The organism is Bacillus sp. R86525, from assembly GCF_042466195.1.
Classification (GTDB): domain Bacteria; phylum Bacillota; class Bacilli; order Bacillales; family Bacillaceae_G; genus Bacillus_A; species Bacillus_A nitratireducens.
Map to the genome: position 1 here is coordinate 804,730 of NZ_JAXHPX010000007.1, position 57,077 is coordinate 861,806.

Below are 57,077 nucleotides of genomic sequence, written 5' to 3' on the forward strand. Positions count from 1 at the left end.
TTCCTGTAGGTATGCCAACTACATTCCCATCTTTCGTTGGCGGTGTACAAACAGGATTTCCTGTACCTGGCGTTGGTGTTGTAGCAGGTGGGGTCGGCGGATTCCCTCAAGGTGTTCACGGTCATCATGTGCATCATGAGCATCACGGCCATCACGGTCAGCATGTACATCATGTACATCATGAGCATCACGGCCATCACGGTCATCATCAACAACACGGCCACCATGGTCATCATCAACAACAAGTACATCATCATGGTCATCATCAAATTCATCCGCAGGCTGTCCTTTATCAAACACACCAAGGTCATCATCAGCACCAAGGTCATCATCAGCACCACGGTCACCATCAGCACCACGGTCACCATCAGCACCACGGTCACCATCAGCACCAAGGTCATCATCAACAACACGGCCACCATCAGCAACAAGTACATCACCAAGGCCACCACCAAATTCATCCGCAAGCTGTTCTTTTCCAAACACACCAAGGTCAACACCATCATCAAGGCCAACATCATCACCAAGGTCAACACCATCATCAAGGCCAACATCATCACCAAGGCCAACACCATCACCAAGGTCAACATCATCACCAAGGCCAACATCACCATCAAGGTCAACAACAGCATCAAGGTCAACAGCATCATCAAGGTCAACAACAATACCAACAGTATCAGCAGCAACAACAACAGCCTTGGGCAGGTGGAATTGGAGCAGGGACGGCAGCAGGAGCAGCAGCTGGTACTGCTGGAGCAGCAGGACATGCGGGACACGTGGGTCATTAATAGATCAAAGAAAAAAAGACATAATAAAAAACTGCTAGGAGATCCTAGCAGTTTTTTTCTGCCTCTTGACGTTGGCGTTCGATTTCCGCACGAAGTTGTGGTTCCGGTGGTTGCCATCCTTCTGGTTTCATAATTTTGCCATCGCCCTCGCGGAATCGAGGCTTTCCATCAGGGAATAGTTTCGCCATGTTAGCATTGTTTACAATTTCGAATCCTTTATCTGGACGTACGCCCATTTCTGCAAACGTTCCGAATGCAAAGTAAATAAGGTCAATAAGTGCATCATATTGATCTTCAACAGTTGTGGCTTCTAGAAATTCTTCTAGCTCTTCTTGCATAAAGCTAGCACGAATTTTTGCACGCTCTTCTGTTAGTTTTGTTGGAGTATTTGTCACAGGATGTCCGAACTCTTCATGCATTTTTGCAACAAGTTCGTATCCTTTATCTAAACCTTTTTCGTTGGTCATGTTGTTTCATCCTTTCTCGCTTTGTGCCGAATCTCATTGTAACATAAGGTGATTATGAAATGAAAAGGGACTGTCCAAAAGTTTCATCTTTTAGTTCAGATAGCGATAGTGAAAGATTATATCGACTTAACGATAAAACATAGCCTGTTAATAAAAGAAAGCCATCCCGGAATAATTTTGGGACGGCCCTGCTCGTTATTTTTCTTCTTTTATTAAAATGGATAAAATAAGGTCGAGGCCAAACATACCAACGAGCAACATTGGTATAACGACAAGTAAATAACGTGTGAAGGAAACATTTTTTAAGTATGTATGAGCAAATAAAAAGACGCCGAGAAATAAAATACCATTTAAAATAGGCTTTACTAATTTTTTAGACATAAGCTCCCCCATAAATATCTTCTCTCTCTAAAAAAATAAAAACTCCTCTTTCCGTTGTATCATGCTGGAGAGAGGAGTTCAATCATTTCTCATTCGATTACACCAGAATTTGTAATATTTACGGTGTATTTTACAGTAATAGGGACATCTTTGTACATCTGTTTCCACTCTTCTAACTTGAATGGACGATAATGTTGTTTATATTTTGCCCCTAGTCCGAGGGGATCGATGTCTAAAGATTTAAACTGCTTAATTAATTTAGCAGCTTGTGTATCTAATTGTTTTTGGACATTTTTTTCAATGTTTTTTGTGTTCTTGTTATTTTCTAAATTAATTTGCTTCGATAGTTCTTGAATACGTGCATCAAGATGAACGTGAATGAAAAAAGAAGGCTTTCCATTTTTAATCTTTATATCGTAAGTTGGAACAGAACGAATATTATTAATCATTACGTACGCAGAATCTGTTTTAAATTCATGTGAATCTAATTTATGTTTCTCTAATAGTCCTTTAAATATGAACATATCTTTCTTCGCAATTTTACCGATATATTTATCCTTTTTAAAAAGACCAATTCCGGTGATTTTTATTTTATCACCATGTTTCTTTAAAATTGGAATATAGTAGTCTTGCCCTTCTTGATAATAACGGAATGCCCCCACATGCAAATTATCCGTTGGTAAAGGACCAGTTTCCATGTTATGCTCTAACAATTTTTTTATATAAATTGCAACGTTGTATGAAGTCGTATATTTCCCTTTTAAAAGTTCAGTACCATTACCTTCAAGTAAAGCAACATATAGAGCGTTCCCTATATTCACATCTCGAAGTAATGTATCGAATGAAGTAGACATTCCTTTTTTTGCAAGTCGTATAGTATATAGAGCGACACGCATTTGTCCGCTAGCAAATGGTTGAGAAGATTCTAAAGATGTGTCTGCTTTTACTTGTTTTACCGCATTTGCGCTGCCTTCAAAAACTTGAACTTTATTTCCTTTTTTCTGAATGGGACAAACGAATGTTACTTTTACTTTATTATCCTTTGCTGTATCAAAAACGGTTCCTTGAATAAGTTGTACATCATCGATAATATTTTTTTGTAAACATCCAGTTAAACTAAAAAGTGCTATACAAAAAATAAGTATTAATTTGCTTTTGATTTTTTCCATTTTCTTTTCACCCACACAATAATAAATAGGATTGGGATGTATACATAAATGAGCCAAAAACTAACTTTTGATGCATTACTAATAAAGTTATTAATATCGTGTCTATTTGTTAAAAGTTGTGAAACAATGAGAGTGATAATGATAAAAGCGATTAAAACACCTCTTTGTTTTACACGAAATATTTCATGCGTTGCTCTCATTGACGCCCATAAGGGAAGGATAAAACTTGTAATAATAACAAGTGCATAGCCTGAGATTGCAATATATTCTAGTCTTTCTATGAAGGGTAATTGAATGACTTGGGTCATAGAAAGTTGCGACCATATCGTTTTTAACAATTGTTTCTCGCTAAAAAATGTAAAGGCTAAAAGGGTGCTAAATAAATATAGAAGGTTTGAAAATAGTGCCCCGTATTGAGCGTATTTATGAGACTGCTTCGGATTTTTTACAAACGGATAAATCATGAGATAAACTTCAAATCCTGTCATACTGTAGATTGACAACTGGGCGGATTTTAAAATATCTGAAAAAGAATGTGTGAAAATAGGTAGTAAATTCGTCCAATGTGAGTATTTCAAAACGAATAGGCTAAGAATTAAATATCCCAATGTACCACCAACTGAGATGACACAAATGCCAGTAATGACACGGAATCCAGAAGAAATAATGTAATAACTAACTAAGCATAAAAAGAGTGTTAACATAAAGGTGGAAGCGGTAGGAAACATCCACACTTGAATAATTTCAACGTATGTTCGAATGACGGAAATACTGACGATTAAAAAATAAGCAGCAAAGATGATGTTAATGCCGTTCCCTAGCCACTTTCCAAATGTTTGCCGATGTAAGTCGATTAAATTACCGTTTGTTTCTTTTAATAAAAAATACATCATCCATATAAGAATATGGATACAGATTCCTGTGATTAAAACTCCCATCCAGCCGTCGTATCCAGCGGCTTTCGCAATGATTCGAGCGAATCCGAGAACACCAGCACCAAATTGTGCACCGTGAATTAAAAAGAAAACGAAGACGGGTGATATTTGGTGTTCTGCTTTAATTTTACTCATCGATGCACCTCATTTCTTAATCATCAAAATCTGACGTATGTTTCGTAGAAATTCCATTGGTTGCTTTCTTTACGTGTTGCGGTCTTGCTTGAACATCTCGAGTATCAATCATTGTTAATGGAAAACGAATCCAAGAATCTTTAAAAGATTGTTGTCTTGTCGGGTAAAACAAAGCGTATGGCTTACGTAAAGAAGTAAGTCTAAATAGATGAGTAAATAAAAACATAAATCCAAGAGAAATACCGAAGAGTCCTCCTATTTCTGCAAATATGAGAAACGGGAAGCGTAGTAAACGAACAGCATTACCCATTTTGTAAATAGGTGTAATAAAGGAAGCTAACGCTGATAAGGCAACGATAATTAATAAAATATTACTCGTTAAACCAGCTTGTACAGATGCTTGTCCGATTACGATACCGCCTACAATACCGAGTGTTTGACCGACTTTCATCGGTAACCTCGCACCAGCTTCTCTCAATAAGTCGATTGCAAGTTCTAAAAAGAGCGCTTCAATTAAAGGTGGAAACGGTACTTGTGCCCTTGATAAGATCAAAGTTTCAAGTAAATCACTTGGAATGAGTTCATAATGATAATTTAAAACTGCAACGTATAACGGTGTAGCACAGATTGAAAATAGAACGGCGATTAACCTTAAAATCCTTGAAAATGTAGCGTATAACCAAGAAACGTTATAGTCTTCTGGTGAAATGAAAAAATCGAAATATGATACAGGTGTAAGTAACACACTTGGAGAACCATCAACAAAAATAGCGATTTTCCCGTCAATGAGTGCTTTTGTAACTCTATCAGTACGTTCTGTATTGATATAGAGAGGGAAAATAGATTTCTCTCCCATTAATTCTTGTATATAAGCACTATCATTAATTTGATCATACTCAAGAGCCCGTAATGATTCCTCTAGAAAATCTACATTATCTTTTTCTGCGAGGTTGTCTAAATACATCATGACAACTTTTGTTTTTGAAAATTCGCCGATGATCATCTCTTTTGTTTGTAAATCTAAAACTGGAAGACGTTTTCGAACTAAATTAATATTTGTATCAATATCCTCTACGAAACCTTCTTGAGGACCGATAACAGTCGATTCATTTAAAGGTGGAGTTGGTGCACGATAATTATCAATTGCAATGTTTGCAAGCATGCACTTTTGATCTTGCTGGTTCAATTGAATAATCGCATGTCCCTTCAAAACCATGTCCTCAATTTTTTGTAAGTCGTTCGTAATTGTAATACCACTCATCGGAATATGTTCTTTCAGCTCTTCAAGTGATGCGCAAGGTCGTCCTAACAGAGTAGGCATTAAATACTTTTGTAATTTCTCTCCATCAAGCGAAGGCCGATAGTAAGAAATCCAATAAGGCATCGTTTCATCGTCAGATGTGTGATAATTAACAAAATCACTGGACCTTTTGAGCTTCTCTATTAAATCTTGTAGAGAATGAATACGGTCTTTTTCTGGTTTTGTAAAATCATAAATACTATTACTTCCAGAGCTTTGCTGTTTCTTTTGAGAAGAATCATCCTGTTTAGAATCTTGTTGTTTCTCCTGAGAAGAATCATCTTGTTTAGAATCTTGTTGTTTCTCCTGAGAAGAATCATCTTGTTTAGAATCTTGCTGTTTCTTTTGAGAAAAATCATCCTGTTTAGAATCTTGCTGTTTCCTCTGAGAAGAATCATCCTGTTTAGAATCTTGCTGTTTCCCCTGAGAAGAATCATCCTGTTTAGAATCTTGCTGTTTCGGTTGAGAAGAATCATCCTGTTTAGAATCTTGCTGTTTCCCCTGAGAAGAATCATCCTGTTTAGAATCTTGCTGTTTCGGTTGAGAAGAATCATCCTGTTTAGAATCTTGCTGTTTCTCCTGAGGAGAATCGTCTTGTTTAGAATCTTGCTGTTTCTCCTGAGAAGAATCATCTTGTTTAGAATCTTGCTGTTTCTTTTGAGAAGAATCATCTTGTTTAGAATCTTGCTGTTTCTTTTGAGAAGAATCATCCTGTTTAGAATCTTGCTGTTTCTCCTGAGAAGAATCGTCTTGCTTAGAGTTTTGTTGTTTCTCTTGAGAAGAGTTACCTTGCTTAGAGTTTTGCTGTTTCTCTTGGGAAGAATCATCTTGCTCAGATTTTTTTTGTTCATTATTTTTACCTGTACTGTGTTCCATACTTCTAGTCTGTTCTTTGTTTTCATCCTCTTGATTACTAGATTGCTGTTTCGGAGTATTATCTGCTTCTCTTGTTTCTGTTGAATTTGATTTTTTCTTTTTACGTAACCAATTCCAAATCATATGTATGCCCTCTTTGATTGTGTAATATAGTGCTATTTTGTGGCTAATTTTGTATATTATTCATTTATTTATGAAAAGAAGGGGGAGATTGGTTTGCATAGAAAAAAACCTTTAGTAAGCAGTTCATAATATGACGGGAAGAAGGCGAGTCTGTGCAAATTGTAAAAAAGGAGAAGTTTGTTTTAAAAGGGTTTGTGTTTGAAAATGGTAGGGAGATTCCTGTTCAAATGGGGTATGAGACGTACGGTACTTTAAATAGAGAAAGATCAAATGCGATTTTGGTTTGTCACTATTTTAGTGCAACAAGTCATGCGGCAGGAAAATATACAGAGCATGATGAGGGGGCTGGTTGGTGGGATGGATTAATTGGACCTGGGAAAGCAATTGATACAAATAAATATTTCATTATATGTACTGATAACCTTTGTAATGTACAAGTGAAGAACCCATATGTGATTACAACGGGACCAAAATCGATAAATCCGATGACTGGTTTTGAGTATGCGATGGATTTTCCAGTTTTCACATTTTTAGACGTAGCACGGATGCAATATGAGTTAATAAAAGATATGGGGATTGCTAGGTTACATGCTGTAATGGGGCCATCGGCAGGTGGGATGATTGCGCAGCAATGGGCTGTCCACTATCCTCATATGGTAGAACGAATGATTGGAGTTATTACGAATCCGCAAAATCCAATTATAACGTCGGGAAATGTAGCGCAAAATGCGATCGAAGCAATTCAGCTTGATCCAGATTGGAAAGGCGGAAAGTACGGAGAGGAGCAACCAATGAAGGGGCTTCATTTAGCGAATAAAATGATGTTTATGAATGCATTTGATGAACATTTTTATGAAACAGCATTCCCGCGGAACAGTATAGAAATGGCACCTTATCAACAATTTTCTGCATTAACATCATTTGAGAAAGAGATAAATAAAGTGACATGTAAAAGTATGGAATTAGTAGATGCGAATTCATGGATGTATACTGCGAAAGCAGTCTTATTACATGATATTGCACATGGTTTTTCTTCCTTAGAAGAGGCTCTTTCTAAGATTGAAGCGAATGTACTCATGATTCCATGCAAACAAGATTTACTTCAACCATCTCGTTACAATTATAGAATGGTAGATGTTTTGCAAAAGCAGGGGAAGCACGCAGAAGTATATGAAATAGAAAGTATAAATGGGCATATGGCAGGAGCGTTAGATGTTCATTTATTTGAAAAGAAAGTGTATGAGTTTTTAAATCGGAAAGTATCTAGTTTTGTGTAGAAAATAATTAATGTGGAAAAGGTGCATTGTTTATAATAGGCACCTTTTTTACATAATTTGCAGACGGAAAATATATGAAGCGATTGATAAACCAAAGAAAGCTATACTAAGTAATAGAAATAAGAATGACATTTCTTGAGGGGATTTTATCTTTTTATTATTTTTCATACTAAGAGCAATGACCGCAGAAATTAAGAAAATGATACCCATAATGAAAAGAAAAAGTGTCATTTTAACTGGCTCCTTTCATAAAACAAGTATATTGAGGATACAATGCACGAGTTATGTTTGTAAAGAATAAGTTTTTGCGAGAAAATTGAGAAATAAATTCTCGGTTCTTTGCGTTCTTTCTTTCGCATGCTAAAATTGATTAGAAATGGTGGTTTAAAGAAGAAACTAAAGGTTTTATTGTATATAAGGAGGAACGACATATGACAGAAGTTAAAACAATTACTACAGAAGAAGTGCAAGAGCGTTTAGAAAATGGAGAAACTTTATTTTTAGTAGACGTAAGGGAAGATGAAGAAGTAGTGGCAGGGAAAATTCCAGAAGCTGTACATATTAAAATGGGTGATATTCCAAATAAAGTAGATTTCTTTGAGAAAGAGAATGAATATATCTTTATTTGTCGTTCGGGAATGCGCAGTGAAAATGTATGCCATTATTTAAATGAACAAGGATTTAAAACAGTGAACATGGTTGGCGGTATGCTTCAATATGAAGGGGAAACTAAATAGTTAATTGTTAAAAACTTGAAACGAGTCTGTTTCAAGTTTTTTTCTTTTGCATACAGTATACAAAAGGGGGAGGGGTAAATGGGGATTAACATGCGTAAAGTAAAAATTATTAATAATACAGGGGCTGTTAATGTTGGCGACTGTTATAATATCGAACCTTTTGCTGTATCGAAAATATATGCGGGTGCTGGAGGGTCGAGTGCAGCTATTTTTTTAAATGGGAAAAGACAGCCAGAAGCGGTGATTCGAACATCCGTGTTTCTTCCGCCATTAGCAACGAGTACACGTACATTAGGTTCATAAAGGAAAGGTAGAGTGTAAGTATGCCTGCACGTATTAAAGAATTTATTATCGTTAATAATACTGGGAATATATTTACAGGGGATAATTTGAGTGATACGTCATTTACTGCTTCGAAATCGTATAGTGGTTCAATGGGGTGTACTTGGATTGATGTTGTTACAGTAATAGGAACGGAGACGAAGCTTTGTTTACAACCGGGAGATTCGGTGACGACAACCTATACACGAGGTACCCCTGCTGGTACTGTAACAGGAGCAAATACTGGGCAAGGTGCAAATGTATCGAGTATAGCGCAAGCTGTCCCGAATACAGATAATATGGATTCAGTAGCTGGACTCCCTTAAGAAATTGAGGGAGTTTTTATTATTTAAAATAAAAATAGTCTTTGAGATTGTTTTTGTAAATACATATTAAGAAGAGGTTTGTTTAAAGTAAAAAAGATGGTGTGTAGGTGGTGAAAGTGTGAAAGAGCGCGATAGACAAAATTCATTAAACTCCAATTTCAGAATTTCACCAAATCTTATTGGACCTACCTTTCCTCCCGTTCCAACGGGATTTACTGGCATTGGGATTACTGGTCCAACCGGTCCACAAGGCCCGACTGGCCCACAAGGACCAAGGGGATTTCAAGGTCCGATGGGAGAAATGGGCCCGACAGGACCTCAAGGAGTGCAAGGGATTCAAGGACCAGCTGGACAAATGGGTGCAACAGGACCAGAAGGACAGCAGGGACCACAAGGATTAAGGGGACCACAGGGAGAAACTGGAGCGACAGGACCTCAAGGAGTGCAAGGGTTACAAGGTCCAATTGGTCCAACCGGAGCGACTGGGGCACAAGGTATACAGGGGATACAGGGATTACAGGGGCCGATTGGAGCTACCGGGCCAGAGGGGCCTCAAGGAATTCAAGGAGTGCAAGGGGTACCGGGTGCAACAGGTTCACAAGGAATACAAGGAGCTCAAGGGATACAAGGACCACAAGGACCGAGTGGAAATACGGGAGCGACAGGAGCGACTGGTCAGGGGATTAGTGGTCCGACTGGAATAACAGGTCCAACAGGGATAACTGGCCCATCTGGAGGACCTCCAGGTCCGACTGGAGCAACTGGTGCGACAGGGCCAGGAGGTGGACCGAGTGGAAGTACAGGTGCGACGGGAGCGACTGGAAATACTGGAGTAACTGGAAGTGCGGGAGTGACTGGAAATACAGGTCCGAGTGGAAGTACAGGAGAAACAGGAGCACAGGGCCTGCAAGGAATACAAGGAGTTCAAGGACCAATTGGACCAACGGGTCCAGAAGGTCCGCAAGGTATTCAAGGTATTCCTGGTCCGACAGGAGTAACTGGTGAACAAGGAATCCAAGGGGTTCAGGGGATTCAAGGGATAACGGGGGCAACGGGAGATCAAGGTCCGCAAGGTATACAAGGGGCCATAGGACCTCAAGGTATAACAGGAGCAACAGGAGATCAAGGCCCACAAGGAATACAAGGGGTACCTGGTCCAACCGGGGACACAGGCTCACAAGGAGTCCAAGGAATTCAAGGGCCAATGGGTGATATAGGACCAACAGGCCCAGAAGGCCCAGAAGGACTTCAGGGTCCGCAAGGAATACAAGGAGTGCAAGGACCAGCTGGAGCAACAGGTCCAGAGGGGCCACAAGGAATCCAAGGAATTCAAGGGCCGATAGGAGTAACAGGTCCAGAAGGTCCACAAGGAATTCAGGGAATACAAGGGATTCAAGGTGTAACAGGAGCAACAGGAGCACAAGGAGCAACTGGAGTTCAAGGTGTTCAAGGGAATATAGGAGCAACAGGTCCAGAGGGCCCGCAAGGAGTGCAAGGTACTCAAGGGGATATAGGTCCAACAGGTCCAATGGGTCCACAGGGAGTTCAAGGAATCCAAGGAATTCAAGGACCGACGGGCGCACAAGGAGTGCAAGGCCCACAAGGAATTCAAGGAATCCAAGGGCCGACAGGAGTAACTGGAGATACGGGTACAACAGGGGTGACAGGGGAAGGGACTACAGGAGCAACAGGAGTAACTGGTCCAACAGGAGTAACTGGTCCATCAGGAGGACCAGCCGGACCGACTGGCCCAACAGGTCCATCAGGTCCGACGGGAGTGACAGGTCCATCCGGTGGACCACCTGGTCCGACAGGAGCGACAGGTGTAACGGGAGGAGTAGGAGATACGGGAGCAACAGGGGCGACGGGTGTGACCGGAGCAACAGGAGTAACTGGTGCAACCGGAGCAACAGGGCTGCAGGGTCCACAAGGAATACAAGGAGTACAAGGAGACATAGGCCCAACCGGTCCGCAAGGTGTTCAAGGTCCACAAGGGATCCAAGGTATAACGGGAGTAACGGGAGATCAAGGCCCGCGAGGAATACAAGGTCCGCAAGGTGTTCAAGGTCCAACCGGTCCACAAGGAATCCAAGGAGGTCAAGGCCCACAAGGGATACAAGGGGCAACAGGTGCAACCGGAGCACAAGGCCCACAGGGAATTCAAGGGATACAAGGAGTGCAAGGTCCGACTGGTCCACAAGGCCCAACCGGGGACACGGGTCCAACAGGAGCGCAAGGCCCACAAGGAATTCAAGGTCCAACGGGAGTAACAGGAGCGACAGGTTCACAAGGAATTCAAGGTCCAACGGGGGCAACAGGTTCACAAGGTCCAACCGGAGGCACGGGTCCAACCGGTTCGCAAGGAATCCAAGGTCCAACAGGCCCAACCGGAGCTGGAGCAACAGGATCAACTGGAGCGACCGGGGTGACTGGAGTTAGTACAACTGCAACGTATGCATTTGCGAATAATACATCAGGAACCGCTATTTCCGTTTTATTAGGTGGTACGAATATCCCATTACCGAACAATCAAAATATTGGACCAGGAATAACCGTTAGTGGTGGAAATACTGTATTTACAGTTGCGAATGCAGGGAATTATTATATAGCCTATACAATTAATTTAACGGCAGGATTACTTGTCAGTTCTCGTATAACCGTAAATGGCAGTCCGCTTGCGGGAACGATAAACTCCCCGACAGTGGCTACTGGGTCATTTAGTGCACCAATAATTGCTAACTTGCCTGCTGGAGCTGCTATTAGTCTGCAGTTATTTGGATTAGTTGCAATAGCTACGTTATCTACAACAACGCCAGGAGCTACTCTAACTATTATTAGATTAAGTTAATAAGCAGAAAACCTTGGAACTTTTATGTTTCAAGGTTTTTTATCTCGTTACTTGTAGATAGTCTAATTGGTTAGTAAAGTTTCACTTTATTCACCTTAGTAAAAACATCGCAGTTCGAAAATATATTATAATAGAATGAAAAGAGAGAAATTTGGCAGAAAGGGAGGGTGGCGATGCAGGAGAAGGTTAAAGACTTTTTTGGACGCCCACTTCAAGATTTACGCATATCTGTCATTGATCGTTGCAATTTTAGATGTACATATTGTATGCCAGCGGAAGTATTTGGGCCTGATTATGCTTTTTTGAAAGATGAGTTTTTACTAACGTTTGATGAAATTGAGCGTTTGGCAAAAGTGTTTGTTAGCATCGGTGTACGAAAAATTAGAATTACTGGTGGCGAACCACTGCTTCGTAAAGATTTAACAAAACTTATTGCACGTCTTGTGAAAATTGATGGGTTAGTAGATATAGGATTAACGACAAATGCTATTCATTTAACGAAACAAGCAAAGGCATTAAAAGAAGCTGGATTACATAGAGTAAATGTTAGTTTAGATGCAATAGATGACGATATATTTAGGAACATTAATGGTCGAAATATTAATACGAAACCTGTGATTAAGGGAATTAAAGCAGCGAAAGAGGCGGGGCTGGAAGTAAAGGTAAATATGGTTGTGAAAAAAGGGATGAACGATCATCAAGTACTTCCAATGGCTGCGTATTTTAAAGAGCAAGGAATCACGCTTAGGTTTATTGAGTTTATGGATGTTGGTAGTACGAATGGATGGAATTTCGATCAAGTGGTTACAAAGCGAGAATTGATCGAGATGATTCATAGAGTGTATCCGCTTGAGCCAGCTGAATCGCATTATTTCGGTGAAGTTGCGAAGCGATATCGGTACGTTGGAACAAATGTTGAAGTCGGTTTTATTACTTCTGTTTCTGAGTCATTTTGTTCCTCTTGTACGAGAGCGAGAATTTCAGCAGATGGAAAGTTTTATACTTGCTTATTTGCGACAGAAGGATTGGATGTAAGGAAACTTCTTAGAGGAAATCTTTCGGATGATGAGTTATTAAGCGTTATACAAGATGTGTGGGTAAATAGAAAAGATAGGTATTCGGATGAACGGACAGAAGAAAGTGTAAAGAATCGTCCGAAAATTGAAATGTCTTATATAGGAGGATAAGAAAGGGGGCTATCGTATGCAGGAGCGATATTCAAGACAAATATTATTTTCTGGTGTTGGAGAAAAAGGACAGCGAAAAATAAGAGAGAAGCATGTGCTTATTATCGGCGCTGGTGCTCTTGGTGCAGCAAATGCAGAAGCGATTGTTAGAGCAGGTGTTGGAAAAATAACGATTGCGGATCGTGATTATGTAGAATGGAGCAATTTACAAAGGCAACAATTATATACAGAAGAAGATGCAAAGCAGTATAAACCGAAGGCGGTAGCAGCAGCAGAACATTTAAAAGCGATTAATTCTGAAGTGGAAATTATCCCGGTTGTGACCGATGTAACGGTTCAAGAAATGGAAGAGTTAATTAAAGGTGTAGATTTAATATTAGATGCGACAGATAATTTTGAAACGCGCCTTCTTATTAATGATATATCTCAAATGTATAACGTTCCGTGGATATATGGAGGATGCGTTGGAAGCTACGGAGTAACTTACACAATTTTGCCAGGAAAAACGCCATGCTTTCGATGTTTAATGGAGCATCCAGCGAGCGGGGCAACATGTGATACGGCCGGTATTATACAGCCAGCAGTGCAATTAGTAGTTGCGCATCAAATAACGGAAGCTTTAAAAATATTAGTAGAAGATTTTGAGGCACTTCGTGAAACGATGCTATCATTTGATCTTTGGAATAATCAACAGATGGCATTTAAAGTGAATAGACAGAAAAAGGATACATGTTTATCTTGTGGAAAGCTACGTACATATCCGAGTTTAACATTTGAAGCACAAACGAAAACAGAAGTATTATGTGGACGAAATACAGTTCAAATCCGTCCAGGTGTGCGACAAGGGTTTAATTTAGAAGAAATTAAAAAGCGCTTACAAAAAAGTGTGGATGTAAAGGAAACGCCTTATTTATTATCATTTCCGGTGGAAAAATATCGTTTTGTTTTATTTACAGATGGTAGAGCGTTTATTCATGGGACGAATGATATGAATGTGGCGAAACGCTTATATGCAAGATATATAGGGTGAACCTAAAGGCAATCCTTTAGGTTCACAGGGAAAAGATAGTATTAAGAATTTCTAATATAATCTCCATTTTTTCCGCCTGTTTTTTCAAGTAAGTATGTTTCGCCAATAATCATGCCTTTATCAACAGCTTTACACATATCGTACACGGTAAGAGCGGTAGCGGAAGCAGCTGTTAAAGCTTCCATTTCAACGCCGGTACTACCTTCTGTTTTAACCTTTACTTCAATAAGTAGTCGATATTGTTCTTCTGACTGTTTCCAATCGAAAGAAACATCAACACCTTTTAACAATAAAGGATGGCACATTGGGATAATATCAGAAGTACGTTTTGCAGCCATAATGCCTGCGATTTGTGCAACAGCCAATACATCACCTTTACCAATTTCATTGTGAGAGATTTTGTCAAAAATTTCTTTCGTAACGAGAATGCTAGAGCATGCAATTGCTGTTCGAACGGTTACTTTTTTGTCGCTTATATCAACCATTTTAGCGCGCCCTTGGTCATTGAAATGTGTGAATGAAGACATGGAATTCCTCCTTGAAGTAATTGCGATTTAATATATAAAGTGTAATCGAGATTAGATATTTTGCAAATATGAGGTGAGAAACAATGGTAGAAAAACGAATCCCGATTCAAGTTGCTGAGGCAGTAGAGCGGGTTATGAAATACGCTAAGCATGGTGAAGTAGAAGAAGTTTCTATTACAGAAAGTTATGGGAGGATTCTTGGGGAGGATGTTGTCTCAGATCACGATGTTCCTCACTTTAATCGTTCTCCTTACGACGGTTTCGCAATTCGAGCAGAAGATACGAAGGAAGCGAGTCAAGAGCATCCGGTTGAATTTGAAGTAATAGGAGAAATCGGAGCAGGTTCTGTTTTTTTAGAAGAAGTAGGAGCTTTTCAGGCGGTTCGTATTATGACAGGAGCAGCTATCCCAGAAGATTGCAATGCAGTCGTAATGCTAGAGTTGACGGAAGGATTCGAGAAGAACGAAAGTACATATATGAAGTTGAAACGCCCTTTCCAAAATGGTGACAATGTGTCATTTAAAGGAGAAGATATAAAACAAAATCAAGTCCTTGTTAACAAAGGTGTTGTAATCAATCCAGGTGTTGCCGCACTGTTAGCGACGTTTGGATATAGCACTGTGAAAGTTGTAAAACAGCCTGTTGTCGGTATTGTAACGACAGGAAGTGAATTACTAGAAGTGCATGAGCCGCTAGAGCCAGGCAAAATTAGAAATAGTAACTCTTATATGATTGCAGCTCAAATTATGAAAGCTGGCGGGAAAGTGCGTTACTATGGACAACTTGCCGATGAGTTAGATGCATGTTTTACAGCTGTTAAATCAGCGGTGGATGAGGTTGATATTTTAATTACAACGGGTGGTGTGTCGGTAGGAGATTATGACTACTTGCCAGCTATTTATGAAAGATTACAGGCGAATGTACTCTTTAATAAAATAGCGATGAGACCAGGAAGTGTAACGACAGTAGCTGAAGTTGATGGAAAGTTACTTTTCGGTTTATCAGGTAATCCATCAGCTTGTTATGTAGGTTTCGAATTGTTTGTGCATCCGGTTATAAAAACGTATTTGTATGCGAAGGAGCCTCACATATATAGGGCAGACGCTATTTTGCAAAAAGATTTTCCGAAACCAAATCCGTTTACTCGTTTTGTAAGATCAAAAGCGAACATTGTTAATGGGGCACTACAAGTGACCCCGGTCGGTTTAGATAAATCGAGTGCGGTATCTTCACTCGCAGATGCGAATGCTTTTATCGTGTTGCCCGGAGGAACGAGAGGATTTGAAGCAGGGATGAAAGTATCTGTATTATTGTTAGAGCACTCCGAGGGATGTGATTGGCCATGGGCAACGCCCCTTCAATCTTACAAATAGTAGGGTATCAAAATAGCGGGAAAACAACACTTGTAGAGAAAATTGTGCATGCATTAGCCGAAAGCGAGATGAAAGTTGCTACAATTAAGCATCATGGTCATGGTGGTTTTCCTGAAGTAGCACAAAAAGATAGTGAAAGGCACCGGAAAGCTGGTGCTGTCGTAAGTAGTGTGGAAGGCGCTGGATTACTATCTCTGTCTTCATTACGAGATGAATGGTCCTTGCAAGAAATTATCCGCTTGTACGAATTTTTTGAAGTGGATACGATTTTAATAGAGGGCTATAAAGCTGAGAAATATCCAAAAGTAGTGTTACTTCGTTCTGCGGAAGACATTGAACTTTTACATAAGGTAGAAAACGTAGTAGCAATTATTACGTGGGATAATGTCCTGTCAAATTTAAGAGAAGACTATAAAGTATTTCATATAACAGAAGAGAAATTGTATGTAGACTGGTTTTTACAAACGGTTAGGAGTGCAAAATGATAAATACGTATTATGAAGTAATTGATACAGAAATCTCGATTGAAGAGGTGGCAAAGAAAGTAATTCGACGTGAATGCGGTGCTGTTACAACATTTATTGGAACGGTTAGAGAGTTTACGAAAGGGCGTCGTACACTATACTTAGAGTATGTCGCTTATAAGACGATGGCAGAAAAGATGCTACAGAAAATCGGCTCAGAAGTGAAGGAGAAATGGCCTGGTACACACGTTGCAATTACACATCGCATCGGTACATTGCAAATTTCTGATATTGCGGTTGTTGTTGCTGTATCAACGCCGCATCGTAAAGAGGCCTATGAAGCGAATGAATATATTATGGAGCGTATTAAGCAAATTGTTCCGATTTGGAAAAAGGAGTTTTGGGAAGATGGTGACTCATGGATTGGTGACCAATTAGAAAAAACGTCGTATCCAACAGGGGAGCCTGGGAAGGAGCTATAGTATGATTCGAGTATTGTTATTTGCGAACTTGCAAGAAGAAGCAGGAACAAGTGAATTACAAATAGAGAAAGAAAATATTACGGTTGCAGAGTTAAAAGATATTGTCGCGAAGGAATATAATGTACCAGTATCAGCACCAATTATGGTTGCGATTAATGAAGAATATGCAAATGAGGATGATACGATACAATCTGGTGATGTAGTTGCACTTATACCACCAGTGAGCGGTGGTTAATATTGGATTCATTAAAACGACTTTCCTAAATAGGGGAAGTCGTTTTTTTTATGGCAGTTTTGCGAACACTAACTTATAGAACAAGGAGGGAATTATGAAAAAGATATGTGTAATGATTACAATGATATGTTCCATTTTTTTCTCTTCTCCAAGCTATTCTTGGGCGAAAGAATCGAAGGAACAACTTTTAGAGAGTGCACTACTTAATAGATATTACTCAGTTATAAGGCAAGCGACAGAAGATCAGTATGAATGTGACTCCGTTACAAATATAAAACGTCTAGGCAAGAAAGATGAGTTCGTTCCTAGATTTGAAGTGACGCTACAATTTCTTACCTTTCAAGGGGCACATAATCCGCCAAATGACAAAGTTACACTTACTTTGGAAGATAATTTAGATCACATAAAGATCAAGAAAGTGGAGAGAGAAAAAAATGTATCTAGTGCGATCGCAGAAAAGGTTTGCGCACGAGCGAAGGAAAAAATGAAAGCACACTCTAATGGTGTAGAGCGGTAACAGATGACATTTAGTAAAGAAAGGTAATGAGTCATGGATATACTTTTAGCGATTTTACCAGCTATATTTTGGGGAAGTATTGTGCTATTTAACGTGAAACTGGGCGGTGGACCGTATAGTCAAACGCTTGGTACAACGTTTGGTGCACTTATTTTCTCGATTGTTGTTTATATTTTTGTAAAGCCAGTATTAACTCCTACTGTTATTGTAGTTGGAATTGTGTCAGGTTTATTTTGGGCACTTGGTCAGGCGAATCAATTGAAAAGTATTGATTTAATGGGTGTTTCGAGGACGATGCCCATTTCAACAGGGCTGCAATTAGTTGCGACGACTTTATTTGGCGTTATCGTATTTCATGAATGGTCTACGACAATATCAGTCGTCCTTGGAATTTTAGCGCTCGTTTGTATTATTATCGGTGTTATTTTAACATCGCTTCAAAGCGAAGAAGAAAAAAATGCAGAGCAAGCAGCAAATTTTAAAAGGGGTATCATAATTTTATTAATTTCAACAGTCGGTTATTTAGTTTACGTAGTAGTTATTAGGTTATTTAACGTAGATGGTTGGTCGGCTTTATTACCACAAGCAGTTGGTATGGTGTTAGGAGGGATTTTACTTACGTTTAAACATCATCCATTTAATAAGTATGCGATACGAAATATTATTCCAGGATTAATTTGGGCAGCAGGAAATATGTTTTTATTCATTTCGCAGCCGCGTGTCGGAGTCGCAACAAGTTTTTCACTATCACAAATGGGAATTGTTATTTCGACGCTTGGCGGGATTCTTATATTAGGTGAAAGAAAAACGAAACGCCAATTAACGGGGATTGTTGTTGGTATCGTTTTTATTATCGCAGCTGGAATTATGTTAGGAATTGCAAAAGGTTAAGGAGGTATTGAAATGTATAGTGATTTAGAAGGAAAAGTTGTCGTTATTACAGGATCAGCGACTGGTCTCGGAAGAGCGATGGGAGTAAGGTTTGCTAAGGAGAAGGCGAAAGTCGTTATTAACTATCGCTCACGAGAGTCGGAAGCGAATGATGTGTTAGAAGAAATTAAAAAGGTAGGCGGAGAAGCGATTGCTGTAAAAGGTGATGTGACCGCAGAGGGAGATGTTGTGAATCTCATTCAATCTGCTGTGAAAGAGTTTGGTACGCTCGACGTTATGATTAATAATGCAGGAATAGAAAACGCGGTACCGTCGCATGAAATGCCATTAGAGGATTGGAATAAAGTAATCAATACGAATTTAACAGGCGCTTTTTTAGGAAGCCGTGAAGCGATTAAATATTTTGTGGAACACAATATTAAAGGATCTGTAATTAATATGTCTAGTGTTCATGAGAAAATTCCGTGGCCACTATTCGTGCACTATGCCGCAAGTAAAGGCGGTATTAAACTTATGACAGAAACGTTAGCGTTAGAATATGCACCAAAAGGTATTCGAGTAAATAATATTGGACCAGGTGCAATTAATACGCCAATCAATGCTGAAAAGTTCGCTGATCCTAAAAAGCGTGCTGACGTAGAAAGTATGATACCGATGGGCTACATTGGAAAACCTGAAGAAATCGCAGCAGTAGCAACTTGGCTCGCTTCAGCAGAGGCGAGTTATGTAACTGGAATTACGTTATTTGCAGATGGTGGAATGACTTTATACCCATCGTTCCAAGCTGGGCGTGGATAATATGAAAAGGCCAAAGAGATTTATCTCTTTGGCCTTTTTTAAGCAAAAAAAAATAGCGGTCAGCTATTTTTAAAATTAATGATTGATTGTATCTTGAAGAAATTCTGTTGCTTGATGTTCTGAAACATTCTGTACGAGCGCAACTTCGCTAATAACCATTTTGCGCGCATTATCTAGCATTTGTTTTTCGCTCGCATTTAATGCTCTTTCTTTATTGCGACGAAGTAAATCACGAACAACTTCTGCACTATCTTGAAGATTGCCGTTCTTCATTTTTTCCATATTCATTGTATATCTTTGTTTCCAGGAAAGAGAGGGGTCTGATTCCCCATGATGAAATTCAAGAAGTATACCATCTAACGTACCTTTATCAACGATATAACGTATACCTGATTTTTGTAATTGATCCATCGGAAGCATTACTTGCATATCTTTATTAATGATGCGTATAACACAATATTGACGTGTAGTACCTAATATTTCTTTCTCTTCAATTGCTTCGATGATTCCTGCACCGTGCATTGGATAAACGATTTTATCACCAATTTGAAACAAATCATCCACCTCCATATGTGGTAACCATCTTTAATGATAGCACATTTAGATAAAAATGTCAAATTTTATATAATATCATATCTGATATACTGTAGTCAATATATAAAAGTCGTTTTTTTTAGATGTTTTTTTGCCCTTATATGTGAAAAGAAAAGAGGAGATTTTTTTAGAAAAATAGTACAGGCGAAGAAAAAGGGCATATCCACTTATTTTTAAGCATAAAATGTAAAATCGCTAATACAATATACCTAAATCCGTTCTTTGCAAAGGAGGGAGAGAAGGTGGGGCGCACAATAAAAATTGATATTACAAATAAAGTTGTAGCTAAATTTAGACCAAATTATTTGGAATTATATACGAGTAAATTTATGATAGGTAAGTTTTATGTCTATACTGAAGGTAAACAATATGTGTTAGAAGACGGATATATATACGAAGAAGGAAAGTTTTATCGCATCATAGATACGCACCGTGGCAATAATCAAGCGGCGGAGGGCTGCGATCTAGGATGGTGTTAACATGATTCGTGTGAAAGTATTTGATGAAAGTCATGAAAAAGACTTAGAAGATGCAGTAAATGTATTTTTGAAAAAAATTGATGATGGAAATTTTGTAGATATAAAGTATCAAGTTGGTGTTTCGATTAATGATGATGAAAATCAAATTTATTGTTTTTCAGCGATGATTGTTTATAAAGCATAAAAAAGAGCTGGGGAGCCAGCTCTTTTTTATGCTTTATGTTGGGACAACATGTGTCGGTAAAATATTCATAATAGATTGTGTTGCGCCTGTTTTCTTTGCTGTTAAAAGAATTTCTCCTGTTTCATGCTCCTGAGCATCAGTGCACATACCGAGGTGATAACGATCACCTAAAAATGGATCAATATAAAAACCGTTTTTGAATACTTTATCATTCGAATGTTTTTCATGGTGAATTTCAGAACAATTAATGCAATAGAACATAGCTTACATCCCCTTTTTATTTTTGTTAAAAAAAGTGAGTCGGTAGTCATTTCGCTCCTAAGGAAATGTTGAGGAGAAGAGAAATAACTACCTACTCAAATGGTGGGCATATTCCTTCTGATTTTTTATATCTCACGTATTGTCCCTGAGGGAAGGAGGAGAGACACAGTACGTATGATATAAGTAAGGCGCTTCTTTCAATATGAATGATGGAGTTTCATGTTGAGAGAAGTTTTTATTTTTTATTGCCTTTGTGAGTATATTATGAGGGAATGCTGAGAGGGTGTTTGTCCTGTTGAAAAAATGTTGAGAATTTCTCAACAGTGAACATAGTCTTCCTTGACATGTAACCAAATGGTGTTATATCATCAAAAATGAAACTAAAAGGTGTTATTTTTGCACCGAATAAAGGAGAATTAAAATGGAACAACAAAATACATTAAATGATATTAAACAAACAATCGTTTTTAACGCGTCTATTCAAAAAGTATGGAATGTAGTATCAACTGCAGAAGGAATTGCGTCATGGTTTATGCCAAATGATTTTGAATTAGAGGTAGGACATGAGTTTCATGTGCAATCGCCATTTGGGCCATCACCATGTAAAGTGTTAGAAATTGATGAGCCAAACCATTTATCATTCTCATGGGACACAGATGGATGGATTGTTTCATTTAATTTGAAAGACCTAGGAGATAATAAAACAGAATTTACGTTAATTCACGGCGGCTGGAAACATCCTGATGAAATTCTTCCGAAAGCGAATGCGAAGAGCTCTATTATTCGCGATAGAATGAATGGCGGATGGGTAGCGATTGTAAATGAAAAACTGAAAAAGGTTGTTGAAGGTTAAATGTCTTCGTCAGCAGCGAAATATGATGTATTTCAAGCTATTGCTGATCCAACCCGCCGAGAAGTAATACGGTTATTAAGTGATAAAGAGTTACCGATTTCCAAAATAACGGATCATTTTCCGATGAGCCGTACTGCAGTTGTAAAGCACCTTCATATTCTTTCAGAAGCGAATTTAGTGAGTGGAAGAAAGAGTGGAAGAGAGAAGATATATCGTTTGCACCCAGAACCATTAGAAGAATTACAGCAGTGGCTCTCGTACTATGAACGTTTTTGGGATAATAAATTGTCCATGCTTAAACATATTGTGGAGCATGAAGAGTAAAAGAGGATGACCATTTCGGTCATCCTCCTTTTACTGTTCACTTGTTTGTTTAGCTGGCTTTAATAGGATCCAAGCGATAATTAATGTGAGTACCGCTAATACGAAAGTGCTCATATAAATGACGTGTACACTTGATGCCAGTGCCTCTTGAGACTCGGTTGCTACGTTTGCTGTAGCTCCGCCGTGTCCGCCAGAAGAAACAAGATCAAGATTTTTAATACCACGTGCGTGAATCATCGTATTGAAGATTGTTCCGAAGATTGCAGCGCCTAGTGTTTGACTAAATGTATTAATAAATGTGTTTAAACCAACTGCCGTTCCGCGCGTATGTGCCGGTACAGCTGCTTGAATTGTGACCATGTAAATTGGTGTAACAAGCCCCATTCCTAAGCCGAATAATCCGACTGCAACATAAATAAGGAATGATGGTGAATCTGTTGATAATGTAAATAATAAGAAAGTAGCAACTGATAAAATGCTAGCTCCAAGTAAAATGATTTGTTTCGTTTGTAACTTGCCAACTAAGTTACCGGAGAACATAGCGCCAAATGTCCACATAACAGGAATCGGCATTAAAATGAGTCCAGCTTCTGTCGCATTTTTTCCTAAAACACCTTGGCTCCAAATTGGAAGATACACTGTAATGCTAATAATCATTGCGCCAGCAATAAGTGTTAGTATGTTTATAGTAGATAGTGTACGGTTAGAGAAAAGTGCTAACGGAATTAATGGTTCCGGAGATTTTTTCTCGATGTATAAGAAAATAATGAATGAAACAGCGGCAAAGATTAATAGGCCGATAATTGAAATGTCTCCCCAGTTTTGCTTACTGCTACCCGTTAATAATGCGTATAGCAGAGCGATTGTACTTAATGAGAAGACTGTTGCACCAAGGTAGTCGATATGTTGCTTGGCGGTAGACTTAACAGATTCCTTATAAGAAATGGCAAACATTAAGCAGGCGATAATTCCAAAAGGAACGTTTAAGAAGAAAATATAGCGCCAAGAAAGAGAATCAACTAAAAATCCACCTACTAACGGCCCAATAACACCAGATACACCCCAAACGGCACTCATCCAGCCCTGTGCTTTCGCGCGGTCTCTCGCTTCGCTATATAAGTCCCCAATAATCGTCATTGTGATTGGCATAACAGCACCAGCCCCTATACCTTGAAGAGCGCGGAAGAATATTAATTGTTCCATTGATGTAACGACTCCGCAAAGTGCAGAACCGATTAAGAAGATTGTTGCTCCGATGAGCAGAACTTTTTTACGACCGAATAAATCAGCTAGTTTTCCGTATATTGGAGTCGAAACAGCTGTTGCAAGCATATAGATTGCATATACCCAACTAACAAGTTCGACGCCTGACAAATCACTCGTTATACGAGGGATCGCTGTACTAACGATCGTTCCTTCTACCGCAGAAAGAAACGTCATTAGCATTAAAGACATCATGACTTTTTTTCTCATATTTTTTCCCCTTACCCTTTTTTAAATATTCAACAATATAAAATATAAAGGTACTAAGCTATATAAAGCAACAAAAAAGAACGAGAGGTAGGAGGAGGGCATATGTGGTGTTCCTTGTTGGTAAGTCGATATCTCTTGTCACATCGCCGATATAATTTCATGTACATATAAAAAAAGAAACAGGAACCCCTGTTTCTTTTTTTAATACTGCATTTTTGCGTTTTCTCCAGCTGTTGTTCCGGCAATTCTACCAGTAACGAGAGCAGATGTAATGTTATAGCCACCAGTATAACCGTGAATATCAAGAACTTCTCCGCAGAAATATAAGCCATTCGTGAATTTAGAAGACATTTCTTTCGGATTAATTTCTTTAACGGATACACCGCCGCCAGTAACGAATGCTTTTTCAATTGACTGCGTACCATTTACATTCACAGTAAATTCTTTAAAGTCTTTCACAAGTGCACGAATCTTCTCGTGAGAAACTTGTCCAGCTTGTTCGCTACCGTCAATTTCATTTTTTTCTAATAAGAATAAGAAGTAACGTTCAGGCACATAACCTTTTAACACGTTTTTAATTCCTTTTTTCGGATCTTCTTTCATTTGTTTCAGCATGCGTTGGAATAGTTGCTCACTATTTTCTTCTGGCAATGCATCGATACTCATGTGCACTGTGTGCGTTTTAAACTTTTTCATAGCTTTCACAACGAATTGGCTACAGCGAAGAGCAGCAGGACCAGATAGGCCGAAGTGAGTGAAAAGCATGTCCATTTTATGAGAAATGATAACTTTTCCTTTCGGGTTTAATACACTTAAGTTTACATCTCGTAAAGCAAGACCTTGTAATGTGCGGTCACGAATAAACGGTTCATTTGAAAGGATTGGTACTTCTGTTGGGAAAAGTTCTGTAATTGTATGCCCAGCTTTTTCAGCCCAAGCATATCCATCTCCAGTAGAACCAGTTTGAGGAACAGATTTTCCGCCAACAGCGATAACGACGTGATTCGTTTCTAACACTTCGCCTGTTTGCAGTACGACTGCTTTCGTTTGACCATTTTCATATTCAATCGTTTCAACAGGCGTATTCGTACGTATTTTCACACCTAAGTCTTTTAATCGTGTTAACAGTGCATCTACAACAGATTGCGCTTTATTTGATACTGGGAACATGCGGCCATGATCCTCTTCTTTCAGTTTTACACCGAGATTTTCGAAGAATGTAATAATATCTTCATTATTAAAAATAGAAAAAGCACTGTATAAGAAGCGACCATTTCCAGGTATATGTTTAACGATTTCATCAAGTGGTAGACGGTTCGTTACGTTACAACGACCACCACCAGAAATTGCAAGTTTACGTCCTAGTTTATTTCCTTTATCAAGAAGTAAGACGCTTGCGCCTTCTTCAGCAGCACCGATTGCAGCCATTAGCCCTGAAGGACCGCCGCCGATGACAATAACATCATAATGCATAATATATCGACCTCATTTTCTACATTTCCTGCCTAAAAGAATAGCATGTTTTCCTTTAAAAGAAAAATAGAGTGAAGTACTGCTTAAGGAGAGAATTGTGGTACAATACAAAAGTTAGAGTTCAGCACTATCCCGCTATTTATGGGCAATAAGACTACCATCTTAAGATTTATGAGAAGTAAAGAGGGAGTTGAAACGGTCCATAAATGCTCGAATGATTAGTAGGAGGGGAGTCTCCCGCTAATTAAAGTTTCACTTTATGTAGATGTAGGAGGATTTTCGTATGTCCGATTCAAAATTTCTGCGCGGAACGCTTATTGTGACGTTAGGGACATTTTTAGTAAAGTTCTTAGGCATGATTTACGTCTTTCCGTTTCATGCATTAGTAGGCACAGAAGGCGGAACGCTCTATACATATGGATACATTCCATATACGATATTTTTAAGTATTGCAACGGCAGGGGTGCCGCTTGCTGTTTCGAAGTTTGTTTCCAAATATAATGCACTTGGCGATTATAAAACGAGCCGGAGAATGTTCCGCTCAGGAATGGTTATGATGATAGTAACCGGAGTTCTTTCGTTCCTAGTTCTATACATGACCGCACCATTATTTGCAGAAGCAATGCTTGGTAAACAAAGTTTACAAAATAAGATAGAAGAAGTTACGACGATTATTCGTCTCGTAAGTTTTGCGCTTATTGTTGTACCGGCAGCAAGTTTGATCCGTGGTTATTTCCAAGGTCACCAATCGATGGGACCGACTACGGTGTCACAAATTATTGAGCAAATTATTCGTATCGTCTTTTTATTAGCGGGTAGTTTCATCGTTATTAAAGTACTTGGCGGTACAGTAGCAACGGCAGTTGGGGTTGCGACATTTGCTGCATTCGTTTCAGCAGTTGGAGCACTTGGCGTATTAATTTGGTACTGGTTAAAACGTAAAAAATATTTGGATCAATATTTAATTGAGCAAACTGTACCAGAATCGACGGTAAGTACTGCTCAATTGTTTAAAGAGTTGTTTGCGTATGCAATTCCTTACGTTGTAATTGGGTTAACAATTCCTTTATATCAACAAATTGATACATTGACATTTAACTCTATTATGCAGGCGATTGGTCAAGGGGATATCGCAGAGCGAGCACTTGGTATTTTCACGATGTGGACGCATAAATTAATTATGATTCCAGTATCACTTGCAACAGCGTTTAGTTTAACGCTTGTGCCAGCGATTACAAAGTCGTTTACTGAAAAGCAATACCGTTATTTGAAATTACAAATTACACAAACATTCCAGGCGAATATGTTTTTAACATTGCCAGCAGTTATCGGTATTTCTACACTTGCGTATCCAATTTACACTGCTTTCTACGATTCAGATCCACTAGGTGGACAAGTATTAATGTGGTATGCGCCAGTTGCGTTGTTATTCGCTTTATTCACAGTAACAGCAGCAATTCTGCAAGGGATTAACCAGCAGAAACATGCGATTGTTGCGCTTGTGATGGGTGTTATTTTGAAATTTGTATGTAACGTAATCTTTATTCGCTATTTCGGTACAGTTGGGGCGATTTTGGCTACTGCAGTCGGCTTCTTAGCTTCTGTATGGTATACGAATAGACAAATCAAAAAACATGCAAACTATTCATTTGGTGTTGTATATAAGAGAACATTCCAAATTGCAGTATTAACACTTGTAATGGTTATTGCTGTAAAACTATCACAATGGCTTCTATCCTTCATAATTTCGCCTGATGGCCGTATTGGTGCTCTTATTACAGTTGCGATTTGTGCAGGTATTGGTGGACTTGTTTACGGATTGTTAGCGATTCGCACAGGAGTACTAGAAAGAGTATTTGGCGGAGAAGCTTTAGAGAAAATCCAGCGTAAACTTGGTAGTAGATTCAAAATAAAGTTGAAATCAAAAGGGGCGTAAATACGTCCCCTTTTCTTATGATAAATAAAGAAGGTGAAGAACATGAGATTAGATAAATTATTAGCGAACATGGGACACGGAAGTAGAAAAGAAGTAAAGAAATTATTGAAAGACGGCGTTGTGAAAATTGATGGGACGCCAGTGAAAGATCCGAAGTTTCATGTGAATGTAGAAGAACAAGAGGTTATGATTCACGGTGAAGTTGTGGAATATAAAGAATTTGTTTATTTAATGCTGCATAAACCACAAGGTGTTATTTCAGCGACAGAAGATGATAACCACGAAACAGTAATAGATTTATTAGAATTAGAAGATGCGATTTTTGATCCATTTCCTGTTGGAAGACTCGATATTGATACAGAAGGTTTCTTATTGATTACAAATGACGGGAAGTTAACGCATCAACTATTATCTCCGAAAAAGCATGTGCCGAAAAAATACTATGCACACGTTTCAGGAGTTGTAACGGAAGAGGATGTAAAAGAATTCGCTAAAGGTGTTATTTTAGAAGATGGCTATGAAACGAAGCCAGGCGAACTTACAATTTTAAAAAGTGATGATATTTCTGAAATTGAGCTCGTGATTACAGAAGGAAAATTCCATCAAGTGAAGCGTATGTTTGAAGCGGTAGGGAAAAAAGTAGTGTACTTAAAGAGAACAGAGATGGGACCTTTAGTGCTAGATGAAGAGTTAGAACTTGGGCAATATCGTGAATTAACAGATGAAGAAGTAGAAATGTTAAAAACATATCAAGTAGATAACGAAAAGTAACGCCTAATTTCAAAGCATAGAAAAGACCCCTTTCTAATGAGTTAGAAAGGGGTATGTATTTATTTACATACAATTATTTTTTTGTTATGAGGTCATTCTCACTTTCTTTCCTGTCGTTGTCCACTTGCCGCGGCAAGGGCTATACACGAGTTCATTAAACTGCAACACATTTAGATCACGTTGTATCGTTCGCGGTGTGATCCCGAACTCATCTACAAGGTCTTTCGTTGTTACCGTACCGTTTTCATTGATGTACATATAAATCGATTTAATGCGTGTTAGCATACGAGTAGTTGTAGGTTTCAAGAGAAAACCACTCCTCTACTAGTTTTTTTGACCCCATTCAGGAAAGAAGGTCGTTACTACCATTGTACTCTACATGATAAAATTCATGCTTTAATCTACTTAAATTTTACAAAAGTTTAACAAATATTCATATAGAAAAATATTGGTAGTTGACATTGTATATTTGGTCAGTCAACTAACTCATAAATTTCTACGTAAAACGCCAAATTCCTGCAAATTTTTTTGAGAAAATAAAAGAAAAACTAATGAGAAATATCTGAAATATTACAATTGTTCGTTATTGGATTTTCATGTATGGCATAAGAGATTTCGGTTTGCTATGATGAAAGAGACAATATAGTGAAGGATGGATGCGTGATGTCAACGATTAATTGGACAGAAGAAGTTGCAAAACGAAAAGATGATTTAATTCGTGATACACAACAATTTTTACAAATTAAAAGTGTATGGGAAGAAGAATCCGCGAAAGAGGGTGCACCATTTGGTGACGGTGTAGAAAAAGCTTTATCTTTCATGTTACATAAAGGAGACACAGATGGTTTCGCTTCTAAAAATTTAGAAGGGTATGCAGGTCATCTTGAAATGGGACAAGGAGAAGAATTAGTAGGTATCCTTTGTCATGTTGATGTTGTACCAGAAGGAGATGGCTGGACAACTCCTGCGTATAGTGCGGATATTCGCGACGGGAAGATTTTTGCACGCGGTGCGATTGATGATAAAGGGCCGACAATGTCAGCTTATTATGCAATGAAAATTGTAAAAGAATTAGGCTTACCTCTTTCTAAACGTGTTCGTATGATTTTAGGAACAGATGAGGAAAGTAATTGGAAGTGTGTAGATCATTACTTTAAAAATGAAGAAATGCCAACAATCGGTTTTGCACCAGATGCAGATTTTCCAATTATTAATGCGGAAAAAGGAATTTCTGACATACAAGTTGTTCAAAATGGTAGCGAAGAGAAAGAAGGCACATTTAAGCTGATTTCATTTGAGTCAGGTCGTCGTTTGAATATGGTTCCTGATTATGCAGAAGCGATTATTACAGGAGAAGATGTAAATGTACTTACAGTAGCATATGAAGAGTATTTACAAACTGCTAAAAAAATGGGTAAAGCAATTGTAGAAGGCAATACGGTGACGTTACAAATCAAAGGGATTTCAGCTCACGGATCTACTCCGGAAAAGGGAGAAAATGCAGGTTTATTATTGGCAAACTGCTTAACGAAAGTTTCTCTTGATGGAAAAGGGGCTTCGTTTGCATCATTTGTAACAGAAACATTTACAGGAGATATTTTGGGCGAGAAAGCTGGTATTTCTTATAAAGACGATATTAGCGGTCCGTTAACAGTGAATGTTGGTCGCCTTTCTTATACGCAAGAGAATGGTGGTAATTTAGGATTAAATGTACGTTATCCAGTTACGACTAACTTTGAAGAAATGATTGCGAAGTTAAAAGAATATGTCGGTACTCATGGATTTGAAGTGGCGGATTATTCGAACTCTCGCCCGCATCACGTTGATAAAGACCACGTATTAATTCGCACGTTGCAACGCGTATATGAAGAACAAACAGGTGAAAAAGCAGAACTATTAGCAATCGGTGGTGGTACGTATGCTCGTTCATTGAAAGCTGGCGTTGCATTTGGCCCGCTATTCCCTGGAAAAGAAGAACTTGCGCATCAAAAAGATGAGTACATTGAAGTTGAAGATTTATTAAAAGCAACAGCGATTTATGCTCAGGCGATTTATGAATTAGCAAAGTAATGGATATGTAAATAATGAGAGGCCGTCCCAAAAGATTTTTTGGGACGGTTTTCTGTTAGGGATAGGTTGCTTCTCTTGTCGTATTTTGTTGTTAAGTCGATATATTTGATTTTGCGTCGATATAATTTCAATTACTATTGCAATCTTAACTTGGTTAGACTTTTTAGGAAGGTTCGATTCTTTTTAACTGAATGAGATAAGAAAGAAAAGCAACAATAACATAAAGGAGACGATGTAGATGGTGCCGCATTATTTTGTTGCAGTAACTTTACCACGTCATATAAAAGAAACTCTTTCTAATTACAAAGTGGAAATGAAGGATGAATTACCATTTCGCTCGTGGGTACATGAAGAAGACTATCATATTACCCTTTCATTTTTAGGAAGTGCGACAGAGGAACAATTAGAAGGAATAAAGAATGGATTACAAACACTTACAGAAATCAAAGAACTAACTTTCACGTTACAAGGATTTTCAACGTTTGGCCTGGAAGACGAGCCGCGTATTTTTTGGGCGAAGGTAAGTGAGAATAATGATTTGGTTCAGTTGCAAAAACAAGTGCATACAATTTGTGAAGAAAATGGCTTCTCTCTAGAGACGCGCCCTTATCATCCACATATTACTGTTGCGCGTAAATGGGTAGGAGAAAAAGTATTTGATCTGACAAATGTAAAAGACTTACCTGTAACGTCATTTCAAGCAGATACGATTACTTTGTATGAATCTCACGTGAAGGAAACGCCAAAGTATAGACCAGTTGCTGAAATAAAATTACAAAAATAGAATGTATGAAAACGTTTTTTATACAGGTGAATATACTATAGAGAATAATGTGTTACTGTATAGAGTCTTGCTGATAAGAAAAACCTTATCATTTGCAGCTCGTTTCATCCCTCTATTAACGGGCAGTAAGACTCCCACTTCAAAATTAAGATGAAGCAAAGAAGTTAGGTGGGAGATCTACTGCCCATAAAGGCCCGATTGGTTCAACTAATAATCAGTGGAATAAAGCCTTCCCGCTGATTAAAGTTTCACTTTATTTTAATTTTGAGAATGATGGTGATTTTTTATGTTGAAAGTAAAACGTCCATTTGATGCCTATTTAGATGAAATGAATAAAATTACAATTTTGCTCCCACATGCGTATGGAACAAGCCGGACATTTCGTTTACAAGAAGGAAGCAATTTGAAAGAATTGCCGATTGCTCATACTATTGCTCTTCCGGATGCAACGAAGTATGAGTGCTTTATAGAAGAGCCGCTAGATGTGGGGAAATATTATACAGTACGAGATGAACGGAACGAAGAAACAGATTTACAAATAGGCGCTGTGATTCGGACAGCAATTTTCGATGAAAAGTATTATTACGAAGGTACAGATTTAGGTGCTGTGTATCAAAAAGAAGTGACGATATTTAAAGTATGGGCTCCAACTGCAAGGCTTGCGAAAGTAAGAATTTATAAAAGTGATAAAGAATATATCGATTATGAAATGTACAGAGGAGAAAACGGAGTTTGGACTCATACATTACAAGGCGATTTAGCCGGAGTAAAATATACATTTCTCGTATGTATTAATTTAATATGGAATGAAGCAGTGGATCCTTACGCAAAATCAGTGACTGTAAATGGGAAATACGGCATTGTTATCGATTTGGAAAAGACGAATGTAACAAAACAAGAGGAATTACCAGCATTACAGTCAATGACAGATGCGATATTGTATGAACTGCATATTCGTGATGCTACTATTCATCCAAACAGTGGAGTGAATAATAAGGGGACATATAAAGGATTGATAGAAGAGGGGACAACGGGACGAAATGGGACGTTAACGGGATTGTCTCATATAAAAGATTTAGGTGTTACACATGTTGAACTATTACCTTTATATTGTTTCGGTGGTGTAGATGAGGCGAATCCTGCTTCCGCATATAATTGGGGTTATAATCCATTATATTACAATGCACCAACAGGATTTTATGCTACAACCCCCTCTGATCCGTACAACAGGATAGTAGAGTGTAAACAACTGATTGAAACATTCCATGCATGCGGCATCAGGGTAATTATCGATGTTGTATATAATCATGTTTATGAAAGAGAGTTATCATCATTTGAGAAGCTTGTCCCAGGATATTATTTTCGTCATGGTGAAGATGGTATGCCTTCTAATGGAACGGGAGTTGGAAATGATATAGCATCTGAACGGAAAATGATGAGGAAATTTATTGTAGAATCTGTTTTATATTGGCTTATTGAATACAATGTTGATGGATTCCGATTTGATTTAATGGGGATTTTAGACGTTGAAACGATGAATGTGTTAGAAAAAGAAGTGCGAAAAATAAAGCATGATGCGCTGTTATTAGGTGAAGGATGGGATTTACAAACACCACTTCCTCTTGGCGAGAAAGCTACGTTAAATAACGCGAATAAAATGCCATGTATCGCACAGTTTAATGATCAATTTCGTGATGGAATAAAAGGAAGTACGTTTAATATAAATAAACGTGGCTTTGCATTTGGTGGGCATGTAGACTGTAATCATTTGCAGTATATAGTAGCTGGCAGTCTTTTAAGTATGAAAGAAACAGGATTATTCTTAGAACCAATGCAAAGTATCAACTATGTAGAATGTCATGACAATATGACGATGTGGGATAAACTAGTGCAAAGTAATCCGGAATCAGAAGAAATTTTGAAAAGACGTCATCGATTAGCAACTGCAATAGTTATTCTTTCGCAGGGGATTCCTTTCTTACATGCAGGGCAAGAGTTTTATCGTACGAAGCTAGGAAACGAAAATAGTTATAATGCAAATGATGAAATCAATCGATTAGATTGGGATCAAAAAGAAACAGAGATGGAGACAGTTAATTATATAAAAGGTTTAATCGCGATTCGGAAGGAGCATGGGGCATTCCGATTAAAAAGCGCTGATCTTATAAAAAAGCATATGACTTTTTTGCAAACATCAAAAGAAGCACTTGCATACCATTTGCAAAATGTAGAATCTTTCGGACCGTGGAAAGAGATTGTTGTATTATTCAATAGCGGTTTGCAAAATGAAATAGTCGAGCTTCCGAAAGAAGAAACGTGGCATGTGATAGTAAACGAAAAGCAAGCAAAAATACAGCCAATTTCTTCATTTAGAGGAAAGGAACTTCAAATGGCTCCAACTAGCACGTATATATTGACGATAATGTGACAAATCGCTACTTGACGATGAGAATGTAATAAATGTAGAATTGACAAAGGTGACGATTTTGATAAGTTGTCATTCTATGAGTGATTTTGTAAAATAAACTAGAAGAGCAGGGGATTTATCCTGTTTTTGGCTTATGCCAAGTTTTCTTTTCATTTAACTACAGTAAAATATATGAATCCACAACATGTGTAGAAATGTTGCGGTTTTTCTTTTCATAACTATAAAAGATAAGGATTTGTTAACGGGTAATGAATATGGAATGGTTGGAACAATTATTAGGAAAAGAGTGGAGTCTTATACCGGCTGGTGGAGTAACGGGCGATGCATATATTGCGCAAAACGGACAACAAAAGTTATTTTTAAAGCGGAATACATCGCCCTTTTTAGCGGTATTGTCAGCAGAAGGAATTGTTCCAAAATTACTTTGGACAAGAAGGGTAACGAACGGTGATGTAATTTCTGCGCAAAAATGGCTTCCGGGACAGAAGTTAGAGCCAGAGGATATGAAACTAGAACGTGTTGCGAAACTTTTGAAGAAAATACACTCCTCTAAAGCGCTTGTGCAGATGATTCAAAGGCTAGGAAAGCAGCCGCTTCATGCGCAAGAGTTATTACAACAATTACAACTTGTTTTAAGAGGAGATATAAGAGTTGATGAAACAATTCAGCAAGGTCTTCAATATTTAACAGAGTCATTAAAAGATATTGAGTACGATGAATTCGTTGTATGCCATTGTGATGTAAACCATAACAATTGGATATTGTCGGATGAAGATGAATTGTTTTTGATTGATTGGGATGGAGCTGTGATTGCTGACCCAGCTTTAGACCTTGGTATGTTATTATATTGGTATGTTCCGCGTCATGAATGGAGTGAGTGGCTCGGATATTATGATGTTGAACTAGATGAATCATTGCTTAGGCGTATGAGATGGTATGTTATAGCACAAACGATTTTATCTATTCAATGGCACACAACAAAAAAGCAGCAAGCAGAAGCTAAATATTGGCATCAATATTTACAGCAACTACTTGCTTCAGAATAATACTTAAGAAAAATTGTCCATTCCAGCAATCCACTGAGTAAGTTGTTCTTGATTATTGGAAATATGGTTGTCCAAATTAGAGGAAGATTTACCCGATTGACTATAAGAATATACATCGTTTAGCATTGCTTTAGCGTCACTACTTATACTATCGTTTGCGAGTAACGATTGAATGAGGCGCTCTAATTGCTCGCATTCAGAAACTGTCCCGCAGCAATCACTTTGATGGTTGACTAAAATATCTTTTAACACTTCTAATTGATGCTGTTGATTAATTGGCATGAACGGATCATCCTTTCGAGTGTTTTTCTCTCACTGGAAATGTAAGAGAAAAAGCTGTTTCGTCATGGAATGTTTAATGCTTTATGTAGTTTTTATCAAAATGGTACATCTTATACTTGAAAGAAACGGACCGAGTGCTCGTACGTGCTTGGTTTTTTGTTTGATAGATTGATTAAAACAGAAAGAAGGAATTTTTCCTTTAAAATAGTTTTGTAAAGAGAGGGAGACATCTATGCGTTTAAGACATAAACCTTATGCAATGGATCGAATTAATGAATATTCACATATCGTAATCGGAAACCCAGAAGAGCGCGCTGGTAACTGGAAAGAAGTATTTGGAAATGAACAACCAATTCATATTGAAGTAGGTACAGGACGTGGCCGCTTTATGTATGATATGGCAAAAGCGAATCCACATATTAATTATATTGGAATTGAAAAATTCACAAGTGTTGTTGTAGATGCACTTGATAAATTAATTGAAGAAGAATTACCGAACTTAAAGTTAATTAATAAAGATGCTGAAGATTTAAAAGTTTTCTTTGCAAAAGGTGAAATTGACCGCGTTTATTTAAACTTCTCAGATCCATGGCCGAAGAATCGTCACATGAAACGTCGTTTAACGTATAAAACGTTTTTACGCAATTATGAGGAAGTGTTAGTAGAGGGTGGAGAAATTCACTTCAAAACTGATAACCAAGGCCTATTTGAATACTCTCTTATGAGTATGGCTGAGTATGGTATGTTATTAACTTACCTTAGCCTAGATCTTCATAATAGTGATTATGAAGGAAATATTATGACAGAATACGAAGAGAAATTCTCTAGTAAAGGTCATCGTATTTACCGAGTTGAAGCGAAATATCGCACAGAACCTATGCAGTAATGCATAGGTTTTTTGTAGCTAAAACAATCAGAATTTTATGTTAATATTAAAAAGAAAGGGGGATGAAAGATGGAACAGTTACAAATTGGAAATATAAAAGTGACATGGCTAAAAGGTGGGAATACACATTTAGATGGAGGTGCAATGTTTGGAGTTGTGCCGAAAGTACTTTGGTCACGCAAATACCAACATAATGATACAAACCATATTTATTTACGAACAGATCCGTTACTTTTGCAAACGAAAGAAGGAAACATGCTTATTGATTCTGGAATAGGAAACGGTAAGTTGAATGAGAAAATGAAGCGAAATCAAGGTGTAACAGAAGAATCATCGGTTTATGAATCGTTAGAAAAACTGGGTCTAAAGCCTGAAGATATTCATTACGTCTTAATGACGCACCTTCATTTTGATCATGCATCTGGTTTAACAAGGCGGGAAGGAGATCACTTTGTGCCGACGTTTCCGAATGCGAAAGTTTACGTAAGTGAAACGGAATGGAATGAAATGAGGAATCCAAATATTAGATCGCGTAATACATACTGGACGGAAAATTGGGAGCCAATTGTAGATAAAGTTATTACCTTTCAGCAAGAAATAGAAATTACGGATGAAATAAAAATGGCGCATACGGGTGGCCATAGTGATGGACATGCCGTTGTCGTCCTTGAAAGTCAGGGTGAAACGATGCTTCATTTAGCGGACATTTTACCGACGCATGCACATCAAAATGTATTATGGGTAATGGCCTACGATGACTATCCAATGACATCGATTGAACATAAACAAAAGTGGATGAAGTATGGTGCTGAGAAAGAAGCATGGTTTACGTTTTATCATGACGCGTATTACCGTGCAGTAAAGTGGAATGAGGAAGGGCATATCGTAGAAAAAATAGAGCGGAAAACGAGTATAGAAGCTTAAAAAGAGGAGGTTGTTCCAGAATGTTTGTTGGAGCAGCCTCTTTTTTTATTGTCGGCGATTAAAAAAATAAGAGGTTCACCTAATGGGAACCCTCCTTTTTATGCTGCTATAACCTCTAAAACAGTACCTGTTTTAGCATCAACTAAAAATTCAAATCGTTCTTGTATATCATCTAACATCGTTGTAAGACCGCCGCGATAAACTTCGTATGCGACATCATATTTTTCAAATGTCTCTGGAACCATATGTACCCAAGAGCCAGTAATTTCACCTTTATGACTTAATGCTTGTTTCACCATTTTCAATGCTTTTTCTGAAGAAATATGGGATTGTTCTTGTACTTTGTTTGCAACAAGATAACCAGCTGCGAAACCAACGCCAAGACCTGCTACTAAACCTTTCCAGCTCATATATTCACCTCAATTCTATAAAATAAAAATAGTGTACCGATAATAATTATAAAGCAAATACAGCTAAAAAAGAAGAAACTAGAAACATTTCGAAAATTTCGTTACAATAAAAGAGGTATTCTACTAAGGTTTGAAAGAAGGGGACTTCGTGAATAAAGAGACATTACAATTATTTCGTACGTTAACAGAATTACAAGGTGCATCAGGTTTCGAACATGATGTACGCCGTTTTATGAAGCAAGAATTAAGCAAATATGCGGATGAAATTGTACAAGACGGTTTAGGTAGCGTATTTGGTCTGAAAAAAGGGGACGAAACTGGCCCACGTGTTCTTGTAGCAGGTCATATGGATGAAGTAGGTTTCATGGTTACACAAATTACGAAAAACGGAATGCTTCGTTTTCAAACGTTAGGCGGCTGGTGGAGCCAAGTGTTATTAGCGCAACGTGTACAAGTTATGACAAAGAATGGTCCTGTTATTGGGGTTGTTGGTTCTATTCCTCCTCATTTATTAAGTGACGCGCAACGTGCAAAACCGATGGATATAAAAAATATGTTAATTGATATAGGTGCAGATAGCTATGAAGATGCGATTGAGATTGGTGTAAAACCAGGACAACAAATCGTGCCAATCTGCCCGTTTACGCCGATGGCAAATGAAAAGAAAATCATGGCGAAAGCTTGGGACAACCGTTACGGATGTGGCCTTGCAATCGAATTACTAAAAGAGTTAAAAGACGATACTTTACCAAACACATTATACTCTGGTGCGACTGTACAAGAAGAAGTTGGTCTTCGCGGAGCCCAAACTGCTGCAAATATGATTCAGCCAGACATTTTCTATGCGCTTGATGCAAGTCCAGCAAACGATGCGTCTGGTGATAAAACGCAGTTCGGTCAATTAGGAAAAGGTGCTCTTCTTCGTATTTATGACCGCACAATGGTAACTCATAGAGGAATGCGCGAATTCATTTTAGATACAGCAGAAACACACAACATTCCGTACCAATACTTTATTTCACAAGGTGGTACAGATGCAGGCCGTGTACATACAAGTAACTCTGGTATCCCATCAGCAGTAATTGGTGTTTGTGCACGCTATATTCATACACATGCTTCTATTTTACATGTTGATGATTATGCAGCTGCGAAGGAACTAATTACGAAGCTTGTGAGAGCGACGGACAAAACGACGTTAGAGACAATTAAGAATAACGCGTAAAGAGGAAGGGTGAAAAACCCTTCTTTTTTTAGGTTGAATAGATGACCCAGCGATGAATGGTAGCGGTCAGTGTTTAATAGATGCTCGTACCACGTATAAAGAGTGGTTTTATTAAGACGAAAAGATGAATTTTATAGAGGTGAAAGAAATGAAGGTAGTAGTTGGATCGAAGAATAAAACGAAAGTTGGGGCTGTGGAGAAGGTTTGGGAAGATGCTGAAGTTACATCTCTTTCTGTTCCATCAGGAGTAGCAAACCAGCCTTTCTCAGATGAAGAGACAATGCAAGGAGCGGTAAATAGAGCGAAGCGAGCGCTGCAGGAAGGAGAAGCTCAAATCGGTATTGGACTAGAAGGCGGCGTAATGAAAACAGCGCACGGTTTATTTATGTGTAACTGGGGTGCGCTAGCGACAAGTGATGGGAAAACATTTGTTGCTGGCGGGGCACGTATTAAGTTACCGGATGATTTTTTAGCACCTCTTGAAGAAGGAAAAGAGTTAAGTGAAGTGATGGAAGAGTTTGTAGAGCGAAAAGATATTCGTAGTCATGAAGGTGCTATCGGTATTTTTACAGATGATTATGTCGACCGAACGGAATTATTTGTACACGTTGTTAAGTTACTTGTTGGGCAATATAAGTATGATAAAAAGCAAGCATAAACCTTGCACCATGCGCGATGTATGGTAGTATAAAGAAAAGATTATAGTGTGAAAAAGTGCACTCGTTAGAGGAGGAAATATAGATGAAATCATTAGAAAGCATGGAACAATTCCAAGAATTAAAAAATGAAGAGAATGTAGTCTTCATGTTCTCAGCAGAATGGTGCCCAGATTGCCGTTTCATTGATCCATTTATGCCAGAAATAGAAGAGAAGTATAGTGATTTCTCATTTTACTATGTAGATCGTGATGAGTTTATTGATCTATGCGTGAAAGTAGACGTATTTGGCATTCCGAGCTTTGTAGCGTACAATAAAGGTGAAGAAACTGGACGCTATGTAAACAAAGATCGTAAGACACAAGAGCAAATCGAAGAGTTTATTGAAGGTTTAAAATAAGACAATTAGCCAATTGAATTGTAAAAACAACCTCTACCTTCGCGGGGGAGGTTATTTTTTTGGAAGGGAGGAAAAAGAGATGAAAATGACAAGTAAAAAGATGAAAGACGAGTTAATGAAGAAATTATCTCGACCAGAATGGAATTTTCATTATGATAGCGAGAAAGAAGTTCTTCGTATTGAACAAACAGACTCGAAAAAAGGTATTAACGTATCACTTCCAGGAGTAGTAGCAAAATGGGAAGTGAACAAAGAAAAAGCGATTGAAGAGGTCGCTTATTACGTACAAGAAGCGCTAATTGCAATGCATAAAGAAGAAAATAGCACGGCGAAAATTTTACCTGTTATTCGCTCTACTTCTTTCCCGAAACAATCAGAAGAAGGAAATCCGTTTATTATGACGGACCACACGGCGGAAACACGTATTTACTATGCGCTAGATTCGAATAAAACATATCGTCTAATTGATGAGCGTCTATTACAGAAATTAGAAGTTACAGAGCAACAAGTACGTGAAATGGCATTATTTAATGCTCGCTCATTAGGTTATGAATTTAAGCAGGACACAGTAGCGGGTAATACATTCTACTTTTTAAACACAAATGATGGGTATGATGCGACTCGTATTTTAAACGAATCGTTACTACAATCGATGCGTGAAAAGATCTCTGGTGACATGGTTGTGGCAGTTCCTCACCAAGATGTATTAATTATTGCTGATATCGTCAACGAAATCGGTTATGATATTATTGCACAAATGACAATGAAATTTTTTGCCGAAGGGCATGTTCCGATTACATCACTTTCATTCGTATATGAAGATGGGGACTTCGAACCAATCTTTATTTTAGCGAAGAATCGGAAGAAGACAGATGGAAAAGAGAAAGGATGAACGAATTGAACGTTTTTTACAACCTTGAAGGAATTGGTGACACTTTAATTGTTACCTTACAAGATATTACTTTAGAAAACCGTACATTTGACCGCAAAGGAGATGTTGCTCGCGTATACGATCGTGAAAGCAACGTAACAGCAGGATTCAACATCTTTAATTCATCTTCTTATGTAGAAGTAACAGATAACGGAAACGTTACATTAACGAAAGAGTTTGTTGAAAAAATTAACGACATTTTAGCAAAGAATGGCTTCGAAGAAAAAGTAGAAGCTGATTTCACGCCGAAATTTGTTGTAGGCTATGTAGCTGAAAAAGAGAAGCATCCAAATGCTGATAAATTAAACATTTGTACAGTAGAAATCGGTACAGAAACATTACAAATCGTATGTGGTGCACCGAACGTTGATGCAGGACAAAAAGTTGTCGTTGCAAAAATCGGCGCTGTAATGCCAAGTGGTATGTTAATTAAACCAGCTGAACTTCGCGGTGTTCCTTCTTCTGGAATGATCTGCTCTGCACGTGAATTAGAGCTTCCAGACGCTCCACAAGAAAAAGGTATTCTTGTATTAGAAGACAGCTTTGAAGTTGGACAAGAATTTAAATTTTAATTGATATAAAAAAGTAGTCTCACAATATGTGGGGCTATTTTTTTAAGCGAAATTCTTAGGATTGTAACGTTTCTCTTCAAAATCTATATTGTATTTTGAAAATGTATTAGGTAAAATTTAGAAAAAAGAAGGGGATAGACGTATGAAACAACAACCAAAAATTGCAGAACTTCTGAAACGAATTGAAACTTCAAAACAGCAAGATATCGAGTTAGGTTCCTATGAAATTTATTTGTTTAGCGAAAGTGAATTAGAAAAAGGGCAAGTCGGTTACCGATATGATAAACATAAAAATTCATTAATAAGTGAAGGAAATGGGAAGTGGCAAGAAGGATGGATTGCGATCGGATATGAAACGGATATGGGCGATCCAGTTTTTGTGAATGTGGATGATGACGTTTATCCGGTTTATACCGCAGAGCGTGGTACAGAAACGTGGCAGCCTGTTTATATTGGAAGTATGGATGAGATTATACAACAATTATAAGGAAATACTTTGAGTCCGGTGCAAAGTGATGGGAGAGAAGCATGAAATATATAAAAATAATGAGCATGATTGCATTCATTGGAATATATATGGGAGGTTGTTCACAAGAAGATACGAAAAAAGAAACAACATCTTCTGTACAACAAAAAAACGATGATAAAAAGGAAGACGCACCGGTAGAAAAGCAGCAAGAAGAACAAGAAAAGAAAGAACAGCCGCAAGCAATTCAAACGAATGAGCAAGTGGAACATAAGCAGGAGGAAGTGCTGGCCGAGGAAAAGAAAGAGGAAACTACGCCAGTGCAGCCAACTGAGCAACCAGTACAAAATAATGAACAAAAAATAGAGAGTAATGAAAAACAAGAAAAGTTTCTCGTCGTTATTGATCCAGGGCATCAACAAAAGGCGAATTTGAATTTAGAGCCGATTGGACCAGGGGCAACTACGCAAAAATATAAAGTGACAGACGGAACGACAGGGGTTGTAACGAAAAAGAGAGAATCAGTTCTTGTATTAGAAATGGCTTTTCTGTTGAAAGAAAAACTGGAAGCAAAAGGTATACAAGTGTTGATGACGAGAACGGCTCATGAGGTTGATATAAGTAATAAGGAAAGAGCAACATTCGCGAATGATCATAAGGCGAATTTGTTTTTACGTCTTCATGCAGACGGCTCTGAAAACCAAAACCAAAGTGGGTTCGCTGTATTGACGCCAGCAGAAGGAAATCCATATACGAAAGAAATTTATGCGGAGAGTCTTCAAATCTCTCAAACAATTGTAAACCAAATGAGGCAAAATCATCAGGTTAAAGTAAATGGAATTAAATTTCGGGATGATCTTTCTGGATTTAATTGGTCAAAAGTTCCAGGAGTACTATTAGAACTTGGATTTATGTCAAACCCTGAAGAAGACAAAAAATTATCTGACCCACAGTATGTAAATTCTTTATTGCAAAGTGTAACGGATAGTGTGGATGAATATCGGAAGGGTAAAGATTAAACGGGGTCTTACATGTAAGACCTCGTTTTTCTATATGAAAAACAATCGTGAATTAGAATATTATGGATAAAACTAATATGCTTAATTTTACCTGCACTTTTTGCCGAATGCTGATACAATAAAGGATGTTACTATTTAGTAGAAAGAGTGGTAAACATGTTAGATTGGATGAAAAAGCTGTTTAACAAAGAGGAAGAAAAAACAGTGATGAATAAAGAAGTACTGGCACAAATTGAAAGTCAGCCGAAAATTCCTCGTGTAAACCACTACACTGAAGCAAGAGAAGCACAAATGGCAAGTCGAAATGCAGGGAAATGCCGTTTTCCATTAATACCGGATAATGGGTTCGATGAAGAGGATGTAAGAGAAATAGAGCACTTTGAAGAACGACCTGTTCAAGTAGTAACATACGAAGAGCCGTCTGCTCAAAGCGGAATAAAAGTGGAAAGAAGCAGACGACTATATGTGGAAAAAGCAGTTCCTACATATGAAGAGCCGGAAGTGCAATATGAACAGGAACAAGAGCCTATCGTAAAAAAAGCATCCGTCCCATCAAAAGAAAGTAACCGTAGACCATTTCGTCCAACAGAGATGATTTCACCGATTTATGGATATAATCGTCCTTCAGTAGAAAAGAAGGTTGTACAGGAGGAAGAAAAGGAAAGAGAAGATCTTGAAATATCCATTGAAGGAACATCAGTTGTGGACGCATGGTTAGAGAAAAAGGGCTATACATTATCCGATTTTTCAGAAGGAAAAAAAGAAGGTTCGTCTAATAAGGAAGAACTGAACGAACAAACACAAAAAAATAGTAAAGTAAAAGAAAAATCGGTTGTGGATGCATGGTTAGAGAAAAATGGTTACGAGGTTGAGAGTCAAGTTCCTTCATTAGAAGAAAGCCAGAGTGATCAGTTGCTTCATAAAACTGTAGGACAGTTGGAAGAAGAGGATACAACTGTACAATCCTTGCAGCAAGAACAAGATGTAGTGGAGTTATCGCATAAAGAAGATAACGAAGAAACTCTACAAGAAGAGTCAATAGATTCTAAAGTAGAGAACGTGGAAACAATATTACGAGAAGAAATTGAATGTAGTACAGAAATAGAAGAAACTGTTGCTGAAGTTGTAGCAAATCAAGTTGAAGAGGAATCTTCAGAAGATGTAGTAATTGTAAAAACAGATGAAAAGCTTCAAGAAACAATCACTATAGAAATACCAGATGCTTTTGAAGAAGCAACTGAGGAAGCAGAAGAAGTTGTGGAATTAGAAGCAACTGAGGAAGCAATAGAAGAAGTTGTGGAATTAGAGAAATCTGAGGAAGCGACAGAAGAAGTTGTGGAATTAGAAGAAGCTAAGGAAGCGACAGAAGAAGTTGTGGAATTAGAAGAAGCTAAGGAAGCGACAGAAGAAGTTGTGGAATTAGAGGAATCTGAGGAAGCGACAGAAGAAGTTGTGGAATTAGAGGAATCTGAGGAAGCGACAGAAGAAGTTGTGGAATTAGAGGAAGTTAAGGAAGCGACAGAAGAAGTTGCGGAATTAGAAGAAGCTAAGGAAGCAGCAGAAGAAGTTGTGGAATTAGAAGAAATTAAGGAAGCGACAGAAGAAGTTGTGGAATTAGAGAAACCTGAGGAAGCGACAGAAGAAGTTGCAGAATTAGAAGAAGCTAAGGAAGCAATAGAAGAAGTTGTGGAATTAGAGAAACCTGAGGAAGCGACAGAAGAAGTTGTGGAATTAGAGAAACCTGAGGAAGCGACAGAAGAAGTTGCAGAATTGGAAGAAGCTAAGGAAGCAATAGAAGAAGTTGTGGAATTAGAGAAACCTGAGGAAGCGACAGAAGAAGTTGCAGAATTAGAAGAAGCTAAGGAAGCAGCGGAAGAAGTTGTGGAATTAGAGGAATCTGAGGAAGCGACAGAAGAAGTTGTGGAATTAGAGGAATCTGAGGAAGCGACAGAAGAAGTTGTGGAATTAGAGGAAGTTAAGGAAGCAGCAAAAGAAGTTGCAGAATTAGAGGAACCTGAGGAAGCAGCAAAAGAAGTTGCGGAGTTAGAGGGAACTAAGGAAGAAGAACCAATTTCTCAAGAAACAGTAATTGAAGAAACGATGAATACAGATTTAGTGGAAAATACACCAGTTGCAGGGCAACCAGTGATTTCTCAACAAGAAACAATTACGTTCAAGGAAGAAAGTGAAGTATTCGTACCAGTTTCAGAAACGGATGAGCAAACAAAGAAAGATGTTCAAAACTTTGCGAACGTTTTAATTGAAGAAGCGGAAGAAAAGAAGCAAGTTGCTGAAGAACAGCCTGCTTTACAAATAGAAGAACCGAAACGTGAGAAAAAACGTCATGTCCCATTTAATGTTGTCATGTTAAAGCAGGATAGAAAGAAATTAATGGAAAGACATGCGGCAAGAACGAACGTAATGCAATCAACTGTCAGTGAACGAGTGGAAGAAAAGCCAATGCAGCAAATGGTAGTAGAACCACAAATGGAAGAAAAGCCAATGCAGCAAATGGTAGTAGAACCACAAATGGAAGAAAAGCCAATGCAGCAAGTGGTAGTAGAACCACAAGTGGAAGAAAAGCCAATGCAGCAAATGGTAGTAGAACCACAAATGGAAGAAAAGCCAATGAAGCAAGTGGTAGTAGAACCACAAGTGGAAGAAAAGCCAATGCAGCAAATGGTAGTAGAACCGCAAGTGGAGGAAAAGCCAGTGCAGCAAGTGGTAGTAGAACCACAAGTGGAAGAAAAGCCAGTGCAGCAAATGGTAGTAGAACCGCAAGTGGAAGGAAAACCAATGCAGCAAGTAGTGGTAGAGCAAGTACAAAAGCCAATTTCAAGTACGGGAGTACAAGAGAAAGCATATGTTGTAAATCAAAGAGAGAACGATATGCGAAATGTATTGCAAACACCACCGACATATGCAATTCCGCCATTAACATTGTTGTCAATTCCGCAGCAAGCAGCGTTAGATAATACGGAATGGTTGGATGAACAGAAAGAATTATTAGATACAACGTTTAATAATTTCCATGTTGGTGCACATGTTATTAACGTATCGCAAGGTCCGGCAGTAACTCGTTTTGAAGTACAGCCAGACCCAGGTGTGAAAGTAAATAAAATTACAAACTTAAGCGATGATATTAAGTTAAGTTTAGCTGCGAAAGATATTCGTATTGAAGCACCGATTCCAGGGAAAAGTGCGATTGGAATTGAAGTTCCGAATAAGGAAAGTAAGCCAGTATTTCTTCGTGAAATTTTAAGAAGTCCTGTATTTACAAAGAGTGAATCACCGCTTACAGTTGCGCTTGGACTTGATATTTCAGGCGATCCAATTGTAACGGATATTAGAAAAATGCCACACGGACTTATTGCGGGTGCAACTGGTTCAGGGAAAAGTGTATGTATTAATGCGATTTTAACAAGTATTTTATATAAAGCGAAGCCGCATGAAGTGAAGTTAATGTTAATCGATCCGAAGATGGTTGAGCTTGCACCATATAATTCTGTTCCACATCTTGTAGCACCTGTTATTACTGATGTAAAAGCAGCAACAGCTGCGCTAAAGTGGGCAGTTGAAGAGATGGAACGTCGTTATGAATTGTTTGCGCATGCTGGTGCTCGTGATTTAACTCGTTACAATACGATTGTAAGTGGGAGAGAAATCCCAGGTGAGACATTACCTTATATTGTAATCGTCATTGACGAGTTAGCTGACTTAATGATGGTTGCTCCTGGTGATGTTGAGGAAGCGATTTGTCGTATTGCACAAAAAGCTCGTGCTTGTGGTATTCACTTATTAGTTGCGACGCAGAGACCATCTGTAGACGTTATTACAGGTTTAATTAAATCAAACATTCCAACGCGTATTGCGTTTACAGTATCATCTCAAGTTGATTCGCGTACGATTATCGATATTGGGGGCGCGGAGAAATTACTTGGCCGTGGTGATATGTTATTCTTAGGAAACGGTACGTCTAAACCGGTTCGTGTACAAGGTGTATATGTATCGGATGATGAGATTGAGAAAACAGTTGATCATGTGAGAAAGCAAATGAAGCCGAACTACTTATTTAAGCAAGAGGATTTATTAGCGAAAACAGAACAAGCTGAGTCGGAAGACGAATTGTTCTTTGATGCATGTCAATTTGTTGTAGAACAAGGGGGAGCGTCCACATCTTCTGTACAGCGAAAATTCCGCATCGGTTATAATCGCGCGGCACGTCTAATTGAAGAGATGGAATCGCAAGGGATTATTTCTGAAGGAAGAGGAACGAAACCGAGAGATGTCCTTATTTCTGAGGATGAATTCGCTGCTATGCAGGAAACAAATGTATAGTAAACGGTTTTGCTGTATACTAATAGAAAATGTTGGATAGTAAAGTAGGGAGTAAAGCGACATGAAAGAAATTGAATTAAAATTAAAAGGTGAAATAAATCGACTAACAAATAGAACATTTAAATTTGACGAGCGCGTTGGAGAAGGATGGTTCTCTGCCGTTTACTTTTTAAAAACTAGAGAAATCATTGAGGAATTTCGCCCGAAAAGTGTTGTAACAATGCAGTTTTTCCAAAAGGAACATGCAGTTCTTTGCGGAACAGATGAGGTAATCGCATTGCTACAAACATTTGCAAAAAATCCTGAGGAATTAGAAATTCATTCTTTAAAGGATGGCGATAATGTTAGTCCGTTTGAAACAGTTTTAACAATTCATGGTCCTTATGAAAATTTCGGATTTTTAGAAGGTGTAATTGATGGGATTTTAGCTCGTCGTACATCAGTTGCGACAAACGTATATAACGTTGTCCAAGCTGCACGTAGTGTAGATAAAGAAAAACCAGTTATTTTCATGGGAGATCGTGATGATCATTATACGCAACAAGCTGGTGACGGTTATGCGGCATACATCGGAGGTATGAGCGCACAAGCGACGCATGCAATGAATGAGTGGTGGGGCAGAAGTGGTATGGGGACGATGCCTCACGCATTAATTCAAATGTTTAATGGTGATGTTGTTGAAGCTGCAAAAGCGTATCATAAGAAATTCCCAGAAGATGAATTAGTTGTATTAATTGATTACAATAATGATGTCATTACAGATGCACTTCGCGTAGCTCGTGAATTTGGATCAACATTAAAAGGTGTGCGTGTCGATACGTCTCGTACAATGATTGATCAATACTTCATTCGTCACCCAGAAGTTCTTGGAACATTTGATCCACGTGGTGTAAATCCATCGCTTGTATTTGCACTTCGTAAGGCTCTTGATGAGGAAGGGTTCCAACATGTAGATATCGTTGTAACTGGTGGATTTGATGAGAAGCGTATTCGTGAATTTGAAGCTCAAAATGTTCCTGTCGATATATACGGAGTAGGAAGTAGCTTATTAAAAATGAATATTGGCTTTACTGGTGATAACGTAGAATTAAATGGAAAACCAGAAGCAAAAGCTGGTCGTAAATACCGTCCAAATCCACGTTTAGAGCGTGTTCAATTAGAAACAAAAGAAGATATGTAAAAATGAGAAAAACTGATAGGTGATTGACCCTATCAGTTTTTCTGTTATCATAGTATAACAGCTGGTTTTTTGCTATAATAAGTTTGTTATGGACATAAAAAGAAGTACGTACGTGGTTATCCTGATAAGTGAAGATTAAAGAAAACTTCGCTTCATCAGAAATGTATGATGATTACCAAAATAAGAAAAGATTCATATACTGTCTTATAGATAGGCCGTTGTATTAGTTCGAAATGTTGGAGGTTCTTTAAGATGACAGTTTACCATTTTGTAGGAATTAAAGGAACAGGAATGAGTTCATTAGCGCAAATTCTTCATGACATGAAGCATACTGTTCAAGGGTCTGATTATGAAAAGCGTTTCTTTACACAAACAGCATTGGAAAAGTGTGGTATTTCCATCCTTCCTTTTAATAAGAATAATATTAAAGAAGGACAAGTGATTATCGCAGGAAATGCATTCCCTGATACGCATGAAGAAATCGTAGCAGCAAAAGAATTAAATATCCCAGTACATCGTTACCATCACTTCTTAGGTGATCTTATGAATCAGTACACAAGTGTTGCTGTAACTGGTGCACATGGAAAAACATCAACAACTGGTTTGTTAGCCCATGTAATGCAAGGTGCACACCCAACATCATACCTTATTGGAGATGGAACGGGGCATGGGGTAGAAAATAGTAAGTATTTTGTATTTGAAGCTTGTGAGTATCGTCGTCATTTCTTGTCTTACTATCCGGACTATGCAATTATGACGAACATTGATTTTGATCATCCAGATTATTTTACAGATGTCAATGATGTATTCAGTGCATTCCAAGAGATGGCATTGCAAGTGAAAAAAGGCATTATTGCATGTGGAGATGATGAAGAACTTCAAAAAATTCAAGCGAAAGTACCTGTTATTTTCTATGGATTTGGAGAAGATAATGATTTCCAAGCACGTAACATTCAAAAGAGAACAGATGGTACTATATTCGACGTATTCGTTCGTAATACGTACTATGACACGTTCAAAATCACAGGATATGGCGATCACAGCGTATTAAATGCATTAGCAGTAATCGCGCTTTGCCATTATGAAAACGTTGATGTAGAAGCAGTTAAGCATCAGCTAACAACTTTTGAAGGCGTAAAACGTCGCTTTAATGAAAAGCCAATGGGAGAACAAGTTATCATTGATGACTATGCACACCATCCGACAGAAATTAATGCAACGATTGAAGCAGCTCGTCAAAAACATCCAGAGCGTGAAGTTGTCGCTGTATTCCAGCCACATACATTCTCACGTACAGAAAAGTTCTTAGATGAGTTCGCTGAAAGCTTAAGCAAAGCTGACCAAGTATACTTATGTGATATTTTCGGATCAGCACGTGAAAACAAAGGTGAATTAACAATTGAAGATCTGCAGAAGCGTATTGACGGTGCAGAACTAATTACAGATACAACAACAGATGTATTGAAGAAACATAAAAAAGGCGTTCTAATTTTCATGGGCGCAGGAGACATCCAAAAATTCGAAGCAGCTTATGTAAAAGAAGTTCAAGTTGCAGAGAAATAATAGAAAAGACGCATAGCTTTGCTGTGCGTCTTTTTTGTTGTGTTCATTTTTTATTTACGTATTGACCTAGAGTTGACTCTAGGTTGTAAGATGAAAATGTAAAAACAAGGGGGAGAGAACATGTTTAAAATCGGTGAAGTAGCAGAGCTAACAGGGATGGGTATTCATACTCTGCGGTATTATGAAAAATTAGGTTTATTACCACCACCAACGCGAAATAGTGGTATTCGTCAGTATACAGAAGGGGATGTACGCTTATTAAAATTTTTATATTCATTAAAACAAACTGGAATGTCGTTAGAAGAGATGGCTGAGTTTGCAAGTGATGGATGCATTATAGAGGAAATTAGGCAGAGGAAAGAAGAAGTACCAGCGAAAGTAAAAAAGAGAATTTCAATTTTAACAACTCACTTGGAGCGGTTAAAAGAACAGCAGGAACAATTGCAAAAGGTAGTTCAGTTAACAGAAGAGAAGTTAGAAATTTATTACGGTTTTCTAGAAGAGAAAAACCCGGAGGCTGACAATGAAGAATAAAGTATATGCTCAGTTACTTGGATTTGCGATTTTCACTGGTGGAACATTTAATGCTTCGAAATATGCTGTACAATATTTCGAAGCGATTCATATAGCGGCATGGCGTTTTGGGATTGCTGCATTTGTGATGTTATGTCTGTTAAAAATACGAAAAGATTTTGAGGTGGAGGTATGGAGGCAGAATAGGGCTTATTACCTTTTGCTAGGTATTGTTGGTGTATTTGGTTTTAACTTCTTTTTCTTTTTAGGTATGAAACATACAGAAGCTATTAACGGTGCACTTATTATGGCGACGAATCCGCTCGTTACGACGCTGTTAGCAAGTGTTATTTTACGAGAAAAAATTATAAAGCGCCAAGGTATTGGAATGTTACTTGCATTACTTGGTGTTGTTTTTGTACTTACACAAGGTTCGTTTACAATACTACAAAGCTTATCATTTTCAAAAGGGGATTTTTATATTTTATTAGGGAATATTTGCTGGGCGTTATACGGTGTACTAGGCAGAAGGTTTATTAAAACTGGTAGCCCAATACAAACTACGACATATACGATGACGATTGGTGCCCTTGCCTTTATTGTGATATCTGTCACTCAAAAAAGTATAGTACCAGTTTTGGAAATTCCTTTGTTAGCTTGGGGAGCGATTCTCTTTATGGCAATTGGAATGAGTGTGCTCGGTTACTTATGGTGGAATAATGGAATTGCTCAAATTGGGGCAACAAGGACATCTTTATTTTTTAATTTAGTGCCTGTTGTTACAATGATTATTTCTTTTATTGAAGGAGTAAATATAACACCCGCACAATCTGTAGGAATGATATTAGTTGTTACGGGAGTATTATATTCTTCTGGTTTTATACAAATAAAACCGAAAAAAGTGTGAATATTTAACATTTTGTATCTGTAAGTGTTAGAATAATAAGAAAAATAAAAAGGGGCTAAAAATATGTTTACATTCCGAGTAGATGAAGAAATCGAACTACAACTATTAGAAAAACATCATAAAGAGGAATTATATGAATTATTAGATCAAAACCGTAACCATTTAAGAAGATGGCTCCCTTGGGTAGATGGGACGAAATCTGCTGATGCGTATAATGAGATTTTTCCGATGTGGTTAAAGAAATTTGCAGAGGGAGACGGTTTTGAAAGTGGTATACGCTACAAAGGAAAGCTCGTTGGGATGGTGGGCATTCACCCAGTAAGCTGGGGCAAGAAAGCAACGAGTCTTGGTTATTATCTTGCAGAAGATGCTGGCGGAAAAGGTATTATGACGCGAAGTGTGAAGACTGTGCTTCACTATGCATTTGATAATTTAAAGCTGAATAAAGTTGAAATTCGTTGCGGTGTTGAAAATGCGAAAAGCCGTGCGATTCCAGAACGTTTAGGTTTTAAATTAGATGGTATTTTAAGAGATGACGAATGGTTATATGATCATTTTCAGGATATTGCTGTTTATAGTTTACTAGCTTCGGAATGGAAGGATATTCGATGAACGAGAAGATTTGTATTATTCCATATGAAAGTAAGTTTCAAGATGAAGTAGTAGATCTCATTGTTCATATTCAGCAAAAAGAGTACAATGTCCCAATTACGAAAGAAGAGCAGCCTGATTTATTAGAAATAGAAACGTTCTATCAAAGGAATCACGGAAACTTTTGGGTAGCAACGTACGGTGGAAAAGTAGTTGGAACTGTAGCTTTATTAGATATAGGGAATCATCAAGTAGCGCTAAGGAAAATGTTTGTGCAGAAAGAGTTCCGCGGAAAAGAATGGGGCGCATCACATACGTTACTTCAAACGGCAATTTCTTGGGCGAAAGAAAAGAACTTGGAAGACATTTATTTAGGAACAACAGTCAAATTTTTAGCGGCGCATCGGTTTTATGAAAAGAATGGTTTCCGAAGTATGAATGTAGAAGAGTTACCAAAAAGTTTTCCAGTGTTGGAGGTAGATAAGAAATTTTATAGATATATCGTTTAAAAGGTCATTTTTAAAGGGCCTTTTTTTATGAATTAAAATGGGATAAGTGGTATAATTTGGATTAGGGGGTGTAGGTATGAACTTTCCGATTCAAAGAAGTAAGTCAGCAGTAATTTTCGTTAGTCTCACGTTAGCTTTTATGTTTGTGTATCCAATTGTCATGCTTTTCACAAATAAAGAGAAGTGGATGTCAGCGTTGATTGGAATGGGTTTATGCTTCATTGTAAATGTACCAATCGTTTGGGAAATATTTATTAAAAAACATAAGGTGGAAAATGGCGTATTGAAGTACGGTATTTTAAATGATGATGTTGTATTAAAAGATATAAGAATAGTTCGTCAAGTTGGGAAATCCCTTGAAATTACGACGAATGCATATAAAGTACATATGATTGCGATGCCGCAAGATATGACAAGTTTTTTGTCGCTTGTTGAGAAAGAGAATCCACATGTAAAAATAGAAATGGTAGGTAAGAGATGAAGTATGTAAAACTTTTACCCCGCATTAACGGGCAGTAAGACTCCCACCTCAAAATTCGGCAGGAGCAAAGAAGTTAGGTGAGAGTTAAAAGCTCGATTGGTTCAACTAATAATCAGTGGGGGATGAACAAAACCCCCACTGATTAAAGTTTCACTTTATTTTGTTTGGAAATTTTGCTGGTGCTTGCTATTTGCACTAGAGTATATATGAAATGGGATCTGCCCTTATATGTTCCAATATTAATAGGTACTGTCGCAGTGACGCTTTTATTTTATTTTCATTTTCAGCAAACAAAAAGCGAGGAAAGTAGTTCTATATAGTGTAGGGAGGGATTTGGAATGAAAAAAATATGTGCGCTCTGTTTATTTTTATTAACGACATCGATTCTTTTAATAGGATGTAGCGCGAAGAAAGAGAAGACTGACGTTAGCTTAGAAAAGGCACAAAAAATTGAAGTTGAATCCCTTATTGATTCGAGTGATAAAAAAACAATTACCGATAAGAAAGAAATCACAAAGTTATTTGAATCAATCAAAATGGATGAGTGGGAAATGGAATCGGCTCCTATGGATACTCCGCAAGGGAAAACGTTTAAAATGTATCAAGAGGATACACCAAAATTATTGGATTCGAGTAAAGATAAAAAAGAGTTACATGAAATTGGTACTATGACAGTATATAAAGATGTCCCTTATGTTGAGGTTGAATTGAAAATTAATAAAATAAAAAATAAAAATAGTTTTAAAGTGCCAGAAGATGTGGCTAAAAAATTATTAGAGTATTAATGAAAAACCGCTCGGATACAACTCCGAGCGGTTTTTTTATTATTTTAAGTTCTCTGGATTTAAAGCTTCTAATTCAGGAACAACGAAGCGTCCGTCTTTACGGATTAGTACGTCGTCGAAGTAAATTTCGCCGCCGCCATATTCAGGGCGCTGGATGCATACTAAATCCCAGTGAATGTTCGAGTTGTTGCCGTTCCATGCATCGTCGTAAGCTTGTCCAGGAGTGAAGTGGAAGCTACCATCGATTTTTTCATCGAATAGAATGTCTCCCATTGGATGCAAGATGTATGGGTTTACGCCGATTGCGAACTCACCAACGTAGCGTGCACCTTCGTCTGTATCGAAGATTTTGTTAATGCGCTCTGAATCGTTTGCAGTTGCTTCAACGATTTGGCCGTTCTCAAATTTAAGTTGTACATTTTCAAATGTATAACCGTTGTAAGGAGATGGTGTATTGTAAGAAACTGTACCGTTAACAGAATCGCGAACTGGTGCAGAGTATACTTCACCGTCCGGAATATTTAAATGACCCGAGCATTTAATAGCTGGAATGTCTTTAATAGAGAATGTTAAGTCAGTTCCAGGACCAGTTAAGCGAACTTTATCTGTTTTATTCATTAATGTAACAAGGCTATCCATTGCCTTATCCATTTTACCGTAGTCTAAGTTACAAACTTCGAAGTAGAAGTCTTCGAAAGCTTCTGTGCTCATTTTAGCAAGCTGTGCCATAGAAGCATTTGGATAGCGAAGAACAACCCAGCGCGTTTTCGGAACGCGGATGTCTCTATGAACTTTCTTACCAACTGTTTGACCGTGAACTTTCATACGTTCACTTGGAACGTCAGCTTGTTCGTTAATGTTATCGCCAGAGCGAAGACCGATATAAGCGTCCATATCTTTCATTACGCTCGCTTCATATGCAGCGATTTGTTCGAAATGTTCTTCAGTAGCACCCATTAATAAAGAGCGATCTACTTGATGATCTTTTAAAGAAACGAATGGGAAACCACCAGCTGCATATGCTTCTTTTACAAGTGCAGTTACAAGTTCTTTTTGTAAGCCAAAGTTTTCAATTAATACTTTTTCGCCTTTTTGTAAGCGGATAGAGTAGTTAATTAAATTGTATGCTAACTTTTCAATGCGTGGATCTTTCATATGTAAAGCCTCCCTACTAATTATGTATCCTCTCCTATTGTAACCTACTTAGTGGAATTTGTTGAATCATTTATGTTAAAGTTAACGAATAAGTATGAAAATTCTAATGAAAAGATAGGGATTAGAATGAAACGGAAAATGATTGTATAATGGGAGAAAGTATGAAAAAGATAAAGGAAGTGATGAAATGCAAGTTCTTCTATATGTAAGTGCGGCTATTATCGCGGTTGCTTTCGCAGTATTAGTAGTGTATGTATGCAGAACGTTGTTATCGGTTCAGAAGACGTTAGAAAACGTTGCGAGCACGTTAGAAGGTTTAGAAAAGCAAATGCAAGGAATAAGCGTAGAGACGGAGCAATTATTACATAAGACAAATGCGTTAGCTGATGATATTCAACAGAAGTCACAGTCGCTAAATAAAGTAGTAGAAGGTGTGGATGGAATCGGAACGACGATTCACTCTTTAAATACGAAGCTTCGCAATGTATCAGAGTCTGTTACGGACGAAATTGAAAATAATGCAGATAAAGTAGCACAAGTTGTGCAATGGAGCAGTGCAGCAATTGAAGTATACAACCATTACCGTTCTACGAGACAAGAGAAAAAGGCTGAAAAAGAAGAGCGTAAACTTGAGAGAGCTGAGCAGAAGGCTGAAAAGAGAGAGAAGCGCTCTAGACTTCGCATGAGAGGTGAGTAACGATGAGTATGATGAAGATTGGAACAATTGAAGAACTTGAAGCGTTAGTAGAAAAGAACGAGCCTTACGTTCTTTTTAAGCATAGTACGACATGCCCAATTAGTCACGGTGCATATACTGAGTTTCAAGCGTATTGCGGTGAAGAAAGAGAAGTGCCAGCATATTACTTATACGTACAAGAGGCGAGAGATGTTTCGAACCATGTTGCAGAGCAGTACAGCATTAAACATGAATCTCCGCAAGTGCTATACATAAAAGATGGAATGGTAGTATGGCATACATCGCACTGGAATATTAAAAAAGAAGCTTTAGAAGAAAATGTAAAATAGGGGGAGGCAAGCGAAGGGCTTGCTTCTTTTTTATTTTGTTGCAATATATTTAGTGGTACACTATAGATACTTTAAAACTAAGTAAATTGACTTTTGAAAGTGGGTTTTAAGCAATGAAGAAAATGGCGTTATTCATCGCAAGCTTAAGTTTATTACTGGGGGCTTGCAGTAATAATACTATTGAGAAGAAAGATGAAGTTGTACAGAAAGATACGAAAGAAAAAAGTATGATTCCAAGAAATGCTGTTTCTAAGGATTACTATAGAACTGTTATCCCTTTAAAAGAACAAAAGGTAATTAATACAGTTAATGTTAAAACTAATTCTAAACTAGATTTGGCAGAATATGAAAATGGTTTAATGAATATTGCTTCAAAACAATTCGATACAGAAAATTACGTATTACAATTAAATCAATATATTCCAGAGAAAACAATTGATGAATTAGTTACGAAACAAGAAGTACCAGTTTTGACTAATATTATAGAACAGGACTACTTCGGCAAACAGAATTCAAATGAACTAAGCTTATCTGGTGTAGTTATTGGTTTATCTATGTCTTCAAGTGTATCTAATGAGGAAGCTATTTCTAAAGGTACTGAAGTCGCTAAGGGGCTTATAGAAGCTATTAATAAAAATGATAAATATAACAAATCTCCAATTACGTTTGCTATATTTAAGCAAGAAAGCACAAGCTCTTTAAAGAATGGTACTTATATTTCAAGCGCTACTGTTCAAAAGAACGAGACTAACCTTGGAAATTGGGATACTATTGATGAAAAATCGTATTCGTATCCTTCTCAAGAATTTGCGGGAGCACAAGGAGAAGACAATAAAAAGTTAGATGATTTTTCAGATGCAATAAAGAAATTCTCTCCAGGAGATTATATCCCTGTTAATGCTAAAATTTCTTATAAGCAAAATAAGATGGACAAATTAAAGATGGATATTGTCGTTAAATATAATGGTAAGTCAGAATTAATGGCGCTTTCTCAAATGGCTGCTCAAAGTATGTTAGAAAAATTCCCTAAAGATGCTAAAGTTCAATTACAGATAAAGTCTGAGAATAAAATCGAGGCTGTTATTATAAAAGAGAAGAACAGCGATAAACCGTTCGTTTCTTTCTTATAAAATAAAAAAGACAGTTTTTAAGCTGTCTTTTTTTATTTTATAAATTCCCCATAATATAGCAATTTAAATTTGTACTACGGATTTTCTGCTTTCTTATTATGCTATTTCCACGTCTTTTTTCTATCTGTTTCATACATTATTCTATGTTGTATATCGTGTGACAACCTCGTATGTATCAGCTATAATAAATTATCTTAAAAAAGTTAATGAAGGAATTTAAAAGAGGTGGTTTTCTTATGGCATCACAAGAATTAGATCGATTACGTTCTAGCATCGATCAAATCAACCTACAATTATTAGAGTTATTGAATGAAAGAGGCCGTCTCGTACAAGAGGTTGGAAACTTAAAAGAAGTACAAGGTGTGAAACGTTTTGACCCTGTACGTGAAAGAGAAATGTTGAATTTAATTACGGAGAATAATAATGGTCCATTTGAAACATCGACCTTACAACATATTTTTAAACAAATTTTTCAAGCTGGTTTAGAACTACAAGAAGACGATCATCGCAAAGCGCTACTTGTTTCTCGTAAGAAAAAAGCAGAAGATACGATTGTGGAGATTAATGGAGAGAAAATTGGCGATGGAAATCAACATTTTATTATGGGACCATGTGCTGTAGAAAGTTACGAACAAGTACGCCAAGTTGCAGAAGCAATGAAAGAGCAAGGTCTGAAACTAATGCGTGGTGGTGCTTTCAAGCCTCGTACATCTCCATATGATTTTCAAGGTCTTGGATTAGAAGGATTGCAAATTTTACGCCAAGTTGCAGATGAATATGATTTAGCTGTTATTAGTGAAATTTTAAATCCGAATGATATTGAAATGGCATTAGATTATGTTGATGTTGTTCAAATTGGCGCTCGCAACATGCAAAACTTCGAGCTATTAAAAGCAGCCGGTGCTGTAAATAAGCCGATATTATTAAAGCGTGGTTTATCCGCAACAATTGAAGAATTTATTAATGCGGCAGAATATATTATGGCAGAGGGGAACGGTAATATCATTTTATGTGAACGAGGTATTCGCACATATGAAACAGCAACGCGTAATACGCTTGATATTTCCGCTGTGCCAATTTTAAAGAAAGAAACACATTTACCTGTCGTTGTCGATGTAACACATTCTACAGGGCGACGTGACCTTCTATTACCAGCTGCAAAAGCGGCAATGGCAATTGGTGCTGATGCTATTATGGCTGAAGTACATCCGGACCCAGCAGTTGCATTATCAGATGCAGCACAACAAATGGATATTCCAGAATTCAAT

At 37.9% G+C, this 57,077-nt stretch carries 62 protein-coding genes (2 of these 62 only partly in view); 47 read left to right on the top strand and 15 right to left on the bottom strand.

The features are described from left to right. On the top strand, nucleotides 1–788 hold the 3' portion of the coding sequence (locus SJY24_RS06610) for a VrrB protein (protein WP_377864143.1). 241 nt of this gene lie to the left of the window's left edge; only the last 788 of its 1,029 coding nucleotides appear in the window; the start codon falls outside the window, past its left edge; it ends in the stop codon at nucleotides 786–788. 44 nt (nucleotides 789–832) lie between these two features. On the opposite strand, the gene SJY24_RS06615 is transcribed toward SJY24_RS06610, so the two are convergent. The 5 genes from SJY24_RS06615 to SJY24_RS06635 form a co-directional block, all read right to left on the bottom strand. Next, on the bottom strand, nucleotides 833–1,255 hold the full coding sequence (locus SJY24_RS06615; RefSeq protein ID WP_377864144.1) for a pyrophosphohydrolase domain-containing protein: 423 nt from the start codon (nucleotides 1,253–1,255) through the stop codon (nucleotides 833–835). Between the two features lie 195 nt (nucleotides 1,256–1,450). Continuing rightward, a complete protein-coding gene (locus SJY24_RS06620; protein WP_377864145.1) occupies nucleotides 1,451–1,636 on the bottom strand; it encodes a hypothetical protein in 186 nt (61 codons plus the stop codon). An 89-nt stretch (nucleotides 1,637–1,725) separates the two neighbouring features. Beyond that, on the bottom strand, nucleotides 1,726–2,805 hold the full coding sequence (gene gerHC, locus SJY24_RS06625; RefSeq protein ID WP_088040275.1) for a spore germination protein GerHC: 1,080 nt from the start codon (nucleotides 2,803–2,805) through the stop codon (nucleotides 1,726–1,728). Beyond that, a complete protein-coding gene (locus SJY24_RS06630) occupies nucleotides 2,781–3,875 on the bottom strand; it encodes a spore germination protein (protein WP_377864146.1) in 1,095 nt (364 codons plus the stop codon). Before SJY24_RS06630 ends, gerHC begins: the two co-directional genes overlap by 25 nt. 16 nt (nucleotides 3,876–3,891) lie before the next feature. Next, entirely contained in the window at nucleotides 3,892–6,174 is a 2,283-nt protein-coding gene (locus SJY24_RS06635) for a spore germination protein (RefSeq protein WP_377864147.1), read from the bottom strand. A gap of 152 nt (nucleotides 6,175–6,326) precedes the next feature. Between SJY24_RS06635 and SJY24_RS06640 the strand changes: the two genes are divergently transcribed. Then, the gene (locus SJY24_RS06640; protein WP_377864149.1) at nucleotides 6,327–7,451 is read left to right on the top strand and encodes a homoserine O-acetyltransferase family protein; all 1,125 of its coding nucleotides are present in this window, start codon (nucleotides 6,327–6,329) and stop codon (nucleotides 7,449–7,451) included. 48 nt (nucleotides 7,452–7,499) lie between these two features. Here the strand turns inward: SJY24_RS06640 and SJY24_RS06645 are convergent, their stop codons facing one another. Continuing rightward, on the bottom strand, nucleotides 7,500–7,682 hold the full coding sequence (locus tag SJY24_RS06645; RefSeq protein WP_000171885.1) for a hypothetical protein: 183 nt from the start codon (nucleotides 7,680–7,682) through the stop codon (nucleotides 7,500–7,502). A 200-nt stretch (nucleotides 7,683–7,882) separates the two neighbouring features. On the opposite strand from SJY24_RS06645, the gene SJY24_RS06650 reads away from it, so the two are divergent. The 6 genes from SJY24_RS06650 (at nucleotide 7,883) to SJY24_RS06675 (ending at nucleotide 13,900) form a co-directional block, all read left to right on the top strand. After that, nucleotides 7,883–8,188 (top strand): rhodanese-like domain-containing protein, encoded by a 306-nt coding sequence (locus SJY24_RS06650; RefSeq protein ID WP_377864150.1) that lies wholly within the window; start codon nucleotides 7,883–7,885, stop codon nucleotides 8,186–8,188. Nucleotides 8,189–8,266: 78 nt separating this feature from the next. After that, complete coding sequence (locus SJY24_RS06655; RefSeq protein WP_000512598.1) at nucleotides 8,267–8,491, top strand: spore germination protein; 225 nt, start codon at nucleotides 8,267–8,269, stop codon at nucleotides 8,489–8,491. A gap of 20 nt (nucleotides 8,492–8,511) precedes the next feature. Beyond that, a complete protein-coding gene (locus SJY24_RS06660) occupies nucleotides 8,512–8,835 on the top strand; it encodes a hypothetical protein (protein ID WP_001111499.1) in 324 nt (107 codons plus the stop codon). 118 nt (nucleotides 8,836–8,953) lie between these two features. Beyond that, a complete protein-coding gene (locus tag SJY24_RS06665) occupies nucleotides 8,954–11,683 on the top strand; it encodes a BclA-related collagen-like exosporium protein (protein ID WP_377864151.1) in 2,730 nt (909 codons plus the stop codon). A 173-nt stretch (nucleotides 11,684–11,856) separates the two neighbouring features. Then, complete coding sequence (gene moaA / locus SJY24_RS06670) at nucleotides 11,857–12,870, top strand: GTP 3',8-cyclase MoaA (protein WP_377864152.1); 1,014 nt, start codon at nucleotides 11,857–11,859, stop codon at nucleotides 12,868–12,870. 16 nt (nucleotides 12,871–12,886) lie between these two features. Next, the gene (locus SJY24_RS06675) at nucleotides 12,887–13,900 is read left to right on the top strand and encodes a molybdopterin-synthase adenylyltransferase MoeB (protein WP_001158114.1); all 1,014 of its coding nucleotides are present in this window, start codon (nucleotides 12,887–12,889) and stop codon (nucleotides 13,898–13,900) included. A 41-nt stretch (nucleotides 13,901–13,941) separates the two neighbouring features. Here the strand turns inward: SJY24_RS06675 and moaC are convergent, their stop codons facing one another. After that, nucleotides 13,942–14,427: a cyclic pyranopterin monophosphate synthase MoaC gene (moaC, locus tag SJY24_RS06680; protein ID WP_000094156.1), complete on the bottom strand. Its 486-nt coding sequence runs from the start codon at nucleotides 14,425–14,427 to the stop codon at nucleotides 13,942–13,944. A gap of 83 nt (nucleotides 14,428–14,510) precedes the next feature. Here moaC and SJY24_RS06685 point away from each other — a divergent pair, with 83 nt between their 5' ends. From SJY24_RS06685 to SJY24_RS06715, 7 genes are all read left to right on the top strand, one after another. After that, on the top strand, nucleotides 14,511–15,800 hold the full coding sequence (locus tag SJY24_RS06685; protein ID WP_377864153.1) for a molybdopterin molybdotransferase MoeA: 1,290 nt from the start codon (nucleotides 14,511–14,513) through the stop codon (nucleotides 15,798–15,800). After that, entirely contained in the window at nucleotides 15,764–16,285 is a 522-nt protein-coding gene (mobB, locus tag SJY24_RS06690) for a molybdopterin-guanine dinucleotide biosynthesis protein B (RefSeq protein ID WP_002094381.1), read from the top strand. Before SJY24_RS06685 ends, mobB begins: the two co-directional genes overlap by 37 nt. After that, on the top strand, nucleotides 16,282–16,746 hold the full coding sequence (gene moaE, locus SJY24_RS06695) for a molybdopterin synthase catalytic subunit MoaE (protein ID WP_377864154.1): 465 nt from the start codon (nucleotides 16,282–16,284) through the stop codon (nucleotides 16,744–16,746). The genes mobB and moaE overlap by 4 nt, the downstream gene beginning before the upstream one ends. 1 nt (nucleotide 16,747) lies before the next feature. Next, complete coding sequence (gene moaD / locus SJY24_RS06700; protein ID WP_000621795.1) at nucleotides 16,748–16,981, top strand: molybdopterin converting factor subunit 1; 234 nt, start codon at nucleotides 16,748–16,750, stop codon at nucleotides 16,979–16,981. Nucleotides 16,982–17,075: 94 nt separating this feature from the next. Then, nucleotides 17,076–17,498, top strand: a complete 423-nt coding sequence (locus SJY24_RS06705) for a DUF3888 domain-containing protein (RefSeq protein WP_071748379.1) — start codon at nucleotides 17,076–17,078, stop codon at nucleotides 17,496–17,498. A 33-nt stretch (nucleotides 17,499–17,531) separates the two neighbouring features. After that, nucleotides 17,532–18,389 (top strand): glucose uptake protein GlcU, encoded by an 858-nt coding sequence (gene glcU / locus SJY24_RS06710; protein ID WP_088009680.1) that lies wholly within the window; start codon nucleotides 17,532–17,534, stop codon nucleotides 18,387–18,389. 12 nt (nucleotides 18,390–18,401) lie between these two features. After that, nucleotides 18,402–19,187, top strand: a complete 786-nt coding sequence (locus tag SJY24_RS06715; protein WP_000286696.1) for a glucose 1-dehydrogenase — start codon at nucleotides 18,402–18,404, stop codon at nucleotides 19,185–19,187. Between the two features lie 75 nt (nucleotides 19,188–19,262). Here the strand turns inward: SJY24_RS06715 and SJY24_RS06720 are convergent, their stop codons facing one another. Further along, nucleotides 19,263–19,757: a CarD family transcriptional regulator gene (locus SJY24_RS06720; RefSeq protein WP_002077588.1), complete on the bottom strand. Its 495-nt coding sequence runs from the start codon at nucleotides 19,755–19,757 to the stop codon at nucleotides 19,263–19,265. A gap of 266 nt (nucleotides 19,758–20,023) precedes the next feature. Between SJY24_RS06720 and SJY24_RS06725 the strand changes: the two genes are divergently transcribed. Both SJY24_RS06725 and SJY24_RS06730 read left to right on the top strand, forming a co-directional pair. Continuing rightward, complete coding sequence (locus SJY24_RS06725) at nucleotides 20,024–20,260, top strand: DUF2553 family protein (protein WP_000533805.1); 237 nt, start codon at nucleotides 20,024–20,026, stop codon at nucleotides 20,258–20,260. Nucleotide 20,261: 1 nt separating this feature from the next. After that, nucleotides 20,262–20,444 (top strand): sporulation protein Cse60, encoded by a 183-nt coding sequence (locus tag SJY24_RS06730; protein ID WP_000621746.1) that lies wholly within the window; start codon nucleotides 20,262–20,264, stop codon nucleotides 20,442–20,444. A gap of 33 nt (nucleotides 20,445–20,477) precedes the next feature. Here SJY24_RS06730 and SJY24_RS06735 read toward each other — a convergent pair whose 3' ends face one another. After that, a complete protein-coding gene (locus SJY24_RS06735) occupies nucleotides 20,478–20,705 on the bottom strand; it encodes a DUF3973 domain-containing protein (RefSeq protein WP_377864155.1) in 228 nt (75 codons plus the stop codon). A gap of 421 nt (nucleotides 20,706–21,126) precedes the next feature. Here SJY24_RS06735 and SJY24_RS06740 point away from each other — a divergent pair, with 421 nt between their 5' ends. Beyond that, nucleotides 21,127–21,558, top strand: coding sequence for an SRPBCC family protein (locus SJY24_RS06740; RefSeq protein WP_098763446.1), 432 nt, complete (start codon nucleotides 21,127–21,129; stop codon nucleotides 21,556–21,558). Then, nucleotides 21,559–21,882, top strand: a complete 324-nt coding sequence (locus tag SJY24_RS06745) for an ArsR/SmtB family transcription factor (protein WP_377864156.1) — start codon at nucleotides 21,559–21,561, stop codon at nucleotides 21,880–21,882. 30 nt (nucleotides 21,883–21,912) lie between these two features. On the opposite strand, the gene SJY24_RS06750 is transcribed toward SJY24_RS06745, so the two are convergent. Beyond that, nucleotides 21,913–23,355, bottom strand: a complete 1,443-nt coding sequence (locus tag SJY24_RS06750) for an MDR family MFS transporter (RefSeq protein ID WP_377864157.1) — start codon at nucleotides 23,353–23,355, stop codon at nucleotides 21,913–21,915. Nucleotides 23,356–23,556: 201 nt separating this feature from the next. Further along, nucleotides 23,557–24,828, bottom strand: a complete 1,272-nt coding sequence (locus SJY24_RS06755) for a BaiN/RdsA family NAD(P)/FAD-dependent oxidoreductase (protein ID WP_377864158.1) — start codon at nucleotides 24,826–24,828, stop codon at nucleotides 23,557–23,559. Between the two features lie 283 nt (nucleotides 24,829–25,111). Between SJY24_RS06755 and SJY24_RS06760 the strand changes: the two genes are divergently transcribed. Next, nucleotides 25,112–26,764: a putative polysaccharide biosynthesis protein gene (locus SJY24_RS06760; protein ID WP_377864159.1), complete on the top strand. Its 1,653-nt coding sequence runs from the start codon at nucleotides 25,112–25,114 to the stop codon at nucleotides 26,762–26,764. A gap of 42 nt (nucleotides 26,765–26,806) precedes the next feature. After that, nucleotides 26,807–27,535, top strand: a complete 729-nt coding sequence (locus tag SJY24_RS06765) for a pseudouridine synthase (RefSeq protein ID WP_377864160.1) — start codon at nucleotides 26,807–26,809, stop codon at nucleotides 27,533–27,535. Between the two features lie 84 nt (nucleotides 27,536–27,619). Here SJY24_RS06765 and SJY24_RS06770 read toward each other — a convergent pair whose 3' ends face one another. Further along, nucleotides 27,620–27,841, bottom strand: coding sequence for a DeoR family transcriptional regulator (locus tag SJY24_RS06770; protein ID WP_000805512.1), 222 nt, complete (start codon nucleotides 27,839–27,841; stop codon nucleotides 27,620–27,622). Nucleotides 27,842–28,198: 357 nt separating this feature from the next. Between SJY24_RS06770 and pepV the strand changes: the two genes are divergently transcribed. The 4 genes from pepV to SJY24_RS06790 all read left to right on the top strand — a co-directional run bounded on the left by pepV (nucleotide 28,199) and on the right by SJY24_RS06790 (nucleotide 33,863). Next, on the top strand, nucleotides 28,199–29,605 hold the full coding sequence (pepV, locus tag SJY24_RS06775) for a dipeptidase PepV (RefSeq protein ID WP_377864161.1): 1,407 nt from the start codon (nucleotides 28,199–28,201) through the stop codon (nucleotides 29,603–29,605). 238 nt (nucleotides 29,606–29,843) lie between these two features. Then, nucleotides 29,844–30,389, top strand: coding sequence for an RNA 2',3'-cyclic phosphodiesterase (thpR, locus tag SJY24_RS06780; RefSeq protein WP_377864162.1), 546 nt, complete (start codon nucleotides 29,844–29,846; stop codon nucleotides 30,387–30,389). Nucleotides 30,390–30,675: 286 nt separating this feature from the next. Beyond that, nucleotides 30,676–32,817 carry a type I pullulanase gene (gene pulA / locus SJY24_RS06785; RefSeq protein ID WP_377864163.1) on the top strand — a complete coding sequence of 714 codons (2,142 nt, stop codon included), beginning with the start codon at nucleotides 30,676–30,678 and terminating at the stop codon, nucleotides 32,815–32,817. 248 nt (nucleotides 32,818–33,065) lie between these two features. Further along, nucleotides 33,066–33,863 carry a phosphotransferase family protein gene (locus tag SJY24_RS06790; RefSeq protein ID WP_002077574.1) on the top strand — a complete coding sequence of 266 codons (798 nt, stop codon included), beginning with the start codon at nucleotides 33,066–33,068 and terminating at the stop codon, nucleotides 33,861–33,863. Between the two features lie 3 nt (nucleotides 33,864–33,866). Here SJY24_RS06790 and SJY24_RS06795 read toward each other — a convergent pair whose 3' ends face one another. After that, nucleotides 33,867–34,145 carry a YtzH-like family protein gene (locus SJY24_RS06795; protein ID WP_001122236.1) on the bottom strand — a complete coding sequence of 93 codons (279 nt, stop codon included), beginning with the start codon at nucleotides 34,143–34,145 and terminating at the stop codon, nucleotides 33,867–33,869. Between the two features lie 232 nt (nucleotides 34,146–34,377). On the opposite strand from SJY24_RS06795, the gene trmB reads away from it, so the two are divergent. Continuing rightward, entirely contained in the window at nucleotides 34,378–35,031 is a 654-nt protein-coding gene (trmB, locus tag SJY24_RS06800) for a tRNA (guanosine(46)-N7)-methyltransferase TrmB (RefSeq protein WP_001239377.1), read from the top strand. A gap of 69 nt (nucleotides 35,032–35,100) precedes the next feature. After that, nucleotides 35,101–35,955 (top strand): YtnP family quorum-quenching lactonase, encoded by an 855-nt coding sequence (locus SJY24_RS06805; protein ID WP_377864164.1) that lies wholly within the window; start codon nucleotides 35,101–35,103, stop codon nucleotides 35,953–35,955. Between the two features lie 98 nt (nucleotides 35,956–36,053). Here the strand turns inward: SJY24_RS06805 and SJY24_RS06810 are convergent, their stop codons facing one another. Beyond that, nucleotides 36,054–36,365 (bottom strand): PepSY domain-containing protein, encoded by a 312-nt coding sequence (locus SJY24_RS06810; protein ID WP_000118541.1) that lies wholly within the window; start codon nucleotides 36,363–36,365, stop codon nucleotides 36,054–36,056. A gap of 148 nt (nucleotides 36,366–36,513) precedes the next feature. Between SJY24_RS06810 and SJY24_RS06815 the strand changes: the two genes are divergently transcribed. From SJY24_RS06815 to SJY24_RS06890, 16 genes are all read left to right on the top strand, one after another. Continuing rightward, the gene (locus SJY24_RS06815) at nucleotides 36,514–37,587 is read left to right on the top strand and encodes a M42 family metallopeptidase (protein ID WP_377864165.1); all 1,074 of its coding nucleotides are present in this window, start codon (nucleotides 36,514–36,516) and stop codon (nucleotides 37,585–37,587) included. A gap of 148 nt (nucleotides 37,588–37,735) precedes the next feature. After that, the gene (locus SJY24_RS06820) at nucleotides 37,736–38,245 is read left to right on the top strand and encodes a DUF84 family protein (protein WP_377864166.1); all 510 of its coding nucleotides are present in this window, start codon (nucleotides 37,736–37,738) and stop codon (nucleotides 38,243–38,245) included. Between the two features lie 83 nt (nucleotides 38,246–38,328). Continuing rightward, complete coding sequence (locus SJY24_RS06825; protein ID WP_377864167.1) at nucleotides 38,329–38,643, top strand: thioredoxin family protein; 315 nt, start codon at nucleotides 38,329–38,331, stop codon at nucleotides 38,641–38,643. A 79-nt stretch (nucleotides 38,644–38,722) separates the two neighbouring features. After that, nucleotides 38,723–39,535, top strand: a complete 813-nt coding sequence (locus SJY24_RS06830) for a DUF1444 domain-containing protein (RefSeq protein ID WP_377864168.1) — start codon at nucleotides 38,723–38,725, stop codon at nucleotides 39,533–39,535. Further along, entirely contained in the window at nucleotides 39,532–40,146 is a 615-nt protein-coding gene (ytpR, locus tag SJY24_RS06835; RefSeq protein ID WP_377864169.1) for a YtpR family tRNA-binding protein, read from the top strand. Before SJY24_RS06830 ends, ytpR begins: the two co-directional genes overlap by 4 nt. A gap of 142 nt (nucleotides 40,147–40,288) precedes the next feature. Beyond that, nucleotides 40,289–40,633, top strand: a complete 345-nt coding sequence (locus SJY24_RS06840; RefSeq protein WP_000813331.1) for a hypothetical protein — start codon at nucleotides 40,289–40,291, stop codon at nucleotides 40,631–40,633. Nucleotides 40,634–40,674: 41 nt separating this feature from the next. Beyond that, nucleotides 40,675–41,631: an N-acetylmuramoyl-L-alanine amidase gene (locus SJY24_RS06845; protein ID WP_377864170.1), complete on the top strand. Its 957-nt coding sequence runs from the start codon at nucleotides 40,675–40,677 to the stop codon at nucleotides 41,629–41,631. Nucleotides 41,632–41,787: 156 nt separating this feature from the next. After that, nucleotides 41,788–45,969: a DNA translocase FtsK gene (locus SJY24_RS06850; protein WP_377864171.1), complete on the top strand. Its 4,182-nt coding sequence runs from the start codon at nucleotides 41,788–41,790 to the stop codon at nucleotides 45,967–45,969. Between the two features lie 61 nt (nucleotides 45,970–46,030). Next, nucleotides 46,031–47,149, top strand: a complete 1,119-nt coding sequence (locus tag SJY24_RS06855) for a nicotinate phosphoribosyltransferase (protein ID WP_377864172.1) — start codon at nucleotides 46,031–46,033, stop codon at nucleotides 47,147–47,149. Between the two features lie 252 nt (nucleotides 47,150–47,401). Then, the gene (murC, locus tag SJY24_RS06860; RefSeq protein ID WP_377864173.1) at nucleotides 47,402–48,712 is read left to right on the top strand and encodes a UDP-N-acetylmuramate--L-alanine ligase; all 1,311 of its coding nucleotides are present in this window, start codon (nucleotides 47,402–47,404) and stop codon (nucleotides 48,710–48,712) included. 120 nt (nucleotides 48,713–48,832) lie between these two features. Next, complete coding sequence (locus tag SJY24_RS06865) at nucleotides 48,833–49,246, top strand: MerR family transcriptional regulator (protein WP_377864174.1); 414 nt, start codon at nucleotides 48,833–48,835, stop codon at nucleotides 49,244–49,246. After that, nucleotides 49,236–50,132 carry a DMT family transporter gene (locus tag SJY24_RS06870; protein WP_377864175.1) on the top strand — a complete coding sequence of 299 codons (897 nt, stop codon included), beginning with the start codon at nucleotides 49,236–49,238 and terminating at the stop codon, nucleotides 50,130–50,132. The genes SJY24_RS06865 and SJY24_RS06870 overlap by 11 nt, the downstream gene beginning before the upstream one ends. A 63-nt stretch (nucleotides 50,133–50,195) precedes the next feature. After that, nucleotides 50,196–50,744, top strand: a complete 549-nt coding sequence (locus tag SJY24_RS06875) for a GNAT family N-acetyltransferase (protein WP_377864176.1) — start codon at nucleotides 50,196–50,198, stop codon at nucleotides 50,742–50,744. Beyond that, complete coding sequence (locus SJY24_RS06880; protein WP_377864178.1) at nucleotides 50,741–51,232, top strand: GNAT family N-acetyltransferase; 492 nt, start codon at nucleotides 50,741–50,743, stop codon at nucleotides 51,230–51,232. Before SJY24_RS06875 ends, SJY24_RS06880 begins: the two co-directional genes overlap by 4 nt. Nucleotides 51,233–51,308: 76 nt before the next feature. After that, a complete protein-coding gene (locus SJY24_RS06885; protein WP_377864179.1) occupies nucleotides 51,309–51,713 on the top strand; it encodes a PH domain-containing protein in 405 nt (134 codons plus the stop codon). Between the two features lie 338 nt (nucleotides 51,714–52,051). Then, complete coding sequence (locus SJY24_RS06890; protein ID WP_377864180.1) at nucleotides 52,052–52,498, top strand: hypothetical protein; 447 nt, start codon at nucleotides 52,052–52,054, stop codon at nucleotides 52,496–52,498. Nucleotides 52,499–52,537: 39 nt separating this feature from the next. Here the strand turns inward: SJY24_RS06890 and SJY24_RS06895 are convergent, their stop codons facing one another. Continuing rightward, nucleotides 52,538–53,653 (bottom strand): aminopeptidase, encoded by a 1,116-nt coding sequence (locus SJY24_RS06895; protein ID WP_000654729.1) that lies wholly within the window; start codon nucleotides 53,651–53,653, stop codon nucleotides 52,538–52,540. Nucleotides 53,654–53,840: 187 nt separating this feature from the next. Here SJY24_RS06895 and SJY24_RS06900 point away from each other — a divergent pair, with 187 nt between their 5' ends. The 4 genes from SJY24_RS06900 to SJY24_RS06915 all read left to right on the top strand — a co-directional run. Continuing rightward, a complete protein-coding gene (locus tag SJY24_RS06900; protein WP_377864181.1) occupies nucleotides 53,841–54,350 on the top strand; it encodes a DUF948 domain-containing protein in 510 nt (169 codons plus the stop codon). Nucleotides 54,351–54,352: 2 nt separating this feature from the next. Further along, the gene (ytxJ, locus tag SJY24_RS06905) at nucleotides 54,353–54,679 is read left to right on the top strand and encodes a bacillithiol system redox-active protein YtxJ (RefSeq protein ID WP_377864182.1); all 327 of its coding nucleotides are present in this window, start codon (nucleotides 54,353–54,355) and stop codon (nucleotides 54,677–54,679) included. A gap of 113 nt (nucleotides 54,680–54,792) precedes the next feature. After that, entirely contained in the window at nucleotides 54,793–55,809 is a 1,017-nt protein-coding gene (locus SJY24_RS06910) for a CamS family sex pheromone protein (RefSeq protein WP_377864183.1), read from the top strand. A gap of 236 nt (nucleotides 55,810–56,045) precedes the next feature. Next, a protein-coding gene (locus tag SJY24_RS06915; RefSeq protein ID WP_377864184.1) for a bifunctional 3-deoxy-7-phosphoheptulonate synthase/chorismate mutase crosses the window boundary here: on the top strand, nucleotides 56,046–57,077 show its 5' portion. The gene runs 42 nt beyond the window's last position; the window shows 1,032 of its 1,074 coding nt (coding positions 1–1,032); the start codon lies at nucleotides 56,046–56,048; the stop codon falls past the right edge of the window.

Bases quoted from the DNA above. Each gene is read 5' to 3' on its own strand.
- SJY24_RS06615 (WP_377864144.1), bottom strand. From the start codon at position 1,255: ATGACCAACGAAAAAGGTTTAGATAAAGGATACGAACTTGTTGCAAAA.
- SJY24_RS06620 (WP_377864145.1), bottom strand. From the start codon at position 1,636: ATGTCTAAAAAATTAGTAAAGCCTATTTTAAATGGTATTTTATTTCTC.
- gerHC (WP_088040275.1), bottom strand. From the start codon at position 2,805: ATGGAAAAAATCAAAAGCAAATTAATACTTATTTTTTGTATAGCACTT.
- SJY24_RS06630 (WP_377864146.1), bottom strand. From the start codon at position 3,875: ATGAGTAAAATTAAAGCAGAACACCAAATATCACCCGTCTTCGTTTTC.
- SJY24_RS06635 (WP_377864147.1), bottom strand. From the start codon at position 6,174: ATGATTTGGAATTGGTTACGTAAAAAGAAAAAATCAAATTCAACAGAA.
- SJY24_RS06645 (WP_000171885.1), bottom strand. From the start codon at position 7,682: ATGACACTTTTTCTTTTCATTATGGGTATCATTTTCTTAATTTCTGCG.
- SJY24_RS06650 (WP_377864150.1), top strand. From the start codon at position 7,883: ATGACAGAAGTTAAAACAATTACTACAGAAGAAGTGCAAGAGCGTTTA.
- SJY24_RS06655 (WP_000512598.1), top strand. From the start codon at position 8,267: ATGGGGATTAACATGCGTAAAGTAAAAATTATTAATAATACAGGGGCT.
- SJY24_RS06660 (WP_001111499.1), top strand. From the start codon at position 8,512: ATGCCTGCACGTATTAAAGAATTTATTATCGTTAATAATACTGGGAAT.
- moaA (WP_377864152.1), top strand. From the start codon at position 11,857: ATGCAGGAGAAGGTTAAAGACTTTTTTGGACGCCCACTTCAAGATTTA.
- SJY24_RS06675 (WP_001158114.1), top strand. From the start codon at position 12,887: ATGCAGGAGCGATATTCAAGACAAATATTATTTTCTGGTGTTGGAGAA.
- moaC (WP_000094156.1), bottom strand. From the start codon at position 14,427: ATGTCTTCATTCACACATTTCAATGACCAAGGGCGCGCTAAAATGGTT.
- SJY24_RS06685 (WP_377864153.1), top strand. From the start codon at position 14,511: ATGGTAGAAAAACGAATCCCGATTCAAGTTGCTGAGGCAGTAGAGCGG.
- moaE (WP_377864154.1), top strand. From the start codon at position 16,282: ATGATAAATACGTATTATGAAGTAATTGATACAGAAATCTCGATTGAA.
- moaD (WP_000621795.1), top strand. From the start codon at position 16,748: ATGATTCGAGTATTGTTATTTGCGAACTTGCAAGAAGAAGCAGGAACA.
- SJY24_RS06705 (WP_071748379.1), top strand. From the start codon at position 17,076: ATGAAAAAGATATGTGTAATGATTACAATGATATGTTCCATTTTTTTC.
- glcU (WP_088009680.1), top strand. From the start codon at position 17,532: ATGGATATACTTTTAGCGATTTTACCAGCTATATTTTGGGGAAGTATT.
- SJY24_RS06715 (WP_000286696.1), top strand. From the start codon at position 18,402: ATGTATAGTGATTTAGAAGGAAAAGTTGTCGTTATTACAGGATCAGCG.
- SJY24_RS06720 (WP_002077588.1), bottom strand. From the start codon at position 19,757: ATGGAGGTGGATGATTTGTTTCAAATTGGTGATAAAATCGTTTATCCA.
- SJY24_RS06730 (WP_000621746.1), top strand. From the start codon at position 20,262: ATGATTCGTGTGAAAGTATTTGATGAAAGTCATGAAAAAGACTTAGAA.
- SJY24_RS06735 (WP_377864155.1), bottom strand. From the start codon at position 20,705: ATGTTCTATTGCATTAATTGTTCTGAAATTCACCATGAAAAACATTCG.
- SJY24_RS06740 (WP_098763446.1), top strand. From the start codon at position 21,127: ATGGAACAACAAAATACATTAAATGATATTAAACAAACAATCGTTTTT.
- SJY24_RS06745 (WP_377864156.1), top strand. From the start codon at position 21,559: ATGTCTTCGTCAGCAGCGAAATATGATGTATTTCAAGCTATTGCTGAT.
- SJY24_RS06750 (WP_377864157.1), bottom strand. From the start codon at position 23,355: ATGAGAAAAAAAGTCATGATGTCTTTAATGCTAATGACGTTTCTTTCT.
- SJY24_RS06755 (WP_377864158.1), bottom strand. From the start codon at position 24,828: ATGCATTATGATGTTATTGTCATCGGCGGCGGTCCTTCAGGGCTAATG.
- SJY24_RS06760 (WP_377864159.1), top strand. From the start codon at position 25,112: ATGTCCGATTCAAAATTTCTGCGCGGAACGCTTATTGTGACGTTAGGG.
- SJY24_RS06765 (WP_377864160.1), top strand. From the start codon at position 26,807: ATGAGATTAGATAAATTATTAGCGAACATGGGACACGGAAGTAGAAAA.
- pepV (WP_377864161.1), top strand. From the start codon at position 28,199: ATGTCAACGATTAATTGGACAGAAGAAGTTGCAAAACGAAAAGATGAT.
- thpR (WP_377864162.1), top strand. From the start codon at position 29,844: ATGGTGCCGCATTATTTTGTTGCAGTAACTTTACCACGTCATATAAAA.
- pulA (WP_377864163.1), top strand. From the start codon at position 30,676: ATGTTGAAAGTAAAACGTCCATTTGATGCCTATTTAGATGAAATGAAT.
- SJY24_RS06790 (WP_002077574.1), top strand. From the start codon at position 33,066: ATGAATATGGAATGGTTGGAACAATTATTAGGAAAAGAGTGGAGTCTT.
- SJY24_RS06795 (WP_001122236.1), bottom strand. From the start codon at position 34,145: ATGCCAATTAATCAACAGCATCAATTAGAAGTGTTAAAAGATATTTTA.
- trmB (WP_001239377.1), top strand. From the start codon at position 34,378: ATGCGTTTAAGACATAAACCTTATGCAATGGATCGAATTAATGAATAT.
- SJY24_RS06805 (WP_377864164.1), top strand. From the start codon at position 35,101: ATGGAACAGTTACAAATTGGAAATATAAAAGTGACATGGCTAAAAGGT.
- SJY24_RS06810 (WP_000118541.1), bottom strand. From the start codon at position 36,365: ATGAGCTGGAAAGGTTTAGTAGCAGGTCTTGGCGTTGGTTTCGCAGCT.
- SJY24_RS06820 (WP_377864166.1), top strand. From the start codon at position 37,736: ATGAAGGTAGTAGTTGGATCGAAGAATAAAACGAAAGTTGGGGCTGTG.
- SJY24_RS06825 (WP_377864167.1), top strand. From the start codon at position 38,329: ATGAAATCATTAGAAAGCATGGAACAATTCCAAGAATTAAAAAATGAA.
- SJY24_RS06830 (WP_377864168.1), top strand. From the start codon at position 38,723: ATGAAAATGACAAGTAAAAAGATGAAAGACGAGTTAATGAAGAAATTA.
- ytpR (WP_377864169.1), top strand. From the start codon at position 39,532: ATGAACGAATTGAACGTTTTTTACAACCTTGAAGGAATTGGTGACACT.
- SJY24_RS06840 (WP_000813331.1), top strand. From the start codon at position 40,289: ATGAAACAACAACCAAAAATTGCAGAACTTCTGAAACGAATTGAAACT.
- SJY24_RS06845 (WP_377864170.1), top strand. From the start codon at position 40,675: ATGAAATATATAAAAATAATGAGCATGATTGCATTCATTGGAATATAT.
- SJY24_RS06850 (WP_377864171.1), top strand. From the start codon at position 41,788: ATGTTAGATTGGATGAAAAAGCTGTTTAACAAAGAGGAAGAAAAAACA.
- SJY24_RS06855 (WP_377864172.1), top strand. From the start codon at position 46,031: ATGAAAGAAATTGAATTAAAATTAAAAGGTGAAATAAATCGACTAACA.
- murC (WP_377864173.1), top strand. From the start codon at position 47,402: ATGACAGTTTACCATTTTGTAGGAATTAAAGGAACAGGAATGAGTTCA.
- SJY24_RS06865 (WP_377864174.1), top strand. From the start codon at position 48,833: ATGTTTAAAATCGGTGAAGTAGCAGAGCTAACAGGGATGGGTATTCAT.
- SJY24_RS06870 (WP_377864175.1), top strand. From the start codon at position 49,236: ATGAAGAATAAAGTATATGCTCAGTTACTTGGATTTGCGATTTTCACT.
- SJY24_RS06875 (WP_377864176.1), top strand. From the start codon at position 50,196: ATGTTTACATTCCGAGTAGATGAAGAAATCGAACTACAACTATTAGAA.
- SJY24_RS06880 (WP_377864178.1), top strand. From the start codon at position 50,741: ATGAACGAGAAGATTTGTATTATTCCATATGAAAGTAAGTTTCAAGAT.
- SJY24_RS06885 (WP_377864179.1), top strand. From the start codon at position 51,309: ATGAACTTTCCGATTCAAAGAAGTAAGTCAGCAGTAATTTTCGTTAGT.
- SJY24_RS06890 (WP_377864180.1), top strand. From the start codon at position 52,052: ATGAAAAAAATATGTGCGCTCTGTTTATTTTTATTAACGACATCGATT.
- SJY24_RS06895 (WP_000654729.1), bottom strand. From the start codon at position 53,653: ATGAAAGATCCACGCATTGAAAAGTTAGCATACAATTTAATTAACTAC.
- SJY24_RS06900 (WP_377864181.1), top strand. From the start codon at position 53,841: ATGCAAGTTCTTCTATATGTAAGTGCGGCTATTATCGCGGTTGCTTTC.
- ytxJ (WP_377864182.1), top strand. From the start codon at position 54,353: ATGAGTATGATGAAGATTGGAACAATTGAAGAACTTGAAGCGTTAGTA.
- SJY24_RS06910 (WP_377864183.1), top strand. From the start codon at position 54,793: ATGAAGAAAATGGCGTTATTCATCGCAAGCTTAAGTTTATTACTGGGG.